Origin of the sequence: Olsenella sp. oral taxon 807 (assembly GCF_001189515.2) — a bacterium.
Taxonomy (GTDB): domain Bacteria; phylum Actinomycetota; class Coriobacteriia; order Coriobacteriales; family Atopobiaceae; genus Olsenella_F.
Genome location: NZ_CP012069.2, coordinates 1,842,598 through 1,900,268 on the forward strand (window position 1 = coordinate 1,842,598; position 57,671 = coordinate 1,900,268).

A 57,671-nucleotide genomic window follows, 5' to 3' on the forward strand; every position below is an offset into this window, starting at 1 on the left:
CAGCGGCCGCCAGGTTACGGGCATGGGCATCCCCGAGGGCGTGACCGTGATCGTAGGAGGAGGGTACCACGGAAAGTCCACCCTGCTTCGCGCGATCGAACGCGGCGTCTATCCCCACATTGCTACAGATGGTCGCGAATGGGTCATCACCCGACCTGACGTCGTGAGCGTGCGGGCGGAGGACGGCCGCGCGGTGACGGGGGCGGACATCTCCCCTTTCATCACCAACCTGCCCTCTGGCGTCGACACGAGCGCGTTTTGCACAGCTAACGCCAGCGGCTCCACCTCGCAGGCCGCAAACCTCGTCGAAGCCGTCGGAGCCGGTGCGTCGGCGCTGCTGATGGACGAGGACACGTCGGCCGCGAACTTCATGATCCGAGATGAGCTCATGCGTTCTCTGATCCCCGCCGACCAGGAACCCATCACACCCTTTGTCGACCGCGTCCGAGCCCTCTTCGATGAGCTTGGGGTGTCGACGGTGCTCGTTGCAGGCGGATCGGGAGCGTTCTTTGGTGTCGCCGACCTCGTTATCGCCGTCAATCGCTACGTCCCGCGCGACGTCACGCAACAGGCGCGCACGCTCGTTGGCACGCAGGCAACCCAGCCACAGAAACTCGTGTTCAACGCACTGCAGGCACGAAAGCCCACGAGCGTGACCCTTGGACCACCCAAGGATGACAGACCTGCCAAGGCACTCGGGAGGGCGACAATACGCTATGGCGGCGACACCATAGACCTCTCTGCAGTCTCGCAGCTGGTCGATGCAGAGCAGACACAGGCCATCGCCCGCGCCCTCGACCGTCTGAGCGACACGCTCGACGATCGGGCGAGCGTGTCCGACAGGCTCGACGAGCTGCTGCGCCGCATAGACCAGGAGGGGCTCGACTGGCTCTGGCCCCACCCCGGCCACCCGGGACACCTTGCCCGGCCACGCCCGTACGAGCTACAAGCCGCGATCAGGCGTTGCCGCAGGCTGAGAATCCAGACCTGACACCTACGTCCTGCCCGCCATGGCATCCGCTGTCCCCTTCTTCGAAGCCCAGCAGAAGACGGTGCCGATGCCGTCGGCCGCACGGTGGTCGTCGTGCGGGCCGAGGGTCATCGGCAAACCGAAGTCAACGTCAGGCCGGCGTCCCAAGGGCGACGTCCTCCGCCCGAGGGCATCCCCCGGCGCTCCTGGTACTCTCCCGCTCGCCCGTGTCCTGGGTTGGGCCCCAGTCGTGCCACGTCGTGTCCTCCTCGCGGGACTCGGGCGGTCTTGACGGGTCCAGGTACTGGCCGATCACGCACTTCTCGCCCCTCGTCCCGTCCCGGAGGACCTCCCATATGTCGATCTCGGAGACGCCTTCCAGGTCCTCGTGACCGACGTACGTCTCGTAATAGTAGATATGTATCTCGTACCTCTTCCCCGCGTCGGTACGGATGTTCTCGATCCAGGGATTGACCGAACGTCTCAGCGTTTTTCCATGCTCGACGTACTCATCCCCGCTCGAGCTGGTACTCCAGCCGCTCTCGCCCGTCTCCACCCTGCCCTCGAAGAAGGCCATACCCCGCTCTATCTCCCCCCTGAGCTCCGGCCTCGCGCGGCTCGTCTTGCAGAACATCGCCTCCACGCCCGCGGCGTCGTCCTCGTTCAGGCGGCGCAGGAGCTCCGATGACAGCTCGTGCTCGATGGCGGAGTCCGTCCTCGGGAGGGAGCAGCCCCCCTGCAGCAGGGCGCACGCGAGGGAGAGCGTGGCCGCGATGAACGAGCGCCTCACCACAGCTGGTCCTCCTTGCCCCTCCACGCGAGCCACGCCTTCCTGGATTTGTCGTCGAAGACCATGAGGTCCCTCTTCTCAGGGTCGCCGTTCACCCATCGCTCCCCATCTCCTCTGGGATAGTCCAAGTATAGAAGATCGGTGATTATATGGTATGGTAAATTTGCACTAAGTAACTATGGGTAAACATATATGAAGTAGCTACGGGTGAAGCGAGGCGTGCACCGCAGGCGGGCGCATGCTCCCCTATTGGCCCGCAACGAGCGCGGGGATTTGACGACATGGCCGCGCGGGCCACTGTAGGTATACGCGAGACCTCAAGGGCTGCTGACGGGCCAATCACCTGTTTTACCGAGGAAGAAGACCATGGCTGTATATGAAATGCCCCAAACATCCGCGCGATGGATCAAGGGGAAGCTAGGCGAGAGGTTCTCCCCCGTCGAGGCCGAAAGGGTGTATCAAAGGATACTACGAACATATGAGCGTTTTGCGCGTGAGGCGCCAAGCATCGGCGGAAGGAAAAACCCGATGTCGAAAAACTTCTACGGGGCGCTCTCGGCCTTTGCCTACTACGAGTGCATGAACCGTGACATGCCACCAGATGAGATCACGACCATGTGCTGCGAGATGACGATCATGGGCAGAAGGGGTGGCCAGCTCTCCCGACTCGACCTCAACAACGCCCTGGTACGAAGGATCCTCCATACACTTTTGGGACTCAGGGCAAGGAGGCTGAACAGGCATAGGGAGGACGGATCTTGGAACAACAGCTGGGGGATGAGGATAAATCCGCTGCACCACAAGGAGGGAATCAGTGTTCATCTGGTGGGCTGCCCCATTGCCGACTTTGCGAAAAGAAACGGGTATGGCGAGCTGATACCGTACTTCTGCGAGGCGGACAAGGCGATCATAGAGCATCTCGGAGGCACGCTTCACCGGGAGCACACCGTTGCTGATGGGTACGAGGACTGTGACTACTGGATCAAGAACAAGAGCGAGTAGGCAATTCCTGATGGATGTCACGACCCGGCGGACACTGGGACCCATCATCTCGCCTCCGGTCAAATGTGAGGGCCATCAGCTAAGATCTGATCAGACTTCGTATCGATCATGCGTCATTTTGAACGGATCCAAGATGACGCCTCAGTTGGTCTTTCTTTACGGTGATGAAAACGTGCACTCTGCGGAGACCGGACGAGTATCAGGACCCACCCGAGGGGACCTGTGGGCGCCTCAGGCTCATGATCCTGCACGGTCCGGATGGAGCCGTGAATAGGCATACGTCGTCCTCCACGCGATTCCCGATCTTCCCTGCATATACGCCGGCATTCTACCGATGCTAAGATAGCAGCTTGTCAAGCGGTAACATTCCACTCAGGATAGCGAACACCCTCTCGGACGGCGAGCTACCCATACAGAAAGGACAACGATGGGCAGGCGACTGGAAGAGATGAGCCTGGAGGAGCTATGGCAACTCTTCCCAATATTTTTGGTGAAGCACAACGACGACTGGGAGCGTTGGTATGAGGAAGAGAGGGCAAGCCTGTTAGCCCTGCTGCCAGATGCGGCAGTGAGGCGACTGTCCCACATCGGGAGCACCGCAGTTCCGGGCATATGGGCAAAGAACATCATCGACATGCTGCTCGAGCTAAGAGATGAGAGCTCCATGAAGGAAATCCAAGGCATCCTCCAGAAAAGCGGCTGGCTGTGCATGAGCCAAGAGGAGCACAGGATATCGATGAACAAGGGCTACACGCCTGACGGCTTTGCAGAGAGGGTCTTCCACCTCCACATCCGCGTGACCGGCGACAATGACGAACTCTACTTCAGGGACTTCCTAAGAGAGCACGCTGATACTGCCAAAGACTATGAGACGCTGAAACTGTCGTTATGGAGGGTATACGAACACGATAGAGACGGCTACACAGAAGCGAAGGGTAACTTCGTAAGGAAGTACACCAAAAAGGCAAGAGATGAGTATGGGGCAAGGTACTGATGCGGGCGACATTTGCACGCCGCGCACCATCCTCTCCCGAGAGCCCCCTACGCCTTCGCTTGGATAGACTGGAGAAGGGAACGGCTGTCTGCTTGCGGACATCTCACGAGCGACCACCTTGCCCGACCAACGGTGGGACTATCTCTCACGGCTAGCGAACTGAGTTGTTCCGCGCCCCCCAGCCCATGAAGACCCAAGCGTGAGGCCCCCGAGTCTAGCCTCATGGCAGCGTCTTTGCGGCAAAGGACACAGGATTGTGCACGAGAAGAACTACGCGAGCATGCGCTCGACCTCCTCGGGATCTATTTCCAGCAAGGCTGCAGCGGCGTGCGCGTCCACGAGGCCGGCGCGCACAAGCCTGTCGAACGCCTCGAGCCCCCCGGCCCTGCCCTCCACGTGGATCTCCTCTATGACGCTGCCCATGTCCTTTCGCCCCTCCTCCGTCTCCCTGAGCCTTCTCTTCACCCTCGACGTCTCCGGGAAGCGCGCCTCGTCGTACGCCTCCACCTCCGTGAACACCCTCATGAGGGCGGAGACCTCGCCGCCGTCCCTCGCCAGGGCGTTCACGTACACCTCCGAGAGGCCGTTCTCGAGCGTCCGCCCGCTCTCCCTCACGACCCTGTCCACATGACACGGCGAGCAGCCCTCCCCGAGGGGGTCGAACTCGCAGACGAACGCCACGCAGACGTCCGGGACGTCGGCGAAGCGCCCGCCCGGCCTCGTCCTGTCCGCCGTCACGAGCGAGGCGTGGTAGCGCGCCCTCCTCTGGAGGTCGTCCCTGTCGGTGCGCTGCGCCTCCACGTCCACGAACCTGCCGCCCGAGAGCTCGCAGAGGGCGTCGAGGACCACGGAGCGCCCCTGCGGGTTCGTGACGGCGGACTGCGGCTCGCACTCCACGACCTCGAGCTTTGGGTCCTGGAGCAGCACCCCCAGGAGCTCCCCGCAGAAGGCCTCGTCCCTCGCCATCACCCGAAACATCAGGTCGTCTATGGGCCTCAGCTCGCCCATGTCCCGCCTCGCCGCGACATATGCCTCTCCCCTCGCCATCGCCTTCTCCTGCCCTCATCATAGCACAGGACGGCATTTATTAGAACGTATGTTTTTCTTATTTCGGAATCTTCGGTCGGGGAGGCGCAGAAAGACCCATCCCACAACCCGTGGGCAATGCCTATACCGACCGGACCACGCAGCCATTCGAGGACTCCCACAACCGGGCTGCCGCTCCTGAAGAATGACAGATGTGCCGCGAGGGTACACACAGGAAGTGTTTCGTCATGTACCGGGAAGACCTCGTTCAGGCCAGGTGGAGCCACAGGCCAAGGGAGCCCCACAATGGCTTGAGAACCGAATTTCAACAAGTCATTGGTTGGTTCCGCGTCTCTAATGGCCAATTTGCACCATTAGAGACCATACACATGCTGTAACGACTACTTTTTGACTTAAAAAGTTGCTAGAGTATATTCCAGTGTTCTGATCATTGGAAGGCACGTAAGGAAAAGCCATGAGGTGGAAAGACAATGGGCAGGGGTTTCTGAGGAAGAACCTCAGGGGTAAGCTCGCATACGAGTCTTTCGTGCCAAGTCCACTTGACACGATCATCCCACTCAAACTTGACGACGAGACTATCCGCAACCTTACCGCCTGCTCAAGAATGCTCGGCAAGCTTGAGGGCATGTTGCGCTTCATACCGAACGCACCCATGTACTTGGCCATGTACGTGCGAAAAGAGGCGCTGCTTTCTGCACAGATAGAAGGTACGCAGTGCACCTTTGACGACATCCTGGATCCCGATAACGTCCCTCTCGCCAAGAGTGAGGTCGCCGACGTCGTCAGCTACGTACGGGCCACCAAGCTAGCTGTCGAGGAAATGCGAAACATGCCCCTGTGTTTGCGCCTGCTCCGCAAAGTCCATGCAACCCTGCTTGAGGGAACACGCGGGGCGGAGAGGGACCCCGGGATGGTAAGATCATCCCAGAATTGGATAGGCCCTGCGGACTGCATCCTCAGAGAGGCCGCCTACATCCCCCCAAATGTCGATGACATGAACGTCGCGCTCGGAGGGTTGGATCGGTTTCTTAACGAGAGTCACAACGTCGACCCCATCGTGAAGGCTGCCCTCGCACATTACCAGTTCGAGACGATTCACCCGTTCCTCGACGGAAACGGGCGACTTGGCAGGCTCCTCATCACGCTGTCGCTCCTCAATGACAACGTGATGAGCGGAGCCGTCTTCTACCCCTCATACCAACTCAAACTACGCAGATCAGAGTATTATGAGCGACTCATGGACGTGAGGCAGAACGGCAGCTATGCTAAGTGGGTCGCATTCTTCTGCGAGTGCCTGCTTGCAAGCGCCACTGTTGCCGATGACGCCCTCACTCACATCGTCATGCTGCATAACGACAACGCTAATCTGGTCAACGATCGGCTTGGTAGATCAGCCTCAAATGGCCAGCGCCTACTCGAGCTGCTCGAAGGCAATCCCATCGTTAACATTGGCTTCGTATGTGAACATCTTGGCATTTCAAGAACCACTGCAGCTCGGCTTGTACATGACTTCGAGAGACTTGGCATTCTGCAAAGGAGAGATGCTGGTAAGCAGCGCTATCGCGTATATCTGTACGAGGCATACCTGACCATCCTTCGCCAAGGTAGCGACCCACTGTAGGGATACACAACGACAAGGAGCCATGGGCCATCGGTAGTCCCCTTCAAATCTTGGAGGAAGAGACCCCAAGCAGACTCCTCTTGGATAGTGCCCCTCAGATTCTGGGGCACGCTGATTAGTTCCTCAGCGCTTGCGCCAGGCATCGAGGTGTCTTCCGCCCTAGCATGACCATCTCTTAAGCCGGGGCAGAAGCCCCTCCATGTAGTCACGTGCCTCGGTCTCCGTGAAGCCTGAGCCCGGGGCGGCCAGGTGGCTCACGCAGACGTCGGCCATCTCCTCCATCGTGATGTCGGGGGCGGTGTAGCCACCACCCTCGTAGCACCACTTGCAGTAGCGCGTGGCAGGCGAGCCGTCCGCCTCGGTGCCGAGAAGGCTTGGATCCGCGAGGGGCATGCCGCAGCTCTCACAACGATTGTCCCCCGGAAGCTCGAGGATTTGGTCGACTCGCACGTCAAACGCCTCGGCGATCAGCCTGAGCGTGTCGATCCCCGGCACGGTCTCGCCCCTCTCCCAGCGGGAAACCGCCTGACGGGTGACAAAGAGCCTATCCGCCATCTCCTGCTGCGTCAGTCCCGCCCTCGAGCGTATCTCCAGGATCCTCTCATCGATCGACATGGTCGCCTCCCTTGCCGACGCCTCCCTTGCCTTCCTCCGTTTTCTCATTGTATGGACAGACAAGGCTTATGTCACGCAACCCTCTGTTGCCCAGCGCGGGGGAGACATCCCAGCACCAGAGGGCGTCCGGGACACCCGACGGCTTCACCGATCAGCGGCAGTCGATGTCACGTGCGGCCTCGTGAGCATCTGGGCATGATGTGCCCAGACCTCCAGGTACTCGCTCGTCTCCCCTGACTCCCGATGGTCAAAGAAGGTCACAAAGACGAACCCGAACACCCCCGGATAGGCTTGGGTGCGGGTAAGCTTGCAGCGATGGTCATCGATCCTCTCGACGGAGCAGGTCAGCAGCGACTTGAGGATAGAGTGACTCGCGTGGATCTCTACCTTCTTTTCCGCCTCATCTACAAGGTAGATCTCGCTATCCATCGTGACGCCCTCCCTGGTCACGACCTCATACGTTCTGCCCTGGTAAAAGAAGCCGCCAGACCTATCGTAATTGACTGCCCGGTTGGTTGACAGCGTGGGCAACCATAGGTTCATCTCCTTGAGCGCCGCCCATGCCTGGCTAACACTTGTGGGACAGGTCAATGTCTCAACATACGTCTTCATATGGGGCTCCTATCGCCTGACGGCCGGCCGAAACGTCAGCACATCAAAGTTTACCCAGTGATTCGATATCTACGACATACTATATATGTATGCGCAGGACTACCGTTAGGAGTGGTGTTAAGGGCAGCTGACTCATGATACGGGTGAGCGACGAGCATACATGACACACTGTTGTCATGTATGCTCGCGTATGATGCCCTCAGTCGCAACACTCCAAGCCGAAGGGAAGCAACCATGGCACTCGACTTCAAGAAAGAATACAAGGGTCTTTACCTTCCACCTCGAAAGCCGGGCATCGTCACGGTGCCGCCGGCGAGCTACCTGGCAGTGCGCGGGCATGGTGACCCCAACGCCGAGGACGGCGCGTACCACCGGGCCATCGAGCTGCTCTATGGGGTCGCGTACACCATCAAGATGTCCAAGAAGGGAAACCACCGCATTGACGGCTACTTCGACTTCGTGGTGCCGCCCCTGGAAGGTCTCTGGTGGCAGGAGGGCTTACACGGCGTGGACTACACCCGCAAGGAGGACTTCGACTGGATCTCCCTCATCCGTCTGCCCGACTTCGCGGGGCCAGACGAGGTGGAGTGGGCGAAGGGCGAGGCATCCGCCAAGAAGGGGCGCGACTTTGGCGAGGTGGAGTTCCTTGCGTATGACGAGGGTCTCTGCGTGCAATGCATGCACGTGGGCCCATACGACGACGAGCCCGCGACGATTGAGGCCATGCACGCCCACATGGAGGCCCAGGGCTACGCGCTCGACATCACCGACGAGCGCCACCACCACGAGATATACCTCTCTGACACCCGCAGGGTCGCGCCCGAGAGGCTCAGGACCGTCGTGCGCCACCCGATCCGCGTCGCCTGAGGATCCGCATCGCCTAAGCCATACAGAGTCCTTTATACTCGGCAAGTCCCGTCAAAGTGTACGTTTTCGTCATATCGCTTGAACCCACCCAGCGCGACGTCCTTCTCTACAAGGACACCGCCACATCGGCAAAAGCGAACTCATCAAGCAAGCGCTTGTCAGGCGGGGCGGATCCTCGATCTACTACGAGTGCCACCAGATCCCCAAGTGCCACCAGATCCCCAAGGCCGACAACATGGCGAGCCTCTCGGCGCTCGTCTTCGAGGAGCTCGGCTTCCCCGCTCGCCTTCTCGGAGATCCGCGAGGTCATCGAGCTCCTGTTTACCCAGGCAGAGAGGTGCAGTATCGTGCTCGTCTTAGATGGAAGTATAAGCTGGAGGTGTAAGTGGCAGGAACGTGGCCGAAGCCGTCGTCGGTCGTGTGACGAGGCGGCGATGCGGCGATGCGGCGATGCGGCGCACAATATGCGTAGGAGTCATGCAGGGTTTCCAGCGGAGTCGAGAATGACGCGCGATGCGATAAAATACTCATAAATTTTATTACAGCACCTCGTGCGAGAAGGGCACCCTCCAATGGATGGCCAGAAGCTGAAAAAACACGTGCTTGGGTCAAAGAAGACCGAGCGGATCATATTCGCCGCCACGCCAGAGATGAAAGAAGCGTTGGAGACGATAGCGCAGGAGCAGTGCGTGAGCCTCTCCGCCCTCCTCACGTCGCTCGCCGTGGAGGAGATCCTAGCAAACAAGGGGCTATTCGCACACATCGCCACCGCGAAGTGAGCGATTGTCTCGCCCAATTTGGCGTATGGGCAATGATCGAAATCTTACATGCGTAGGTGATGGTAGAGAGCTGCCCCCGTGGCGACACGCCGGCTACAAACACCAGCCCATGTAGAGCGGGAGGCGCACGCGATCTCCCTCAACCTGCATCTGCTTGGGGTGTGCAGCACGTACTGCGTGCCGACGCGCCTCCCAAACGTTTCCTTGAACCTGTCAAGCGACGTCGTGCCGTACTGCCTCGGAGACTTCACCTCGATCGGACTCACTCGAGGCTTGCACGCCGCATTCGCGTAGGGACGCGTGACGAGGAAGTCGATCTCCATGCGCTTCTCCTTCTGCGCCTTGCCCGACTGCGAGTAGAAAAAGAGCCGATGCCCGGCGGCCACAAGCATCTGGGCAACGACGTTCTCTACCAGCATGCCCTCGTTGACCCCAATATTCCCGCGCAAGATCGACCGATACACGCCCTCATCCGTAACGTCCCCGTCCGCGAACGCAAGTGTCACGAGAAGACCGGTGTCTGCCATGTAGCACTTCAGTGACGAGCACTCCATGTTCAGCGAGAGTCCCACACCAGGGTCGTTAGGGGCATAGCAGACGTTCGCGATGCGAGCGTCAGAGAGCCAGAAGAATGCCTCCTCGTACCCCCGCATGCGTGCGTTCTTCCCCATCGACGCCAATGTGAACTTCTTCTCGCGCTTGGACAGCTGTCCCGCGACGTTATCAAGCACCGAGACAACCTTATACTCACAACCCTTGGCAAATCTGGCGACATCGTTGCGGTAGAGTTCGAGTATCCGCCTCTTCTCCTCGTCTACGGGCGCGAACTTTCGGTGCTCGACGTACGTGGCAGCAGGTCGTGGCATACCACCGACCAACAGATACTCTCGCAGGAGCCCTGCCGCCCGACGGTGCAGACCGTCGGGAAGCGGTTGCAGGGCCTCAAATTGCCTGCGGATGAGGGTCGCGAGCTTCTCCTCACCCATGGCCCAGAGAAATTCCTCGAAGTCAAGGGGACCAAGACTAACCGCCTCCTCCTCCGAGGGGATGATAATGCCCTCGACGTTCTGCCGTATCGAGAGCAAAGAGCCAGTCTCTATGTAGTCGTAGCGACCATCGGCAACCAGATACTTGATAAGGCCGCGCGCTTGGGGAAACATCTGGACCTCATCAAACACCACGAGTGACTTGCGCTTCACCAGATCGACCCCATAGAATGCCTGAAGGTACAAAAAGAGGGTGTCAAAGTCCGTGCGATAGTCTTCGAAGTAGGCCTTTACCTCGGCTGAAGCTTGAAAAAGTCTATAATGAGGCAGGAATCGTACTCGTTTTTCCAAAGGCCTCGACGAGGGTACTCTTACCCACACGACGAGCCCCCTTCAGAAGCACGGCCGTCTTACCTTGCCTCTCGCTCTTCCACCTGAGCAGTCGGTCATACACCTTCCGCCTGAGCATGATGAACTCCTCCCTCTGCACGTTCACCACTACTTCGTAGCCCTCACAACGCACGTTGCGCAAATCTATGATGGCATAGAATTGCACGATACGCAAAACCCTACCACCGCGCCTCTTACCTCGACGCTAAGGGACACAGGGAGCATGGCACGGAGGCAAGAAGGCGGCGATGAGAGGGACGTATGTAGCTGCCCGCCGCCACACCACGTCAGCAGGCAACGGGCTTTGCTACACCCCTGATTATGTGGGACTCGACGATCTCAACGATCCTACTGAGGTGCGGGTGTATCTTTCCGCACGTCCAAGGAGTGCAAGGAGTACCGAAGATTCAAGATGTCCGTATCTTGGTGTTGTCGCTCCATTAGCGTAAGGTGGAGTAACCGACGACTGCGGCAAACGCCTCGCCAGAGTGCGTCTTTCCGTGAGACATCGGGCCAGAGTAGGTAAGGAGGTGACCCAGAATGCGCTTTTCCGTGAGGTCATCTACACAGAATGCGCTTTTGCGTGAGGCATCTCGACATTTGCCCAGGTGAGAAAAGACGCATTCTACGGAAAAGTGCACTCTGGCTGCAGACCCTCACGGAAAAGCGCACTCTGGGTGGCTGCCCGCACGCGGAATGCGCTTTTGCGTGAGGGCCAACGGACAGAGTGCCCCTTCCATCGCGTCGCCCACACAGAGTGCACTTTTCCGTGAGTGGCCAGCGCCAAAATGTGCTTTTCCGTGAGGTCATCTACACAGAATGTGCTTTTCCGTGAGGCGGCGGGCTCAGACTGCGCTTTTGCGTGAGGCCGTCTGCGCAGAATGCGCTTTTCCGTGAGTCCAGACTCCAAACCGAGATCTGCGGACCCTCGCGCAACCCGCCCCGCAGGCTGGCGGGTGGTTGCTCGAGCGCATTTGCCCAGTTGAACCTCTTTCCATAGTGCCCCGCAGCCTGGCGGGCGGTTGCCTCGCACATCCCGGGCGCCGCAACGTGACGGAAAAGCGCATTCTGCCCAACCCGCAGACTGCAGACTGCGCCTTTTGGTGACGCCGCAACCACAGACTGCGCTTTTCCGTTATGTTCCACATGCAGACTGCGCTTTTTCGTGAGGCGGCGCCACGTTTGCCCAGGTGAGGAAAAGCGCATTCTACGGAAAGACGCATTCTGGCGTTGGGCCCTCACGGAAAAGCGCACTCTGAGCTCGGTCTCTCACGGAAAAGCACATTCTGCATACGAACCGGTGACCAAAGTCCCCCAATCACCCTCCCCCACGTGCACAAGATTTACCACCACCTGACATAAGCTGGCATAAGCTAACATGAGCTGAGGCACCAGCCCCGTCTCTGCGATAGGATAGGCCCTTGGAAGCACAGCAAGGGAACGAGAGGGAACGTCAAAGGCATGCCTGCGCACGACATCACACCGAGCACCATCAAGCCAGGGGTCCCCACCATCTTCAGGACCTCGTGGGGAACCCTGCTGCTGAGCGTCGTCTGCTGTCTGCTTTGGGGCAGTGCCTTTCCTTGCATCAAGCTTGGCTACCAGCTGTTCTCCATCAGCGCATCTGACACGGGCTCCAAGCTCCTCTTTGCCGGCGTGAGGTTCTTCCTTGCCGGCGCCATGGTCGTGGCCTTTGCCAGCCTGCGCGCCCATCGCCTCGTGCGCCCGCATAGGGATGAGTTGGCAGCGGTCGCGCTACTTTCGACCTTCCAGACTGTGCTGCAGTACCTCTTCTTCTACCTGGGACTCTCTCATGCACTCGGCACCACGAGCTCTGTCATCAACGCGAGCTCAACCTTTCTCTCCATCCTCTTGGCGGCGCGCGTGTTCAGGCAGGAGAGGCTCGGCGCACGCAAGGTCCTAGGCTGCGCGCTAGGCTTCGGAGGGGTCGCACTCATCAACCTCAGCTCCCTCGCTGCGGGAACGGGCCTCGCGCTCAACGGCGAGGGGCTCATCTTCCTCTCGGCGCTCTGCGGCGCCATCGTGACCTGCCTCTTGCGCGTCCTCACGCAACGCCATGACCCCGTGATGCTCAGCGGCTGGCAGTTCATGCTGGGTGGCGTGACGCTCGCCTGCGTGGGCGTGGCTCTGGGCGGAAGACTTTGGGCCACGGGGCCGCAGGGAGCCGCTCTCATCACGTACATGGGCCTCATCTCGGCGGTAGCCTACTCGCTCTCGAGCGTCCTGCTCTCGGTAAACCCCGTCTCGCGCATCGCGATATACCGCTTCATGACGCCGGTCTTCGGCTTTCTGCTCTCGGCGCTGCTGCTGGGAGAGACACAGAGCATCGAACCCATCCGCGCAACGCTGGCGCTCGCGTTGGTCGCGGCAGGCATCATCACCGTGAACTGGAGCACCCCAGATCCGCCCCAGGCAGCGCATGACGCACGGCCATGGGGCAAGATCCAGACAGCGACCCCAAGAACATCTGCGGCCTGCCCGCCAGATAACACCGACCCCGGACAGGGCAAGGCTAGGCGCTAAACTTAACCACCACTTCCCCCGCCCTCACGTCGCCCTCGTGAACAAGCTCGACGGAGGCGAGGTCATCGGTGTTGGTAAGCGCCATGATGACGACGGTGTCGTGACCCGCAGCGGCAATCTTCTGCTTGGAGAAGGAAAGCAGCGGCTCGCCGGCGCTCACGTGCGCTCCCTTGGTCGCATACACGGTGAATCCCTCACCTGCCATCTCGACCGTATCGACACCAACGTGAATGAGGACCTCCGCGCCATCATCGCCCGTGATGCCGACGGCATGGTAGTTGGGAGCACCAGCCGCCGTCAGCGTACCCGAGACGGGCGCGTAGACGACCTCCTCAGATGGCTCGATGCCGCATCCCTTGCCCATCGCCCCGCTGTTGAAGACCATGTCGCTGACCTTCTCCAGGGCGATGGCCTTTCCCGCAACCGGCGCGAGAATGCTGCCGGCCGGGCAGCTGACCGAAAGTGCCTCGGGCTTCTGGGGCGCGGCGGCCTTCTTGAATATGTCGAACAGACCCATTCCCCCATCCTTTCTGGGCGCTGGCACGCCCGCTCTCACTGGACGCTGGTGCGCCCATCTACCACTTCCTTACATACCTACTCATATCATGGACACCATTGTAGACCAAAGGGATGGCGCCGCCATGGGACAGATACGGAGTCCGAGCACGCAGGGTTCCAGAAGACTCCCGCGAAGGTTGGTTGCTGCAAGCCTCACGAGAAAGTCCACACTCCTGGGACGATCTGAGCAGGGGCTCGCAGTGGAGGACGAAAACCAGACCAGTACGCACAGCCGCGGGCGCTGACCACAGAATGTGCGCAGCCAGAATGCGCTTTTCCGCCGTCCTCCGCGCGCAGAATGCGCTTTTTCGTGAGGGTCTGCAGCCAGAATGCGCCTTTCCTTCCGTAGAATGCGTCTTTTCTTACCTGGGCAAACGTGGCGCCGCCTCACGGAAAAGCACATTCTGTATTCATCGTCTCACAGAAAAGCGCATTCTAGCCCCGGCGGCGTCACCAAAAACCACATTCTGGACGAGCTGCACGAGAAGCATGACCTGCATATGCGCGTGCACCGCTACGCCGATCTCGAAAAGACCGAAGGCGACAAGAGCTTCATCCGCCGATAGGGTAGGCTGAGGCAGCCGGAAGACAATCCGCACGGTCCGCTGCCGCTCACCAAGGCGCCGCCCTCACCCCCTCTCGTCCCTCATTCTCTCCACGTAGTCTCTCAGGTACGGCAGCTCGAAGCACAGCCTGCCAGCACCGTGCTCGCCTATCATCCCCCGCCCGAGAAGACGGGACTTGTAAGTCGAGGCATAGTTGGAGCCAACTCCCATGCGCCTCGCGATGTCAGCCAGGCGAGAGGGACCACGATCGGGAAGCATGGACTCAAGAAAGCGGATATCCTTCTCGGAGAAGTCCCGATAGGTCGCGGCAAGCACCTGACGCTCAAAGTCCATGCGAGCGAGGCGGACCCCATCCTCTGCGTCATGTTTGGATATCTCGCCCGAGCGTACATCGACTGCCCACATGCGAAAGCCGATGAGCTGCATGAGGTAGGGATAGCCGCCGCTGCACCGTGCGGCAAGTCTCAAGGCCTCCTTGCTGATGCTCCTACCGGCATCCTCCACCGTGCGTCGCAAGGCCAGCTCTGCATCGGCAAGAGAGACGTTTGTAAGCACATGCTGTACCGATCTGCGCAGAAAGGACACGTCATCATTACCAAGAAGGGCCGAGACGTCATAGGGAAGTCCCGCCATCAGAAGACCGACCCTGCGATTCTCCCCGACGAAATGCTGGTAGGTACTTGCAAGCTGCACCATGTCAGGAAGCGTCGCCTTCACCTTATCGACGGTAATGAGTAGCCCGAGTTCTCGCTCAGACAGCTGATCCAACAGCCTGTTCATTCTCGTACGCCAGTTGGGCTCGAACCCAGGGGTGTAGTTCCAGCTCACGTTCATGGGGCCAAGGCCGAGAGAGCTAAGCCTTATTGCCGACAAGCTTAGATCCGCGCTCTCCAATGCCCTCTGGAAGAGATCCTCAAGCATGCCAGGAACCGCAGAGACGCTCGAGGAGACCCACCCATAGCCCACAGCCTCACTCGCAACGTAGTTCATAAGAGCCGTCTTCCCCGTTCCCCGCGCACCAGAGATGAGCGTGGAGAGGTTGGGGTCACCCGGACCGTTCGCAAGAGCACCAAAGAGATCGCTCAGAAGTAGGTCGCGGCCGACGAGCTGAGCCGGAATCCTCCCGAAAGTTGGCGTAAAGGGGTTCTTTGCTGATGCGTACATGAGCCTCCTTTCCTCATCGATATGCTACGTCACCTTTTGCATGCTTTGCGAGATTTGCATGTTTTGCACGCTTTGCGAGATTTGCAGCAGGTAGTCTGCGAAAGGGGGTCGTATGAAGCCCATGACACTCCTGTTGCCGCTCCTATCAGAGAGAGCATCGCTGAGAAGCATGCGTGCCTTCGAGACGTCCGCATCGCTGAACAGTGTGTCAAAGCTGAGGCCCACCGCACCCACCGCAGTCCCAGATGGTTACGCCAGCCTTGGCCCTAACGGCGAGAGTCCGGCAACGACACGCCCACACGAGCCAGTGACCGAATTCCCCGATAGCGTTTCCTGAGTGGACATCGCCTGGAACACCGCGCACAGTCCCTTCTGAGGCAGATGGCCACCCCAAGACCCATGACTCTATCGCGGAGACGATAGATGTCTACGAAGCCTCTCTTGGAAGAGCAGCCCTGCCCAACGTTGCCTTCCATTCGGAGCTGTTGCCCAGCAGAGCGCCCAGTGGTACGCAGCTTGATGGCGCCACCCTCGCCGCCTCAGCCGCACGCCCCTTGACCCCCAGGACACGACGGGGACGCGCACCCACATCAACCTGGACACTATACGCCAGGAGCGGACGTGCCAGCAGCGCACTCGCATAACGAGAGACCGTGGCATCCCTCGCTGCGCGATTCGCACCACTTCGTGCCACCTTCGTGCCAGCTGGCTGATACCACGGCCCCAAGCCTCACGTTTCAGCGTGGGTCGAAAATCCTAGTCCAGGTCCTCCCCGTTACTGGCGATGACCCTCTGGTAGTAGAAGAAGGAGTCCTTGCGAGCACGGTGCAGGTCGCCCGTGCCGTCATCGTGCTTGTCCACATAGATGAAGCCATAGCGCTTGCGCATCTCACCGGTACCGGCAGAAACCACGTCGATGGGTCCCCACCAGGTGTAGCCCATGAGGTCAACGCCGTCGGCCACGGCCTCGCGCATGGCCTTGACGTGAGCGCGCAGGTAGTCGATGCGATAGGGGTCGTGGATGGAGCCGTCAGGCTCCACCTCGTCATGGGCTCCCATGCCGTTCTCGACCACCATCAAGGGGATCTGATAGCGGTCGTAGATCTCGTTCAGCGAGAAGCGCAGACCGTCCGGGTCAATCTGCCAGCCCCAATCGGTCTCCTTGAGGTAGGGGTTCCTGCCGCCAAAGCTCATGTTGCTGGAGCCCTGTTTCACGTCTCCGTGTGTGCCGATGATGTTGCTCATGTAGTAGGAGAAGGTATAGAAGTCCACCGTGCCCTCGCGCAGCAGCTCCTCGTCGCCTGGCTCCATCCTGATGTCGATGTTGTGCTCGTCCCAGAAGCGCCTCGCATAGCTGGGGTAGCGGCCACGCACCTGAACGTCTGAGCAGTACCAGTTCATGCGGCGCATCTCGGCCTGGTTGGCAAGCTCGTCCTTCGGGTCGCAGGTCGCGGGATAGGTCAGGATGAAGCAGTCCATGTTGCCCATCTTGATCTCGGGGTAGTTCTCGTGCGCATACTTGACAAGCCCGGCCGAGGCCACGAACTGGTGGTGCAGGGCGTTGTAGCGCTCGTTGATGTCATCCTTGACCTTGTCCATGGTGCCCGTGAAGCCCTTGAGCGTGCCGAGCGAGAGCGTCACGCCCATCGTCATGGTGCCTGCGTTTATCTCATTGAAGGTGAGCCAGTACTTGACCTTGTCATGCCAACGGTCGAGGATACACCTCCCATACCTGAGGAAGAGGTCAACGAGCCTGCGGTCAGCCCAGCCGTTATACGTGGCCGCCAGGTTATAGGGCAGCTCGTAGTGGCTGATGGTCACAAGCGGCTCGATGCCGTGGGAGCGCAGGCAGTCGAAGACCCTATCGTAGAACTCGAGACCAGCCTGGTTGGGCCTCTCTTCCTCACCCGTCGGAAAGAGGCGCGACCAGTTTATGGACAGGCGATACACATTCCAGCCCATCTCAGCAAAGAGCGCGATGTCCTCCTCGTAGTGGTGGTAGAAATCCGTAGCCTCCCAGCTGGGATAGAGCGCGTTCGGGTCAAACGTCACGTCAATCTGCCGCGGGGTATTGACGTCTCCGCCGCGCATGTGATCGGGTACCGAGTCTCCCTTGCCGTCCACGTCCCAAGCGCCCTCATACTGGTTCGCGGCCGTGGCCCCACCCCACAGGAAGCCTTCCCTCATCTTCATGCTACTCCCCCTCTTTGATCGCTTGCCTACCGTCAGTGTCATTCTAGGCGAGAGCCACAGGCGTTGGGGCAGGCGCATCGTCCGACCGGCGCGCGAGACGGCATGCCGACGCGTGGTACGCGAGACGGCGTGTCGGCCAACCGGCGCGCGCGGCCATCAAAAACCCGTGCGCCTCCTCCTAAAGCCCGGCCTCCCCTATCGCCGCCACGGCCTCACGAATCCTCTCGACATCCATGACCAGGGCAAAGCGCACGTAGCCCTCACCATGGGGTCCAAAGCTCACGCCTGGGGTCACGATGACGCCGCTCTTCTCCATCAGCTCCATCGCGAAGGCAGCGGAGTCACGACGCCCATGCGGCAGCTTGGCCCACACAAAGAGCGTACCGTGGCAGTTGGGGCGCTGCCAGCCCAAGGCCTCGAGTCCGTCGCAGAGGGCGTCCCTACGCTCTTGGTAGGCGAGCCTCTGGCGCTCAACGCCATCGAGGGAGCCCGTCAGGCAGGCGATGGCCACGTCCTGCTCGACGAAGAACTTGCCAAAGTCGACCTGGCCCCTGAGCTTGCGGGTGGCCGCCACGATATCGGGATGCCCCACGACGAAGGACAGGCGCACGCCCGTCACGTCAAAGGACTTCGAGAGCGAGAGGAACTCCACGCCCACGTCGAGGGCGCCCGGGTAGTCAAGGAAGGAGCCGCCACGCGGGCCGTCGAAGACGACGTCTGAGTAGGCGTTGTCATGGATGACCACGATGTCATGGGCCTTGGCGAAGGCGATGATCTCGCTGTAGACCTTGGGAGTGCCCACCGATCCCACCGGGTTCGCAGGCAGCGAGACGATCATGTACTTCGCGCGATCCGCGACGTCATCGGGGATGTCCGCCACGTGTGGGAGAAAGTAGTGATCTTCCGTAAGCGGATAGTAGTGGGGAGTTGCGCCCGCAAGCAGCGTGCTTGCCCTGAAGACCGGGTAGCAGGGATCGGGTATGAGCGCGACGTCGCCCGGGTCGGCGATGGCGGCACACACGTACTGCATGCCCTCCTGGGTGCCGGCGCAGCTCATGACCATGCCCGGCGTGATGCCCAAGACGCCGTAGCGACGCTGGTAGTAGTCGCAGACAGCCTGAAGGAGCTCGTCCTTGTCGTGCAGGGAGTACTTCCAGTTGGCGTCATCTGCCGCAGAGTCCACGAGCGCCCGCTTGATGTAGTCGGGCGTCGCGAAGTCGGGCGTGCCGACGGAGAGGTCAAACACCCGCCGCCCCTCGGACTCCAGCTCACGGCGCTTCTGATTGAAGTAGGCAAAGACCTCGTCGCCGAACAGGTCGAGTCTCTTCGAGAGCTGCATGGTATCGTCTCCTCTCACAGGGCCGCAGGCGCTTGCGCGCCGGGCGCGGGTCGTGTCATCTTTCGTATTCTGGATCATCCCCGGGCGACATTGTGCCACGCAAGTTTTTCTGACGTGTGACAAAGAGTGGTAAGACTGCGTTTTGCCATGGCATCCGGACAGATGCCCTGGGCGGGGCATAGGCTGTACGGGGGTCCGCAACGGCCCGGTGTGGGAACCCGCAACGGCCCCGCAGGGGGACCCGCAACGGCCCCTCAGCCTGGCGGGTACCGACTTTAATCCGCCAACTGGGCAAACGTCTCTGGGAAGGTACCCGCCAGATTGGCGGGCACTAAGCGCCGGGCAGTGGGCACTGCGGCAGGTCCTGGGGGGCACTGCGGCAGGTCCTGGGAGCGAGACGGTGGGTCTTGGAGGCGAGGGGCGGGACGACCAGCTGGGTACGCTCGTCTGGTGGACAGCCAACCAGCAAAGTCCTATGCTGGCGTGGAGGCCAGGCGATGCCTGCGATCACTCGCCCCACCCGCCCGAGTCGGCGCATCGCACGTATCAGAGAGACCCCGGAGAAGACCCTGAGGCAAGGAGGGCGTGACATGGCAACTATAGACGTGGACGCGCTGCGAGACTACATGAGGGACTACCTGGGAACGGCCATGTCCAACGGGCTTCCCGCTGCGATGGCCGAGTTGCCAGAGATCGACGGCATGGGTCCTCGCGAGCTGTGCGAGAGGGCCAAGAGGATGGGAGTCGATCTGGGAAGGTTCGCGACTCGGGAAGACGTGGGGTGACTCAACACCTTGCAGCCTTGTGCCGCGAGGTGTTGCTCCGTTGACGTGGCCCACCGACCAGACCGGGCGCCGGTCGCAAGGCTCCTCATACGGTTGGTGCCCAACTACCCATCCCCTCGTTTGCCCCTCGCCTCATGGCCACGTCATCGGCCAGACATCCCACCGCGTAGAGCGGAATGCTCTCCACATCTCCCGTACCGAAGTTACGCGCAGAAACGCGCACCACACGGTCGGGCTCGTACTTGTCCCTATACACGCCGAGACTCCTGGAACGCACATTTTTGGTGGACTTGATCTCGATGGGCACGGCCTTGGCGGAGCCGTCTTCGACGACAAGATCAATCTCTGCCCTATTGCCGCTCGTCCAATAGCGCGGCTCGATGCCTCGGGCAACCATCTGCTGCACCACATAGTTCTCTGTAAGCCCACCTGTGTCGAGCAGCGAACGCCCGCGCTCGTCGAAGAGTGCGCTAGCCGGTATGCCTGACATCGTGGAAAGCAGGCCGACGTCGTTCGCGTAAATCTTGAAGGAACCTCTATCCTCATGAAGTCGCAGAGGCACCTGACCGGAAGACACTCGCATACACTTGTCGATGAGCCCTGCCGAGAGAAGCCACGAAATGGCACCCTCGTACTCGCTCGACCTGCCCCCGCTGCGCACCTGCCTGTACTGAAACTTGTGATTCTCCTTAGCAAGCTGCCCGGGCACGCTGTTCCACACGTCGCGAGCACGTGCGACGTCAGTGGGGCTTGGCGCGTACTTGACCATATCCGCCAGGTAGAGATTGAGGATGTCACGATGCACCCGCACGGCATCGCGGACGTCACCAGTGCGCGCATAGGCTGCCACGGCCTCTGGCATGCCACCCACGAGAAGGTAGGTGCGGTAGAGACCCATCGCCTGATCGTGGAGCTGGTAGGCGCGTCTATCGAAGTATGCCTCGCGTATGCCCTCAAGCATGAGGGCATGCCCTGTCGCCCCCATAAACTCGTCGAAGGTCATGGGATGTAACACCATGGTGTTGACCCTGCCCACTGGCAAGGAGTAATACCTCTGGTTGACCGCGACGCCAAGCAGGCTACCCGCCGCGATGATGGGATGCGAAAAGTTCGCCTCTTGGAAGTACTTGAGCGCAGTTAGCGCTCGATTGGATACCTGTGCCTCGTCGAAGACATAGAGCATGTTTTCTGTATCGAGGGTGTGACCTGTGATCTGACTAAGGTTCGATATGACAGTGCAGGGATCGAGGTTGCCATCGAAGGCCCGTGTGAGCCTCGGATCCTCTTCCAGGTTGAACAGGGCGTACTTCTCGTAGTTCTCCCTCGCAAATTGCTCGATGAGGTAGCTTTTACCAACCTGACGAGCACCAAAGAGGAGGAGCGGCTTACGCTGGGGGCTACTCTTCCAATCGAGGAGCCGTCGCATCTCGGCACGTTCCATGTGCTACTCCAATCTATCGATAAATGGAGAGTATCACATTTTTACGCGCTTAAAAATGTCGTTTTCCACATGTAGGGAGTTGGGAAAACCATTCCGAGGGCACGGTTGTCGCTCAGGCACACAGACGTGCTTAAGCGTACGCTCACTGCCCCACGTTGATGATCCCACGGCAGTAGGGATACTCGCTGCACCCCCAGAACTTCTTGCCCGCCCGCACACCCCTCTTGGCTGTGCGCAGCACCATCGTGGAGCCGCATACAGGACAGCGCGGGGCATCGAGATCCGTGCCGTCACCAATCGCCTGGCTCTTTGCGCGGGCAGGCGTCGTGGAGACTTGGCTCGCCGCGCTGGCGGGAGCCGCAGGACCCTGGGTCGCAGCGGGCCACTGGGCCGACACGCCGGCGGGCATCGAGCCAGCGGCTGACTCGAACCTCGCAGCATCAACGCCAACATCCTCCGCATCCGTGAGCTTAGCCACAAGGGCGTCCCAGCTCGAATCGCCATCAGGAAACGCGCTCACCTGATCGGTGCCCGAGGCGCCTGCGGGTCTGGCCTCCATAGACCCGACGCCCCCTTGGGCCTGTGATGGCGAATCTGGCCCACCGGCCGCCACGCCGATCCCGCCGACCAGCGAGCCTGCCCTACCAGCCGATGAGCTCTCTCCCTCAAAGTATCTGGCAGTATAGTCGGTCCTCACGGGCGTATCCATGGAGAGCCACCGCTCGGCCCTCTCCATCACGTCCTTGAAGGGGATCTTCCCATCTGCGGGCCCCCGCATCGAGTTGATCGACTCGATGGTGGCCACAAGCTGATCGCCACGCACCAACTGCTGCTTGACCTCCTTCTTGGCGTTGCGGTCATGCAGGATGGTCTTTGGGTTGGCAAGGACGACAAGCCCCCTATACAGGTCATCGAAGCGCGGAGAGAGAAGGGCGCTCATGATCGTCCCTTTCGTGCTCAGGTTGATCCGCTTCATCAGGCCAAGGTGTCGTTGGTTCTGCGTGATGGGCGAGTAGATCCCCTCTCGTCTCCTTCCCCCAAAGGAGCGCACGAAGTCCCCGCGCGCGTTGACAGAGATGTCACCATAGAGGTTCTTGCACTCGAGCACAAAGTTGCGTCGTCTCGTAAGCACCAGAAAGTCAATCTGGGCGGTGAGCCCCTCGAATTCCAGGTGGAGATCATGAATCACCACAAAGGGCAGGTGGCTGTTTCTCAGCTCAAAGAGAATGCGATCCTCCCCGACGATGCCTGCCTTGAGGGCACGGATGTCGGAGTCAAGCCCCCTCCTCTGGCTGCGAGGTACTGTCTCGCGCAGTGACTCGAGCGTGGCAAGCTGCTCCTTCGCATCGCTACCCTCCTTGAGGATCACCGGTTCCTGCGCACGGAAGAACGCCATGGTCACACCCCTTAGACATCGACCTCACTCGTTTGGTCCATAAAGGGCGAGCTGTCCGGAGACCGCCCCCTGCCCACCCCCGTCTGCCCAAGGGACAGCAGGCCGGGCGAGGCCACCGCCCACCCGAGCCCTCGTGTCAGCCCGCATGCACTGGAGTTGCCTGATATATTAGATATCCAGCACTTCCACTATTTCTCCATTTTCCTCTTTTAGCATGATCTTCTTGATAATCTCTTCACCTAAGTATTTTGTAAACCCTTTCAATTCTGTTGATACTTCAAATACTATATTATGCTTTATATCGTTTGAATCAAAGCCTGAGTCATATTTTGATTTGTCTGACCAGTAGTTCCAATTTACATCTGTTCGTTCATAGTATACATAGTTATGCTTTCTTGTAACAAACACTCTTTTGTTTGTTAATTTCTTACCGTCTTTTGATTTAGTTATTTCAGAATATAGCTTCATTCCTTCAAATATTTTGTAATCGCTGATGCTATCATTCGATATGTTTACCTTAATCTCTTCATATTTCATGAGATACCTTCACCTTCATAACGCATAATTTCAAGGTGCCGTCCATGCGCCCCGGACAAAAACATCCAGCACAGGACGGCACCGCCTTCTTCGGGCACGCGGATGCCCCACGGCCCAACGACTCTGCAGGGGATCCATCATCCGGCGGGTCGTGACCCCGGCGGGGCAGCACCCCGCCGGGTGACGGTTATGGCCCCGCCGGGTGACCTCAGAGGAGGCCGTCGAGGATGGACCCACCGCCGGTGCCATGCAGGTTCGTGTTATTGGCGCCCTCGATGCGCGAGTTGCGCAGGCCTTTCCTGTGCTCGATGAACTCGTCTGCGGCGAGCACGTTGGACAGGCTCCGCTGCGTCTCGTTCTCGTAGGTATGCCGTGCCCCGCTGTTTCGATACCGCATGTACATGATCGCAAAGAACACGACTCCGAGAAGGAGGAGCAGCCATCTTTCCTTCTTATCCCAACCAACCAGACTGCTGCCCAAGACCAGCGCCAGAATCAAGCCAAAGAACTCGATGGCGATCGAAACGATCCAGAGCTTGGTCATGTCGATGGGGACGCTGCCCATCGTCTCTTTGGTCCGGGCATTCACTGCCACGTAGTGCAGCAGCTTCTTGTTTCCCTTGACCTGTAGGTAGCTGTACAGCCAAACGGGGAGGTACGCCGCCAGCCAAGACTCCCCCTTTATGTCGAAGGCCTCGCCTGACCACGCGATCCCGCGATCGTACTTCGCGAGCGTCTCGTTTGCAGCGATCCTGGCAATGTCCTGTGCCTGGGTCGCGACCAAGGGACGCACGTTGTTGACGTCAACGTCGCGCTTTTCCGAGGTATAGCCTCTCAGGTAGTTTGCGTTGTACCTCACGCAGTTCTTCGTGTCAAAGGGCATGATGGAGTTGATGATGTTGGTGGTCTTCTCGCTTGAGCTGACGTTAAGCTTGTCGACGCTCGCCTCCACGGTCAGGTCGTTGATGGCGATGTCAAAGTCACGCTCGACATGGTAGGCATCCGCATCGTAGCGAGTCTCGCTGCTGTCTCCCCTCTTGACGCTGTAGCTCCTGATGAGCACCTCCCCCGTGCCAGAGAGGTGATCGTGTGCGTTTATGTCCACGATCATGTAGGGGAAATACACGCCGCAGATGTTCTTGGTCGTGAACTCCCTGGTGAAGGTAGGATGTGCAAAGAACTTGCGCTTCCCGACAAAGCGCTCTATCTCTGCCCGCGCGTCATCCTTGGACACGCCGAAGGGCAGGACGGCGTCAGGGACGGCCCCGTTGGGCACCTGATGGTTGATGGACAGCATGTTCCTGCACCAGTGGCAGCGGGCCTGGTTGGCAGAGGCCGTGTCGATCACCACCTCTGCGCCGCAGCTCTCGCACTTGAGCGTGATGACGTCATCGGCATCTGCGGCCCTGTCCTGCGCGCCGGAGCCCATCCTGACCCCCTCGAGGGAGGAGACATCCTCCTCGGTCTCCAGCAGCTGGGGCTCGAACTCATGCCGGCAGAAGCTACAGCGTAGCTTGCCGGTCCTGCTGTTGGTTTGGATGTCTGTAGACCCGCACTTGGGACATTTTATCTGGCCGTCCTTGGCGTCGGTGTCGGTCTGGACCACCGTGACGTCCGCTCCGGTCCACTGGCCCTCTCCCCCACCCATGGCTAGAACCCCAAAAGGTCATGCTTGAGCCTATCAAACTCCTCCTGCGTGACCACGCCGGCATCCAGGAGCTTCTTCATGTTCAGGAGCTTGGTGGTCGGATCCTCCGCACCCTGTCCCTGGGGGGCGGGCTGCTGCTGCGGCATCGCTCCCATCGTCTGCCCCTGGGGGGCGGGTTGCTGCTGCGGCTGAGGCTGCTGTTGCTGGCCATAGTTGGACTGGTAGGAGCCCTGCGTGTAGGGTTGCTGCTGCGGTGCCCCTCCCATCGTCTGTCCCTGCGCGTAGGGTTGTTGCTGCTGAGGCTGCTGGCCAAAGTTGGGCTGGTAGGAGCCCTGCGTGTAGGGTTGCTGCATGCCCTGCGACATGCCCCCAACCGCTCCCATGCCCATGCCCATGAAGGCAAGGCCGCTACCTCCGCCGGACTCGCCCGCCGCCTGGATACCACGTGCGGCAGACTGCTGGAAGAACGAGTTGCCCCTTGCTCCCGCCAGGGCGTCTGCCTTCTTGACGTCCTCCAGCAACGCCTTGGTACCCTCGTCGTACTCGATCGCCAGGATGGCAGTCTTGACTATTTCCAAGCCCCGCGAACTGCGCCATTGGTATGCGGACTCCACCGCTTCCGACATGGACGTCGCAAAGCCGATCTGGTCGCCCTGGATGCGCGCCATGCGGTTGCCCTTGCTCGGGTCATTGGTGTAGTTGGAGAAGGCCGCAGACAGACTGCCGACAACCTCATTAAACAGCTGCTCGCCAGCGGGGTTGTCCATGTCGGCAAAGTCGAACTCGGGCGCTCCGGCGACCAGGTACGACACCGGGACGAAGTTCTTGATGAACAGGACGGGGTCAACGATACGCAGCGTATACGTGCCGCGCGTGACTGCCCCGACCTGAGTGCCAAGATAGGCGTCATCCCAGTATATCTCCGACTGGGTGCCAAACCTGTTGTTTGGTATCTCTCTGGTGTTCACATAGAAGAGGAGCTGCTGGCTCCCCGGGATGCCACCGAACTTGAATCGCTCCCACGACTGCTTGATCAGGGAATCCATGGGGCCGTCGCCCGAGAAGATGGACTTTGCGTTGGGGTCGTCACTGGTGTACTGGTATCCGCCCACCTCGGTGATAAGGCCCGTGATGGCGCCGTCCTGCATGGTGACGAGGACCGTACCCTCTGGCACTATCACCTTGCTCCCGTTGGTGATGATGTTGGCGCTGCCCCTCGTGTTGGACCCGCGCCCGTTATTTGTTCCCATGGGGACCCCGGGAAAGACACCTGCCGTGGGAGACACATCCTGCCCAGGACCGTAGAAGTCTCTCCACTGGTCGCCCAACGTAGACCCCACAGCCCCCTTGAATGCTTGGATGAAACCCATAGGACACCTCCATTTGATTTGGATGTTTGACTTGAACGCCAAACACAACGATGTTCAGATTTTACCATAGGCCCCCCATAAGAAAACTGGATATGTGCTGGGCGTGAGGGGCGGAGACAGGGCTTGAGCATGGAGGGGTGTCGTCGTGGGCGTGCGGATCGAGAGCTGCTCCATGCCCCGAGAGTGGGGCATGAGCCCGCTTTCGTCCCCTCGCGGGGTTGAGCTGCATAAACCTGCTATACCTCTTTATACCTTAACGCAAATCGAGCTTAAAAGTTTCCGTGAGCGGTTGGGATGGGGACGACAAGTCGAATGCGATGGTTACGCTGGGCGCGAAGGGGTGCACCTTGAGAGCGTCGCACGTGCGCCGCGCGGGCCCAGGTCATCACCAGAGCCCTGATACTGTTGCCGCATGACTCCGACAAGACACCGGGCTCCATCGGCGGGAAGACGGGGCTATCAGCCGGCGGCATGCGCCTGTGCGTGACGAGGCGCCTCAAGAGCATTCTGGTCCAAGATTCCCACCACAGTCCCTTGCGCACAGTCGGCGAAACGAACGATTTCGGCGACCACAAACGGCTACGAGCTAGATTTGTTTGAGGATTGTCTAGGCCGTGAAAAGATTTCGACTTTATGCATCACCGTTGATGGACCAGCGGAAATACATGACAGAAGGCGCATTACATCGACCGGAAAAGGAACGTTTGAAAAGATTATTTCAAACATTGGCATGGCGCTAGAAAAAGGCGTTGACGTGCGCCTCAGGAGCAATGTCGATGCCACTAATATCGACTCGTATTTACCCTTGCTAAGAAGTTTTGGTGAGCTTGGATTTCTGGATAACGAGCATTTCTCGGTTGCTTACGGCCTCGTGAAGAGTTTGCCAGGGGTAAAGCTAGCAAACGGGATTAGCGAAGTTGATTTCTTTGCATATCTACAGGAACAAACCGATAACAAGAAATTGCTTTCGATCGCCATACAAGCGGGCGAGGATGGAATGCTAACCGACCTGATCAATAATCCCGTGGCTGCGACGAAAACTAGATTCTGCGGGGCAGTGGGATCGAGCTACTTCTTCTCGCCGGATAACAGAATCTACGTATGCAGCGAGGTCATTGGTCAAGAGATGTATTCAGTTGGTTGGTATGACGCTGAGCTGCATATAGATGAGGCGGCGATTTCTCGTTGGAGAAAAAGAAAGATGCCGCATATAAAGGAATGCCTGGATTGTCCTCTGATTTTCATTTGCTCTGGTGGCTGTGCTTTTAGGGCCATAGCCAGCGGAATACCTGAAGGTCCGTATTGCGATGCAGTCAAAGAGTCATTTGACGCACGCTTGAAATTGGAACTTCGCCTAAAGGGAATTCTCTCTTGGTGAGGCATCAAATTCATGCGGAACAAATGTAGGGAACGAGTAAAAGGGAAGGAGGCAGATCATGGAGACCAAGAAGCAGGAGAACGTCGTTTCTCTGAATGCGCCGAAATTGGAGATTCACGGCATCGAGGAATTCGAGAACAGGCTTGAGATGAAGAAGTTCAAGTGGCCGACCTCGAACATGTGCAGCTCCAGCTGGTACGGCAATTGCTAGCAAGCATGTAGTGCAAGTGCTAGCAAGCATGTGGTTTTGGAGCGAGGGCCAAAGAGTACCGGGCCCTCGCTCCTTTTTATCGGGAGAAAAATGCCTGACGGTTGTAAATATATCATTAATCCTGGCATCACCTTTGTCGATGCCCAAGAAAGGAATTCGCTGTTAAGGGTCTCGATCGGGCAGAAGCAACTTCTGATTGATCCTTGGGTATACGAGCTAATAAATGCGCTCACAAAAAACAATGTAAGTGATCGCTTGTTCAACATGAATGATTTCGCTTACAAGCACGGCAAGAATCCTGTTGACATTGAAAGCACGATTGAATACCTCGTTGCCTATGACATCCTTATCCCCAAGGATGAGTCATCAAATAATGGAGAGCGTACATTTACTATCGAATCTGACAGACACGTGCTGAATCAGATGGTTGCGTTGACCGCAAAGAAAGCCGTTCTCGATTCAGAAAAAGCTAGTACGCTGGGAAGAGCTTTTGCGTGGATATTCAGAGTGCCGCTCATAATTGCGATTAACGTGCTTTTCTTTCCCCTGCTTATTATTGCAATATTTAATTCAGTTGCACATTTCAAACTCCTGATAGATCCCTACACTACAATTTATTATTCCGCGATTTGTATGCCAATACTCGTTTGCGTAAGTGTTGCAATCGGATTGTTGCATGAATGCGGCCACCTTGGAGCGGCAGTTTCTTGCGGGTGCAAGGTGGGCGAAGTGGGAATCGGAATTTATATTACATCAATTGCTCTATACACGAACATGAACGATTCCAACATATCAAACAAGATTGATAGGTTGAAGATTGACCTCGGCGGCATAACCGTGGAATGTTTAATACTCGACATTCTGATTATCGTAGCTTTTTTGCCAATAACGTATACCTATATATCGCTGTGATTACTCTTGGCATGCATAACCTCGATAATCTGAACCCATTTGAAGAGTCTGATGGCTATTGGGTTTACTCGGATTACTTTGAGATACCCAACTTGCATATCAGATTGGAGGAAATGGTAAAAAGCATTCTCGCTCGAAGGACGGATTTCCAAGATCGTAATACTTATAGTAAAAACGTAGCAATCTACACTACGTTATGCATCCTGTTCTTTCTCATTGCAGCTATTACAGCGATTCTTCTTGCGCCGCAGTACATAACGCAGTATCCATCAATTCTAACTGGCTTCATTGAAAGCGCGGTCGCAAGCGTAAACTCGCTCGATATAGGAAGTACTGCCTTCAACTCATACCTACTATGTGCTGCGATTGTCCCCATAGTTGGAATAGTCTTTATGACGAAGAAAGCATTCGTCCTATTGCGTAAGAACGGTGGTGCCAAAAATGCCTGAAATTGAATGGAACGACAACAGGATTGAAGCGGTGCTGTCACTCAGAAAATTACTAAAGGAAAAGAAAGTCGCATATAAAAGGCTTGCGATTCCACAGCCGGGAGGAAAACTCGAAGGAAGGGTTGCGCGAATTGCCGCAGCCAATGTTTGCGAACTCACTTCATATGATGCGCTACTTACAGTGTTTTGGGGAAGTCCACAGTTCGGCGGGATTCGCGATAGCTTAAATTTCCCGTTGTTCGTAGTAGCAATTGACTTGCTTAGAGTTGCCGAGCACCTAGAAGCACGGGTGACGGTTAGTGATGATGCTTCGCGATTGCGAGCGGCCACCGTCTCGCAAATTGAAGTTTTCCACAATGCCGGAATTGATGTATTGCGCAATTTTCTGAATGAAAAAGATGTTGAGAAACATTGGTCAGAAACCATAGCGAAAATCAAAGAGCACGGAACTTTTATTGAAGCAGTGAATGAGCGTCCTCACGCCTGGACACGGAGCGAGTGGGATACGTTCGTATCGACATACCCAGATGCAGCAATACTTGACTTCGCCGTTCAAATGCTTTGGTCAATGATTGCAACGCAGTACCTTGAAGTTGGCAAATCTCAGATAGCAAGAATTACACGGCTATATTCGGAGGCATTTCTCGCTGAGATGGAATTGGAAAACTGGAAATCGAATCTTTTGGACGGAAAAGCTAGCATCATTAACTCGATGGTGCATGAAATATTTTGCGGCGAAGCAGACTACGAGACAATATTTTGCTACGTGTACGAGAGCGGCGTGACAGGAGAGCTCATACGTCTAGTTGAAGATGATGTGCAGGAGTTAGCCGTTATGTTGAAGGAAGAATTATCGATTGACGAAGCAGCGATTGAGCTCTTCAGCTTACCCGCCATCGAAATCGTGAATCGCGCAAAAGAGTATCAACGATACGTGCGAAATCGAGATGAATGACGCTCAAGAATCGCGATTCTTGATCAAAGTGATGAGTAGTAGCCCCTCGCGGTACCAGCAGTCATCCCGACTGGTACCGCGAGTAGGATAAAGGTGGTACCGGCCGTAAGCCTTGATCGGTACCGCTAGCCCCTTGCCCGCTGCCCGGCCATGTACTCTCGCATGTTGGGGCCGTCAAGGTCGACGTAGCGTGCCCCGGTGGCGATGCGGTTCAGGATCGAGTCGGCCATGAGCTCGCCCTCGATGCGCAGGTACCACTCGTTGGGCTCAAGCTGGGAGGCGACGATCGTGGCTCTCCTGCCCTCACGCGACCCCGTCACCTCGAGGAGCTCCACGGCGCTCTGCGTCGCGATCGAGGTGGTCATGAAGTCGTCATATGCGAAGCGCGAGTTTATGCGAAGCCGACGGAGTTAATCCAGATAGACCGGGATTGCGGGCACATCGACTTCGCATAAACGATTAGGGTGAGTATTGCGCGCTCTCAGTAGCACCCGTTTCGCGCTGTCCGTATCACCTCTCGGTCTGACCGTTTCGCCGCACCCGTACCGCCCATTTCGCGCTTTTCGTATCGCCCAGTAGCCTAGATCTCGCCATGTCATCTAGACGAAAGGAGCGAACAACATGGCGAGGAAGATCAAGGCGAAGCTGATAACGCGGCTCCGCGAACAGGGCATGTCGAGGAGGCAGATAGCCAAGACGCGCCGCATGTCGATGGGCTCGGTCTGTGAGGTGTTCCCGGTCGCGGACGAGCGCGGCATCGGGTGGAAGGACATCGAGGGCAAATCCGACGAGGGCGCCTGCGTCCTCCTCTGTCCCGACAGGCACGTGAGGGGAAGCGTTTTCGAGGAGCCCGACTGGGGCTACGCGCACAAGGAGATGGCCAGGGTTGGCGCGAGCCTGCGCCTACCGCGCGACGGGCACGAGGACGGGCGCGGACGCACCGGCAAGGTGGCGATGGGCCACGCGAGGTTCTGTGAGAGGCGCGGCAAGCACGTCGCCGCCAACAACCTCACCAAGCGCATCGAGCACAAGGCCGGGCAGTCCTGCGAGGTCGATTGGTCCGGGCCGACTCTCGGGAGGGGCCTTGTCGATCCCACCACGGGCGAGGTCTCCAAGATCCACCTCTTCGTGGGCGTGCTGCCCTTCAGCCAGAGGGCCTACCTCGGGCCGACGCTAGACATGAGGGAGCGCACCTGGCTCAGGTGTCACGTCCACACGTGCGAGTACTGGGGAGGCGTCCCCGAGCGCACGGTCTGCGACAACCTCAAGACTGGCGTCGTGAGGCACCCACGCGAGGGCGAGGTCGTGCCCGACGACGCCTACGAGGCGCCCGGAGAGCACCACGTGACCGCGATCATGCCCGCACAGGTGAGGAAGCCCAAGCAGAAGGCGTCTGCCGAGGGCACGGTGAGAGACGCGGCCACCTGGGTAATAGCGCAGCCGCACGACGCGACGCTCGCCGACTTCGGGCAAGCCAAGGCAGCGGTTCGCGAAAAGCTCGACGAGCGCGACGCCCACCCGTTCCAGAAGAGGCAGGGCAGCCGCGACCCGGTCTTCGCCGAGGCCGAGGCCGCCGAGCTCAGTCCCCTTCCCGACGTCCGCTACGATGTCGCCGAATGGGTCCACGGCCGCTCGGTCGCCCTCGACTCCCGCGTCGCCCACGAGCGCAACCGCTACTCCGTTCCCCACCGCTACGTCGGTCGGAAGGTGGACCTGCGCGTAGGCGAGTCGACAGTCTCAATCTACCACGCCGGAGAGCGCATAGCGACGCACAGCCTCCTGCCCGAGTACGCGGGGAACGGATACTCCACCGACAGGTCCCACATGCCGGAGGCCTTTCTGAAACCGGAATGGGACGACGCGCGCATCAGGGGCTGGGCCAAGAGGATCGGACCCTCCTGCTTCGAGGTCATCGGCAGGATCTTCGCGCGCGTCAAGGTCAAGGAGCAGGCCTACAACCCGGCGCTCTCCGTCCCCGACCTGTCGAAGAAGTATGGAGACGAGAGGCTCGAGGTCGCCTGCGCCTACGCGCTGCCTAAGCTCACCTCGCCCAGGTACAAGCACCTGAAGGCGATCCTGGACGCGAACCTCGACCAGGAGGGGCCGGCCGAGGACGGCCCCGGCGAGACGCGGGACGCGCCCAAGGGCCACGTGCGCGGCGCGGACTACTACAGAGACTAGTGAGGAAGCCATGATAGACGACGAGACCAGGCGCAAGCTCCGCGAGACGAGCATGTCCGAGATGGTCGACGCCCTCGACCTGCAGGAAGGGGATCGCACCATCATGTCGGTGCCCTTCGACGAGCGCGTGAGGATGGTGGTGGACCACGCCTGGGAGGCCAAGCGCGCCTCGAGCGCGAGGCGGCTCACTCAGAGGGCCAGGCTGCGCTTCCCGGACGCCGAGCCCGGCGAGATGATCTACGACGGCCGCGGCATCGACGGCGTGCTCATACGCGAGGCGATGGCCTGCCAGTTCATGTCGCGGGCCGCCAACGTGGTGATCGAGGGCTGCACTGGAACGGGCAATTATGCTGAGAAACGGATTATGTCGGGGAACGGGCTGCCGCCGCAGGTCATTTGCTCGCGGCGGCCGCGTCCCCTTGCATAGTCGAAGAGTCCCCCTGGCGTCGCGTCACCTGCTTTTTCGACAATGATAGGAGGACTTATGGCAGATCACACCAACTTGGAGGCCCTGATCTCCGATACCCTGGTCGAGATGGGGAGGCTCGGCTATTCCGAGAACACCATGACCGGGCTCGGGAGGATGTTCGCGGCGCTCTCGAGGTACGCCGTCTCGCAGGGACGCAAAGAGTCCGGCGAAGAGCTCGCGATTCGGTTCCCCGATGCGAAGTTCGGCGTCGAACTCACCCAGCCCTGCCAGGCAAACCCCGGCGGGGGCCACCCCAGGGCCTGGCTACGGGCGATGCGCGTTCTGCTCGAGATGGGAGAATGCGGCCGCGTCTGCAAGCGCATGCCCGGCGATCTCGCCTGAGCCGAGCTGCCTGCGGAATCGCGGTCGCTGCCGGGCCCGTCCGACGATGCCAGCCGGCGGGCTGGGCACCCCGGGTCGACCGCCTGCTCGCGCAACGGCCGCATCAAGCACTTCTTGATCTTTCTGGCAGGCAACGGCGGGACCGACGCCTCGTGCATTACCGAGAGCTCGGCGCACGACTACATCCTCACGAAGTCGTCTAACCACGCCAAGTCGGTGAGGGCGATCCCCGCCGCGCCCCGGTGCCTCCCGCGCCACCCGCGCCCGGGGGCATGGCGGGACGCGACCTCTCGCCGAGCGTGCCGAATCCCAAGCCCTGCTATGCCCCCGAGCTTCCCTCCACCTGGACGGCGGACGAGGTGTCGAGGCTGATGAACGGCATCGATCGCGGCAATCCCACGGGGAAGCGCGACTACGCCATGCCGCTCATGGTCGCGAGGCTGGGGCCTCGGGCCTCAGACATAAAGTCGACGCCCGTCTCCGACGTCGGCTGGTCGGCGAGGACGATATCGATCACACGGCACAAGACTGGCGTGGCGCCGGGGCTACCGCCGCCCGGCGACATCGGCTGGGCGGTGATCGACTACCTGCGGGAAGGGCGCCCGAAGGCTGCCACGTGCCCGCGGCCGCTCGTTCGCCAGGTGGCGCCCTTCGACGCGTTCGGCGCAACCGCCAACCTCACCGACATACCCATAGGGCGTGCGCGCGGCGCCGGCATCAGGGCCCCGCGCGACCACAAGACGCCCCGCCCCCTGCGCCATGCGTTGGCCAGGCGGCTCCCGGGGCAGGAGGTCCCGACAGGGGACATATCCCGCACGCTCGGGCACGTCGACAGGCGCACCACCAGCACCTGCCCCCGCACGGGCGTCGACTCCCCGTCCGCATGCGCGCCCGGCCCGGCGCCGGTCGCATGGCCTTCGCCAAGATCACGTCCGCCTATGTCGCGGAGAGGAGGGCGGTGGGCCCCAGGTGCGAGAGGGACGACAGGGTCATGGCGAGGATCGCCGCCTCGCGCGGCGAGCTCGGCTGCCCCGAGGACGAGTTGCCGAGGGCGCTCGTCGAGGCCCGGGCCGCGAGGCGCCCCGGGGAGTCGGAGACGACCGGGCCGTGCCGGGCCGGACGGGCGCGCGGGCCCGCCGACCGCATGATGCGCGCAGGCTACGACGCCTACGTCGCACCCGGGAGGCGGGGCCGTGCCGACCGCGGCGCCCACGGGCCGCACATCTTCACAGACGCCGAGCTCGCATCGCCGTCCCCCGCAGCCGGGGCTATCGCGGGCGGCGATCCGGCCAGCCGGCGCGCGCAGGCCGCGAGGCCGCCCGGACTGCCCTGTTCCTCCGGCCTCCGATGCGGGGAGGCATGCTCGCTGGCCAAGGGCGACGTCGCCCCGGAGGCGGGCATCCCGGCGATCCGCCACGCCAAGAACGGCAAGGGCCGGCTCGTCCCACCGCGTCCCTCCATGACCCATATGCTTCGCATATTCCACGACACGGCCGCTTTGCGGCATCCCCAATACGGGGGTCATGGGCTGTTCTGGTCCCTGCCCGAGGGCAGGCCGACGGCCACGGGCTTCGCGTGCCGTTTCTTCAGGAAGGCGCTGTGGGCGGCGGGCATATCGCATGGTGGCCGGGGCAGGGGGCCGCGCGTCCGTGACCTCCGCCTCGCGTTCGCTTGCCATAGGCTGAGGAACTGGGTCAGGGAAGGGGCCGACGCCGATGCCATGATGCCGCCGCTCGCCGCCCACGTGGGCCACGCCGACATCCGCCGCGCAGAATACTACCTCCGCCCCGCCGCGGGGACCTGTCCGGGCATGGTCGCGCGGGCCGGGCGCGAGTGCGGATGGGTGGTGCCGTCATGACCGACGCCGACCTCGCATGCCACGCCACCGACTGTCTGGGACGCCACCCGGCCGGCGCGACCCCGGTCCCAACACGATAGCCTCGTACCGCGACGCGTCCGGGCCGCCCGTCGACTACTTCGGCGATCATGGCAAGGAGCCGGAGTCGATGTCGACGCCCGATCCGGGCGGACACGCGGTCAGGGGGTCCCCGGGTGGCCTGCGGCGCGCGGAAATTCCGACAGCACGGCCGACCGGCGCCTTTGCGCGACAGAGGCGTTCGTAGGATACGTGAAGGGAGAGGACCCCGCCCGGCTCCCGCAGTACCAGCAGGTCCTCGCCATGAGGCAGCGGAAGGGGAAGCCTGGCGCGATGGCCGCGCCCGGCAGGGACGGGCTTGCCGCCATCCTCAGGGACCCTGGGATGTCGACCCCCGGGGGACGCCGCGACACGGCGCCGCCCGCCGTGCCGTGCGACGGCGCCGCGCGCGTGTCCGAGCTCTGCGGGATCACCCCTCGAGACCTGAGGTCAGGCGACCCCGCCGTCGTGACGCCGCGCGGCAGGGGCCGCAAGGCCGGGACCGTGCCGCTGATGCATGCGACTGCCGGCTTGCCAAGGGGATGCGTATCGGAGGCCTATCCCGGCCTCGGTCCCAGGGACCTCGACAAACCGCTCTTCCCGAACCCAAGAGGCGACCATCCGGCCAGGGCCGGTGTCGCCGACATCCTAGCCAGGCATGCGGACGGGGCGAGGAAGTCCGGTGCCGACATCCCCGAGGGTGTGTCGCCCCACTCGTTCCGGCATCAGAGGGCGACCGGCCTGCCGGGGTCGGGGCGCGAGCCTCGTCCACATGAGGGATCTTCTCGGCCACAGGAGCGTCACGACCACCGAGATCTACGCGACCGCGGGCACGGCGAGGAAGCGCGAACTGCCGGGGAGGGCCGCAACGGCACCCAGGGTCGGGGAATACCCCGACCGGACAGCCGACAAAGACCTCATGGCCTGGCCCAAGGCCCTCTGCTGATATGGGGTTATGCAAAGGGACGCGGCTGCCGCGAGCGAATGACCTGCGGCGGCAGCCCGTTCCCCGACATAATCCGTTTCTCAGCATAATTCCCGTTATGGAAAACTTTCCATAACGGGAAGACCCACCTGGCCCAGGCGTACGGTCGCGAGTGCTGTGTGAGAGGACCGAGGACGTACTACATGAAGGCCAGCGAGCCCGGGGACAGGTTCCAGAGGGCGGCGGAGCGCGGGAGCGCCCAGCGCGCGGTGGCGACGCTGGCGAGGCCGTCCTGCCTGATCGTGGACGAGGTCGGGAGGTGCGTGTTCGACAGGGCGTGCACCGACCTCTTCTTCGACGCGGTCGACCGTCGCTACGAGAAGGAGGGGCCCAACACCATGATCCTCACGAGCAACATGGCGCCGAGCTCCTGGGACGAGTTCCTCGCGGGGGACGAGGCCCTGCTCTGTGCGCTCGACAGGGCATTCGACAAGGCATCGGTCTTCATGATGCGCGGCCCGAGCTACCGCGGCCGCGGGCTCGACACCTACTCGGTCGAGGCGGTGCCGCAGGCGACGAAGGTCAGGAGGATGCAGCCCAAGGGAGTGTAGCCACTACATAAGTTAGGCAACCGGCTGCCGGCGCATTGGCCAGAATCGGCTGACTGGGATTGGCGATTGTCGCCTGACTGGATGTGGCTAAACTCTTCCGGCGCTAACAAGGGTCATCGTCACGCCCCTGCGGCCCATCTCCCTCCGGGCCCACTCGTGGTCGATCTCCGCCTTGCTGGCGTCGGAGCGGTCCTGAGGCGGGCAGGGCCTGGCACGGATGGCCTCGTCCCCCATCTCGTCGGACAGCGGCCACTCGAGGCGCCGCGTCGCCGCCTTACGCTGCACCTCCTGCACCGTCGTCTTCGAGCATCCCACGGAGCCGGCTATGCTCCGCTGGCTTATCCCCAGGGCCGTGAGCCTGAGGATCTCCCCGTGCCTGATCATGTCTTCCCCTCTCTCGGGAGACGGGGCGACCCAGTGCGCCCCACTGGGTCAATCATGGTCGGTGATGCGTGCAGCGGCGGTCGGCGGAGCCTGGAACTGCGGTCAGTGGGAGATGGAATGCCGGTCGCTAGGGCCTGCTGTACGCAGACGAGGAGGGGCTCATCCTTATTGCCACACGCACGGGAAGCCACAGCGAGCTGCTGGGGCCATGAACGTCGCCAGCGTTCATAACGAGGCCTCGTTATGCCCTACCGTCACAGGACGTAGCGCCGAGGCGCAGCGCAACGAGCCCGAGCGGTCGCGACGAAGAGCGAGGTCTACTCGCATCCCCGTGGAGTAGCGCACCGGTGATGCGTGGAATCAATCATGCACCGATTGGCGCATAATATTCATTACTTGGGCGCGAGTCGGTCGAGCCGGGAGGCTTCGAGGAGGCCACGGGTCCCGCCGACGCGTCGCCACGCGCCGGCGTCCGTGCCGGCACGAATCCCGCGCGGCCGCCCTCGCACGCGCCGTGGAGCGGCTGCGGGAAGTCGGCCGCCCGCTCGGCCATCTCGCCGTGGTCGCTTCCCCCAGGCATGCAAGTCCCCGGCTCACCGTCCTTGGGCGCCGGCGCGCATGTCGTCGTGGCTCACGAGTGGCTGTCGGTTCCGAAATATGCACGATAAATGGCTATGGGGCTATAATCACCCGACGCTAACACCTCCCGTTGATCGTGGCACCCCGGTGCCGTCCTGCTGCGACGAAACCATTCCGGCTCACTCACTTCACGGGAGGTCCTCTTGGGACCCCGGCCCAGAAATAAGTTCCGCTCCCTCAGCTCGGGTCATATCGTCTAGAGAGTGTCATACGCAGTCGTCTACGAATTAAGCAGTTGGGAAACTTGGTCCATGCCACAGCACCTATGGTGAGCCAAGTGGTTGCGACACTTCCGGAGGAGAAATATCCTATCCCGCAGGCCCTTCTCCTTCACATCAAGTACCCGTACCCCATCTTGGTCACAGTTCATGAGGTAGACGAGTGTTCCTAGTTCGACATCCTCCAAGGAGGTCAGCTTATCCCCATGTTGCTCAATTCGACCTCCGTCTATTAGAGGCGAGATGGAATCACTGAGCTTCTCGACAATCAGCAGCCTTTCCCTCTCAATCATCGGAAAAAGAACCTCCAGTTGGGCGGCCCAGATCCTCTCGTCGATTGTTGCCTTGTCGCCTCGTCTTGCTACGTTCAAAACATGTCCGAAGCTTCCATGTCCGCGTGAATCAAATATGCCTGAATCAACCATCGTCGTTATCGCAACGTAGGCATCTTCTTTCCTTAGATCATGGCTCCAGACAAGCTCATGTGCGACCTCCACATCAGACCCGCAAAGGCTTGTCATCAACGCAGCAACATAACGCTTCCATACCATCTTATAGGAGTCGAATTCCTGAGAATTAAGAGTAAGACCATTGAACAACTGGACACTGTACTCATCCACACACTCTGCATAGTCTATGATTGTGAGGTTTTGTGGAACACTGGTCTCACTGGTTCGGTCCTCAATCACGAACAATCCCTCATCAAGTGTAGAGATGTTCCATCCAGCACAGAATCGTTCCCACACCTGGGCGTCATCCACTCCCAAGCCCTTTATCCAAACAATTTTGTTGCGGAGAACACCTCTTCTGAGGAGATACCCCTGTCCCGACCCTCTGCTAGAGCGATAGTGTAGCGAGTCATCGCGCAAACCGAACTTATCTACCAGATACTTTCCTGGTTCATATTCACCTGGCAGATCTTCCTCAGCATCCAAAAAGGTGATAGCAAGACTCTCGGTCCCAGACGTCGACTGCAGCTCCTCGCGCAGCATGTCTCTCATCTTGTGTCGCCAAGGAAGGTCCTGCGGTACCTTCAAGACGACGGACCGCTTGCCTTGAAGCGACGATACGGTCTTCTTGACAACTTCGTATGGTCCGACAACACGCTGCCACCAGAATTCTGGCCAATCCTCTTCTGTGGGACTATCCCTCCTAGGCATCATTGTTAGCGATGTCATCGAGGATCATATCTGCATCCTTGCCAATGATACTGAGAAAAGCATGTCTACGGAGTCTGTACCTCTGTGTGTCTTGATCAGGCTTGGCAAGTATGTACATGTCTACCATCTCGTCCATCAGGTTTCCGAAGGAGGAAGCGCTCTCATCTGCAAGTGTCTTGATATCCCACTCATCTGCGGTGTGTTTGACCTCAGTGGGCGAGTATCCGGCCAATGTGCCTTCCCCACCGCTCTCTTCCGCCTCATAATATAGAAGCGCGATGCAGCGCGCGATCATAAAATATCGGGGGTCAAGTTCGAGGGATAGCCTGAATTTTTCCTTAATACTGTTATTAAGGTCGGTCCTGCTCATGATTGCCCCGAGCTGTTCTTTCGTAAGTGAATAAGGAGGATTTCCATCTTGGGCACGATAGTATTCGGAGTACTGACTGGACATTGTCTCCACAAGAATGTTCCCGAAGAACTGGAGAATGCCGGGGTAATAGTTCGTGCTCGTAAGGATGGTCTCCAAGTGTGGATACCTGTCCACCTGGAACCCAAGGAACATAAGTGGACGGGAGATTAACCTCAGCGCCTCTGCGGGAGAAAGAGGCCTGATACACAAAGGTGATCCGAGCTGACCAAAAATACCATTCTTGGTAGTGGCGTTCTTCGCTCGGGAGACGTTATGGAGGCCAGCTAAGACAAATTTGAACTTGTTTTCCGACTCGCGTCGTAGCTCGACAAGCGGTTGCAAGGGTAGATAGCCTTCGGAGCTGATAGAAGCAAGATAATTGTCTGCCTCGTCAATTAGAAGGAGGACTTTAGATACGGCTCTATCCGCCAAGATCTCTCTTATTCGGTCGCACAAATCTACGATTGAATGAACGCCGTTGAAGTCAAGCCCCGCTCTGGATGCGGCAGAGGCAAGGGTGCTGATAAGATCTTGTTCAGTGTCGCACTGAAGAATACTCACGTACACCGCATACTCACCCTTATCGGGCTTGTTACAGAGGCTTCGCGCTCTCTGGAGGAGCGCCGTCTTACCGAGCTGTCTACCGCCGTAGACCACTCCCGCACCACTAGGATTCGTTATTGCCCTGAGCTCCTCCTCCCTACCACAGAACATCTCGTCCGCTGTGGCGCCGCCATCCCGAACAAATGGTTGATAACTAGTGAAGGGCAGGGTACACTTGAGCATCACCGAAAGTCTTGTCGCACTTTCATTCAAAGCGAGAAAAAGAATCAAGACCTGATCGATTACGAGAAAGGAAGGCATTGATGCCTGCCGCTTGTGATACAGCTCCGCAAGGGTACGCCTATCCGAGAGACTGATCGAATAATTTACGAGAACAAAGGAGCAATTGCTGAGACCCGAATCAACGACAGCCCTAATGATATCCTGCGGCGTCTGGTTACCATAAAGTACTAGAACTTCGATCTTCTTGTTCATCTGAGTACCAAACGCCGAAATCGGGTGATCGTATGACTCACGATCACGCGAAACGGGCCGGACTTCGAGCCTATATATCTCGCGACCGATAGAATCAGGCTTAGCAACGCCTTTGATGCTAAATCCCAATCCCTTGAATAGCTCACCGATGTTCTGGGACCAATCCTTCACCTGCCGTTTCTGACTCACGGGCCAATTCTGCACCAGTGACTCACTGTTCTTCTTCTGCCGCTCGGTCCAACTCTTTGGATACCGCTTTCTGGTAAAGTCGATGCCGTAACTAGCGAGGGGGCGGCCCTTGTACTTTCGGCAAACGTCAAATATTGTCTGATAGAACTCGCCCGAAATGAAACGGGCAAAGTCATCCTGCTCACTCATCCCAGATCTGAGCTTTTCTGTAAGTTGACGCTCACCCGATTCAAACCGGTTGAGATACTCCTCGACAACGGTGAGGTTCTTGTCTTCTCTCAGTAGCTTTTCCGCCTCATCGAGCAAGGTGGAATCGCCCCCAGATATTGAGCCCCTGCACGACGCGAGCCTTTCTTCGAGCAAAAAAGAGTGATCTGCAGAGAGGTCATCAACCTGCTTAAAAAGAGCCCTGAGAAACTCCCTCCAACAGCCATACTCCTTGACCGAGTAAAAGAGATTCTTGAATTCTCTCGCGTAAGAGGCAAGGTCCTCCTTCTGCACCTCATTGATTCGGTTGTACGTGAAGGCAATCTCTAATTGGTCGTTGAACTTCGCCAGCTCTGCCTCTGCAGACTGTAATGCAATTGTCTTTATGTCCTTGCTCGGCTCGACAGCTTCAGCCTTATCAACCATCTTACTAATTGCAAAAAGTTGACTTAGATTGTCGAACATCGGGGAATCATCGTCACCAATTTGGTTTTTCACGTCAGTAAAGGATGGTTTATCGGCTATGTAGTGCCTCAGAACCGCTTTCCACGGCTCGCAATGGCTCACATTGCAAAGAGATCCCTCGACGACAGGCAACCCATCAACACCGGTTGGCAACAGGCCCGTTCGTAGGAAATCGCTGAAGGTTAGAACTCGACCGCAGCTACCGCTAAGTCTAGTTTTTATTTCACGGACCGCTGTGTGTAGTGCAGTACCGCCACCTTGCTGACCGATAAACAAGTTCATGGATATGATTTCGTCGGATAGGGTGAGAAGGCTGTCCCTTATTTCACGGATCTCCTCGATTTCACTCTCATTAACACTGCCTCTTACATGCTCAAGCCATTCTTCCATCAGCCCAAGTCGGTCATAGATTTCGTCGGAGGCTTTGCGTCGAGACTCCATGGCCAGTCTTCGAGGACCCTTGTTCCCTTTGGCGTTTATCGCCTTGCTCCATGCGTTATCAATCAGGCTCTCGATTAATCTGTCAGAAAGCTTTCCATCCACGCAGTACGCTTCAAAAACCTTTTCGACAAGAAAAGCTTTATCCTCACGTCCACGAACGATTATATCCAAACAGGGAGACAGATCACTATTACTACCAAAGCATATCTGAGAGAACACTGGCAGATGACTCATCTTGGCGTTAAATTTCGGAGGCCTAAGCAGCGTTTTCGCCTTAGCCCTGATTCTATCCATAGCTCTGCGCCTCTCAACGTCACCACCAATCCCAGCAAGGACGCTGGACGTAAAGCCACCCTCTGGAAGAATGTCACAAACATTTATTAGCTCACTAAACAGAGGCTTTGCCCTCGAAAACGAGGGAAAAACCGTATCAAATGAGTTGAGGTAACTCTCACAGGTCTTGTACAGTTCATGGTCATAGCTGTGCTTTGGAGCAAGCAATGCCAAGCAATACGCGGCTAGCACAAACCCTTCATTTTCCTTGCTATACGTTGGAAAAGTAGATTTTATGTTAGCTCCTGTGTATTCTTCGCATTCCAAAGGCGAGTTGACTGCCAGAGAGACTTGCTCATAGAGCGCTGAGGAGTGGCCGAATTTTACCTGTCCATGTACGCTTTTTAGAAGCGTCAAAGCAGTTTCAAGGTTAACAAGGCTATCAGCACCATCATCTGATGGAATTTCTTCCATTAACCTCGTGGCGAATTTGGTAACGATTTCGTCGCTAATTTCCAAGTTTCCTCTAAGGATGCTTTCTGCCATTGCACTTAGAGATATCCTCTCCGTAGAAGGATCAGAACTGTTGTCCCTCCGACTGCCATCGGAGTCGTCGGCACGTTGCTCGATCTGCGCAACACCCGCAGACAGCTGTTCATTCCCATGAGCCTCTTTGGCAGAAATTGTCTGATCAGTTTCTGAATTGATACTTCCACTTTCTTCGACAGACAAGTTCGGAGTACCTTTATCGTTCGATAACAACCTCTCTTGAGAACTTGCTGACTCGTTCTTTGCAACCTCCTGAATTCCGCTGTCCGTAATTACAAACAGATGAGTGACTCCACAAGCAAAGCGCTCTTCGTCTGATGGAACATCGAGAACAAAGGCATTTGTTGCACCCTCGGGAACAGAGGCTGTCCTCCTCGCAAGAATTCCCTCTACCCTAGAACCCCCAACCTCACACTGTATGACATAGTGATTGCCATCCCAGTAGCATCCTTGAAGCCGCCTGTACAGCATCAACTTGTGTCCGGAACCCATAGATGACTCCAGAAATGAGAGAAGTACATCATTCTGCGCCAACATCTCCATGGAAGACGCCGAGGGATCACAGCCAGGTATGTTTCTCTTCGCATCTACATAGGGAAAAAACCAAGTCGACCGTGAGTGGCTGTTCATCATATTGATAACAGAGTCTTTCCTTGCAAGCTGACAGCCATCTTCACTCAGAACAAAAGCATCCGAGTTCTCAAATTCGAAGCCTGCCTTCTCAATGATTCCTTTTTGGGCTAGGTACGACGCAGAAAGTGTGACCGCATCGGGCGACAGCGATTCGTCTTTTCCGAAAACTACAACTGCAAGCCTCTGCAATGCCTCTATGGTCATACAGCGAAAGCGCGCCAGCGCGGCAAATGTAAGAGCAACGACAAGATTGGGCGATTTCAAAAGAAGTTTCTTGAAAGAACTCGAGCCAGTCCGCTTCGGTCGATTCAGATGGGGATAGGGCGCATGGAACTCTTCCTTTACAGTGGAGACCGCGTCTTGCTCTGCATGCCCATTTGTCTCAGTAGGCACTACACTTGCACCGTCTCGTATGTTTCCTTTTTTCCCCTCAAGCCCCGCGTCACAATACTCACCGAACCGGTATATTCTTAGCGCTACTCCTTGCTGCACTCTCGTCGGATAGCTCTGCGTAATCATGTCAAGCAAATCGATCCCCACAGTAGTCGACAAGTTATCGCACTCCAGTGCTTGGACAAATACTCTCTGCGGCTTGTATTGATCATCAATATCACCAAGGTCTTCAAGTTCCCCTGCGCTCAATGATCCCTAGTTCTTTCTGATTGTAGAACTACCGCCTGATCAAACCAAAGAAAATCGAGAAAATCGCAGGTCGAGGCCCCAAGGGGCCTCTCTTGTGCTATATTATATGTAGTGCTACTTACTACTTCCTGTGTGGCACGGGAGGCGACCGGGATGCCGTTCATAAAGGTGCAGAAGCTGGTCAGGGACGAGTCCGGCGCAATCAGGAGCGGGTCCGCCGCCGTGGTCGACACGTCGTACGTGCGCGGCGCCAAGTACCACTCGGCGCAGGCGGTGCGCGAGAGGCTGGGCAAGGTCGTCTGGCTCGCGGACGACAGGCGCTCGGGCGTGTTCGCGTCACCGACGCGCGGCCTGGTGGAGTACGACGCGGACGCCGACGGATTCGCGCCGGTGGCCAAGGGCGACGAGCGGCTGGCGAACACGGGCGCGTTCCCCGAGCCGCCGCGGCACCTGGAGCTCGGCCCCGAGCACCTGCTGCTGTCGTTCCTGGGCGCCGATGGGGTCGCGGGGTGCCTCAGGGAGGCGCTCCCCGACGACCGGTCCTACCAGCGCGCCCTCGCCCACGTCACGCACGGCGTGGTGCGGGACGGGAGCCGCGAGACCTGCGACAACATGGTGGCCAGGTCCTTCGCGGCTCTGGCGCTGCCGGGCGTGCCGCCCGCGTCGCTGAGATCGGACACGGCGTTCTTCTCGGCGATGGGCGCCGACGGGGCGAAGGTCGCGTTCTTCAGGGCGTTCGCCAGGCTCATGAGGAGGACGAAGCCCGGCTTCGGCCGCGCATGCTACGTGGACTCCACCCCGCTCCCGAACGACGCGGTCGACAACCCGCTCAACGCCCTCTGCAGCCACGGGCTGAGGGGCGCGGCGGTCCAGATGCGCCTCGCGCTCGTGCTCGACGAGACGACGGGGCTGCCCGTCTGGTACGAGGTCGTGCCCGGCAACGTACTTGACCTCTCGACCATAAAGACCGTGATGGGCGACGTCCTCGCCACGCTCGGCATCGAGGTCGTAACCGCGGTCCTCGACGCGGGCTACGCGTCGCGCGAGCTGCTCGAGGCCTTCTCCGAGGGCGAGAGGGACGTGCTGGTCAGGATGCCGGCGAGGAGGGGGTACCCGTACCGCGAGCTCTGGCGGGGCGTCCGCTCTCTGATCGGCAAGGGCAAGTACGCGATCACGCGCTCCGGCCACCTCTACTTCGCCAGGAGGCGCGACGTCGAGGTGCAGGGCGTGAGGCTGCACTGCTACGTCTACGTGGACCAGACCAACGCCACGCCGCGCTTCGCCAGGTGGCTGGACAAGAACCAGGAGAGGTTCGACGGGATGTCGCTCGCCGAGAAGGACTGGGAGACCGTGCGGCAGGGCTACTTCGTGCTGATGTCCACCAAGGTCGCGACGCCCCGCGAGATCCTGGACGAGTACTTCTGCCGCACCGAGATCGAGGGCGTCTTCAAGACCAGCAAGGACTACCTGGGCCTGCTGCCGCTGCGCAAGTGGAGCGACCTCACCGTGCGCGGCAAGATCCTCGCCGACATCATCGGCACCATCGTGGTGCTCAGGATGCGCAAGGCGCTCGCCGGGGCCGACGTCTCCCTCACCGAGGTATGGGGCAAGGCCAGGTCGCTGTCCTGCTACACCAACGCCGACGGCAGGGTCGTGGTCGAGACGCCGTCGAGGCAGGTCCGCGAGTACTACAAGGCGCTCGGGGTGAAGGTGCCCTCGTCAATCGACGTCAGGGAATTCGACCGTGACGTCCTCGGCCTGGAGCTGTAGTTCTACAATTAGCGTCATCTAGGGATGATCTAAGCGCCTGAAGCGATTCCGACGCTGTCTTCTTGAAGGGCTTAAGGGCCTCCTCGAATGCTTCGGTGTCGGATGTAACCGAGCAGAACTTGCGTAGCATTTCAATTATCGGAGCAATTCGCTCGAAAAGCCTCTCCCTCTCAATCGTGACCGCAGCATCTCTGTACACCTGAATTGGAAGGCCATCTTCCATAATGCCATCTGGACTAGCATCAGAAATCGCAAAAGAGCGTGCCTCGTCATAAGCAATTCTCAGCTCTTGCATGTCGGAATACAGATTATCGATATCCTCGCTCATCGGAGCGATTCCGGAACCGACCATTCGCATCGCTGTCTCAAGGGCGTCTTTAATGGACGTGGCAAGAGCCTCGAAGCGTGCGAACGTTTTGTCGTAATCAGCCATCAATATCCCCCAAGAACAATCAAATAAACCTATTTTAAGTATATCGTAATTATTTTGCAACAACAGCCACACCGTTCCATAGACCACTGCCACGCAGCTCCACATAGCACTGCCACACCATTGCAGCCACAGCAAGCAGTTACTTCAAGGCGCTCCAGCGAAGGGAAAGCCTTCCCGAGGTGGCGCGCGACCATTCCCTGGGCGGAGCGTATCGAGGACATCGCGAATGCCATATCGAACCCGATTGGCTCCTCATTTATCGTATCGACGAGGAGGGGCTCATCCTTATTGCCACACGCACGGGAAGCCACAGCGAGCTGCTGGGGCTATGAACGTCGCCAGCGTTCATGGCGAGGCCTCGTTATGCCCTACTGTCACAGGTCGTAGCGCCGAGGCGCAGCGCAACGAGCCCGAGCGGTCGCGACGAAGAGCGAGGTCTACTCGCATCCCCACCGGGTGCGCCCGTGTATGTTGATGTACAGCGGTCCAGCTGCCAGTGCCACCCACCCTCGTCAGGTCGCAACGCCTCACGAAGAGCCACAGCCACTCGCACAACCCACAGGCTCATCAGGCGAGGAGGGACACTGTCTGACACCCCGGCCACAAGGTGCATACCGACGCCAACGCAAGGACAGAGCTCACGCGAGGGATCAGCTCAATGTGCTAGACGGTATGCAGCATATTGAGCTGGGCGAGTAGATACCACGGACTCGGTTCGCCAAGCGTGCCGGCGCCTTACCGTCAAGTACCTTGGAACCTCACCCTCCGTCCTGGGTTTTCTCCTTCCCATGATACAGCCCAGCCTCTGGCACTGCATCTTGCGATGATCTGTCACGCCTGGGGTCGGAAGCCTCACATGTTGTTGCCTCGCACATCGCCATGGGTCATAACATCGGGGTGCGTCACTCGACCGGCAGGTGCCTCTCTACCTATGACGCTCGCCCGATGCGGTTGCCAGCTGGCTCCAGGGCCTTATCTTGTCGAGCTCTTCGCTCATCCTCATACGCGCGAGGTCGGTGTCATACGCGGCCTGGACACGTAGCCAGTAGCCATCGCTGAGTCCGAAGAACCTGCAGAGCCTGAGGTCCGTGTCCGCAGTCACGGAGCGCTTGCCCGACACGATCTCGCCGATGCGCGTCGCCGGTACGCCGATTTCCTTCGCCAGACGGTACTTCGTTATGCCCATCGGCTCAAGGAACTCCTCCTCGAGCAGTTCACCGGGCGCCACGGGATCGATCGCCTCGTCCATTCCCCCTCACCTCCCGTTTAGTGGTAATCCACGATCTCTACGTCTTTCGGACCCGCATCGCTCCACACGAAGCAGATGCGGCATTGGTCGCTTATCCGGATGCTGTGCCGCCCTTTCCTGTCGCCTCTCAGAGCCTCGAGTCGGTTCCCCGGAGGAACTCTCAGATCGTTGATAGTTCCGGCGGCCTGAAGTTGGCGGAGCCTCCTCAGGGCGATACGCTCGAACGCCTCGAAGCGCTTTACGCGCGTGTTGGAGGCGAGCCGCTCCGTATCCGAATCTTTGAACGAAACTATCATGAACATATGATATCGTATCGCGTTATTAACGTCAAGCGTTATTAGTGCTAGGGCATGCGTGTATCTGCCTGGATACAGAGCGAATACCTTCTCGCTGGCTACGTACGTCTCCCGATTCCAGTGAGGGCCCGCTGTCCCTCAACCTGACATCCCGACGCTTCCTTAGCCCGCTGGACACAGGCCCGATCCGTCGCCTGCCCGAGGGCCTGCGCCCGGCTGCGGGGACCCATGGGCCGCCGCCCGCGCGCGGCGGCCGTCTCCGGCGACATGCGGCATGATGCCCTCACCCACGGGGGCGGGGACGCGCGTCAGCCGCGACGTCGCGGTCGCCAGGCCCGCAGGGGACGGCGCCGGGACCGCGAGGAGGACGCGCGTACGGCCCCACGGAGGGGCGTAGCCTGACCCGACGCCTCACGGAAAGGCGCAGTCTGCGGCCCCCGCGTCGCGCAGAATGCGCTTTTCCGTCACATCACCGCCCGGGAGACGTAGGACCAAACCGCCCGCCAGCCTGCGGGGCACTATGGAAAATGGCCCAACTGGGCAAACGCGCTCGAGCAACCCCCCGCCAGGCTGCGGGGGGGGTTGCGCCAGGGACACGCAGGCCTTGGCCTGGGGCCTAGCCGCACGGAAAGGCGCAGTCTGGGCAGAGGGCCTCGCTGAGGGCGCTCCCTGGGCCAAACCGGGACACCATCAGGCTGCCAGTCGTAGCTAAGGAGGTGCCGGGAACTCAGACTCAATCAACTTGTAGATTGACGATGGCGAAGTGCGCAAGCACCCCGCAACCTGCAATACATCGAGCGGGATATCCTCCTAGGCGCTCGCTCCTAGGGTTGAGGAGGTTGTAAATCCCTATTTCCCCGCCCCGGAATCCTTGCGGTTTATCACCCCAAATGCCCCCAATGTACCTCATAGTCGCAGTTGGCATCTGCCCTGAAGCCCAACCGTTCGCGGCAGATTTCACATATTCCAGGACTTCTGACAAAGGGCCCTTGTCTCTCGTGTAAGATAAGCGTGTGCAAGGCAGATAATATGTAGACGCGCACGTTCGGAGGTGTCATGCTTCCCTTTGGCCGCAAGCCCCATCAGAATGACGCCGGCACGTCGCCCGATGACAATGAGTCGGCGCGCAACGGACGGCACATGGCCCCTGTCCCCGGGACTCCTGCGACCCCCGACAAGACGGAGGTCTTCGAGTCGCGCATAGGGGTCATAGGCCCGGCCGATGCCGACGAGGACGCCGAGGCCCGCGAGGCCTATGAGAGCCTCATGCGCCACCGCAGGGTCCGCAGAAGAAAGAAGCGCATAAAGGTGGGCGTCATCCTTGGCGTCGTGGCGATCATCGGCATCACCATCGCCCAAGTCATCCAGGGCGGCGCGCAATCCGAGAGCCCCGCCATAAGCACCGCGTTCGTCACGCGCGGGGAGTTCAGCGACTCCGTGTCCGCCTCGGGCTCCATCAAGCCCGTCTCCTCGACGGTGGTGACGCCCGAGGTCGACGGCATCATCCAGGACGTGCGGGTCGCGGAGGGCTCCGCCGTCGACAAGGGCGACAGGCTCTTCAGCGTCAAGAACGATGAGCTTGACAAGGCCGTCCGCAAGGCGGCCCAGCAGGTCAAGACGGCAAAGAACGAGGTCGGCAAGGCCCAGGCCGCCCTGGAGACCGCCCGCAAAGGTGCCGCAGCCGTTGCCGAGGGCGGCCAGAGGGGCGACACCTCGTCGGTCGAGATGGCAAAGACGGATCTCGAGAGCGCCAAGATCTCCCTCGAGGAGGCCCGCTCGGCCTATGACGACGCGGTCGCCCAGGCGGACAAGCGCACTGTCACCGCCCCGTGCGACGGCACGGTCATCGTCATGAACGCCGTGAACGGCGCGTCGGTCGGCTCGCCTGGGGGCGCGGGCGCAGGCGCAGGCTCGAGTGCGGGCGCGGGCTCGGCCGGGGCGCTGATGACCATCGCCGACCTCTCGAGGATGAAGGTGACCGTGCAGATAAACGAGGTGGACGTCTCTCGGGTCGCCGTCGGCCAGAGGGCGAGGGTGACGTTTTCCGCCCTCCGCCAGCTCGTCTGCGAGGCGCAGGTCACGCACGTCTCCACGGTCTCCTCCTCGGAGGCGGGAGGCTCGGGCGCGGGCAGCGGCGGCCCGGGCGCGGGCTATGACGGCGGGGGGCGCGCCATCGTCACCTACGCCGTCGAGCTCCTCATCGACAGCCCCGACGCCTCCATCAAGCCCGGCATGACCGCCAACGCGGACATCATGATCCAGCAGATAGGCAACGCGCTCAACGTGCCCCTCTCCGCGCTCACGGAGGACGGCGCGCAGGCATACGTGAGCGTCGTCACCGCGCGTGACGAGAGCGGCGACCCCCAGACCAGCCGGGTGCCCGTCACAGTCAGGGCAAGGAGCTCCACCACCGCAGCCATCGAGGGCGACGGCATCGAGGAGGGCACCGAGGTGCTCCTTGCCGGCGGGACGGGAGGCTCGGGTAACGGCGGCGGCCCGGGCGGCGGCCCTGACGGCTCTGGCGACGGGGCGACGGCGTATGGCGGGGGCGGTGTGTGAGATGCCCAACGTGATCGAGGCGCATGGGCTGCATCGCATATATGAGACGGCGGCGGGCCTCACGCATGCCCTGCGCGGCGTCTCCCTGAGCGTCGGGAAGGGCGAGTTCCTCTGCATCATGGGGCCCTCAGGCTCGGGGAAGTCTACCCTCATGAACATACTGGGCTGCCTGGACACGCCTACCACGGGCTCCTACAAGCTCGAGGGGCTCGAGGTCGCCGACCTCTTTGACGACGATCTTGCCGAGATCCGCGCCACGCGCCTCGGCTTCGTCTTCCAGTCGTTCAACCTGCTGCCCCGCACCACGGTGCTGCGCAACGTCATGCTGCCGCTCGTCTACTCCGACATCCCCGTCTCCGAGCGCGAGCTGCGCGCCTGGAGGGCGCTGAGGTCGGTGGGCCTGCCCGAGGACTACTACGACCACCGGTCAAACGAGCTCTCCGGCGGGCAGATCCAGCGCGTGGCCATAGCGCGGGCGCTGGTCAACGACCCGGCCGTGATCCTGGCCGACGAGCCGACGGGCAACCTCGACTCCGCGACGGGCGAGATGGTGCTCAGGACGTTTCGCGCCATGCAGGATCGCGGCAAGACCATCGTGCTCATCACCCATGACCCCGAGATCGCCGCGTGGGCGGACCGCACCGTGCACATACGTGACGGCCGCCTGCTCACGGACGAGCAGGAGCGCGCGTTTGTCCTGCAGCATGGCGCGCAGGAGGCCGCGGGGGGTGGGGGCGCATGAGGCTTCGCGACCTGTTTCTGGAGACCCTCTCGGCGTTTAACGCCAACCGCGGCCGCAGCCTCCTGACGATACTGGGCATCGTCATCGGCATCAGCGCCGTCATCGCCATGACCTCCCTCATCGACGGGATCAAGTACTCCCTGCTGGGTTCCCTGGGCCTCAACCAGTCCCGCATGGTCACCATATATGCGGCGCCCGATCGCGGGGTGACCGAGCAGGACCTGGAGCAGCTGGCGATGGGCATCCCCGACTACGAGTTCGTCACCGGCATCGACTCGGCCTCGGAGCGCCTCGGCTCGGCTGAGAAGCAGTTTGACGCGCGCATCACCGGGTGCAGGCCTGAGTACTTTACCGTCATGGGGTTTGCGGCCTCAACGGGATCGCTCCTCTCGCAATCCGACGTGAGCGGCGAGGCAAGGAACGTCGTGCTCGACCGCGTGGCCGCCGAGAAGGTCTTCGGGAGCGAGAGGGACGCCGTGGGCAAGACGGTGCGCATCAACAACGGCGACTATACCGTGGTCGGCACCTGTGACAGCGGCCAGGGGGCGAGTGGGGGCGAGAGGTCCCTCCTGTCGTGCTACATGCCCTACTCGACATTCACGACGCGCGTCTCGGGCAGCAAGGCCATCAGCGAGATCTATGGGTACGCGCGCGAGGGCGCCAACATGAAAACCCTTGCCGAGCGGACGAAGGCCTGGCTCATCGACTGGTTCTCGATCCCCGAGAGCGAGGCGGAGGGCCGGATCAGCGTCATGACACTCTCCTCCATCATCGAGCGGCTCGATGCCACCATGGCGTCGTTCCAGGTGCTTGTGACGGCCATCGCGGGCATCTCGCTTCTGGTCGGCGGCATCGGCATCATGAACATGATGCTCACCAACGTGACGGAGCGCATCCGGGAGATCGGCCTTCGCAAGGCCCTGGGCGCACGGGCCGCCGACATCACGAGGCAGTTCCTGTTCGAGTCGATACTGCTGTGCGTCACGGGTGGCGTCATCGGGGTCGCCCTCGGGTATGCCGCTGCGTGGGGCCTGGCAGGCTCGGCCTCGGCCTTCCTGCACATGGAGACGTCGGTCACGCCCATCATCACCCCGTCGGTCGTGCTGATGACCTCGGGGACCTGCATTGGGATCGGGCTCGTGTTTGGCTACTGGCCCGCGCGCCGGGCGGCGAGGCTCAACCCCGTGGAGTCGCTCCGCTACCAGTAGGTGGTGGGTCCGGCAGAGGGCGTGCCCCGCTGAGGATGTGCCCACAGGGGGCGACTCCCTCTGAGGGCGACCGCCTGTCGAAGGGCGTCAGGTTGGGGGATGCTCGATACCCCACGGTAGACCGGGAGATGGAGCCCAGGTGTTAACGGCAAGCGAAATCAACCCTGAGTTCCCGGCACCTCCTTAGCCCACGACTGGCAGTCTGATGGCGTCCCGGTCTGACCCAGGGTGTGCCATCAGCGAGGCCCTCTGCCCAGACTGCGTCTTTCCGTGAGGTCAGACTCCAAACCGAGATCTGCGGGTCTTGGCGCAACCCCCCCGCAGCCTGGCGGGGGGTTGCTTGGACGCATTTGCCCAGTTGAGCCACTTCCCATAGTGCCCCGCAGCCTGGCGGGGGGTTTGGTCCCACGCCTCCACGGGCGCCGCGACGTGACGGAAAAGCGCATTCTGGGCCGCCGCCTTACACACTCTGCCCCGCCGCCTCACGGAAAGGCGCAGTCTGCAGCCCGCAGGTTGGGCAGAGTGCGTCTTTCCGTGAGATCAGACTCCAAACCGAGATCTGCGGGTCCCGGTACAACCCCCCCCGCAGCCTGGCGGGGGGTTGCTCGAACGCATTTGCCCAGTTGAGCCATTTTCCATAGTGCCCCGCAGGCTGGCGGGGGGTTGCGCCCCGCGTCTCCCGGGCGGCAACGTGACGGAAAAGCGCACTCTGCGCGACGTGGGAGTCGCAGACTGCGCCTTTCCGTGAGGCGCCGAGCCGGGATGCGCCTCGCCGTGAGGCCGCACGCGTGTTCCCCCTCGCGGTCCCGGCGCCGTCCCCTGCGGGTCTGGCGGCCGCCACGCGCCCGTCGCCGGACGCGGGTCCTCAGGGCAGGCGACGGCTCGGGCCTGTGTCCAGCGAACTAAGGATGTGTTGGGAAGTCAGGGTAACCACATGGGGGCTGCGGTGGGGATCCTGGTCCTCCTGATCCTGCCTCGGTCCCAAGATTCCCACGCAGTCCCCCATGGTCACATCAGCCTAGCTTGAGCAGCTCCTCGCCTCTCTCCTCTCACGTCCCTCCTGAAATTAGGAACGGGAGATCGAGCCGCCGTTTTGCCCGTCTGACACCTTATCCCAGGGGTTCTCGGCCTTTGGCGGGTACTTGGTGTAAGACCAGTTGTCCGGGTTGTGCGTCGTATGAACAAACTTGATCGTATACTGAGGAACCTTCAGGATAACGATTCTCTCGTTTTCAGGATCAATGGAGATGGTCCCCTCGTCGGAAAGCTTGCCGTTGGTTCCTTGAATATAGACTGGGTAGGTTCTGCCATCTGCAGAGGGGTTTTCGACAGCAACCTGCATGCCATACACGTACTCGAGCGCAAAGAGCGCGGAGTCCCCATTGGTGCGGATGGACATGTTATAGCTGAGGCCAGAGTCAGCGCCCGCTGCAGCGACGCCCTTCTCATCCAGATCGGTTTGGCTTGGATCGCTGTAGTCGATGCTGACAATGGCGTAGCTGCCAGGAAGCCAGACTCCAACGTTATTGAGCTTCCCCTTGACGTAGGTCAGGTTAGAGAGGTCGGACGGATCGTCTGAGACCTTCCTCATGTGAGTCGTGACCTCGTCCGCGAGGGACAGCAGGTGGGTGGCCCTGTCATAGCTGTACTCATGCTCGTTGCCGTCCGCGCCGACAAACGAGATGGTATTCTCGTCCTTGGCTTTCCACTTGAAACTGGTTTGTTTCCCAAAGTTATCAATCTCAAGCGTGCCATCATCCTTGAAAGTCCATGTCAGAGTGCCTGTCTTGTTTTCGGTAAGATCAAGATAATCTCCGCGCGTCATGGTTTTTGACCCACTCGCGCTGTCCATGTCCCAGACACCGACAACGACGCGAGAGAGGTCCCCATCAAGGGTAACCGCTTTGGTTGGGGCGTCGAGCATCGCCTTCTTCGAGCCCTGACCACCCTTCTGGTCCTGGCTCTCAGTGGTCTGAGATTGACCAAGTTTGGGCAAACGGCTACTATCGCAGCCAGACAGCGAGATAGTAAGTGCCAGCGCCACAAGGCCGGCGAACGCGCATGCAAAGAACTTGTGGTTCCTCATAAGCTCCTCTTTCTCCGTGGACTCTTTTCTCTCGAACGTCCCTTGAACGTGTCTCGAACGTATGCAATTACGATAACAATACCGTATTTTTCGGGCGATGTCGTCACAGGCAGGCAACGTCGTCACGGAACGTGGAGCCAAGGTGGAGCGCAACGGGAGCAAACCTGAAATCGGTCGCATCGTCTTTTTTCTTTCGGCCAGCTCAGCGAGGCAAAACGGCATGTATAGGGGTAGGTACGTGAGCCTCCCGTCCCTCGAGACGTTTTTGCGCGAGAGCACGAACGCCTCAAAGATCGCGCTTCCACTTATCGACAGTAAAGATCCCCCGGCGTAGCCGGGGGCTTTAGTAACGCCCCATAGGGGCCCGTCACGACAGCGGCATCGCCGCGACGGGCCGGTGGCCGCTGCCGTCAGGCCCCCGTCGGGGGCATTCCCGCTACCCTGTGCGACTCCCGTCAGACTGCCGCTGGACGTGCCTCCTGATGACCGACTTGTCAGGGCCGACGGTGCCCGCGCGGTAGCCCCTCGCCCACATCGTCCGGTCCCTGCCCGTAAGGGCCCCCCGCTCATGGTGCCGCTCGCGCGGTATGATCGCGCTCTTACCCCTCGACCTACCCACCACGTCGCCCGCGCCGCGCCTGGGTGCGATCCGGAGGCAGATGCGCGTGTGGTCGGGGCGGGCGCTCCCCTCCACCATCCCGGCGCCGCCCGTCCTGCCGGCCAGCATCCCGGGCGTCTCGCCGACCTCCCTTTCGGTCTCGCCGCACGGCACCTTCCTGCGACGCCTCGGTACCCGCGCCACGTGGCACGCGCGATACCGGCTCGTGTGCGATGGGCTATCCTTGTCCATAGTTCCCGCCCCTCCCGGACGGCGCAGCCGCCCCTCCGCGCCTCCATGGTAGGGCGGGAGCTGCTATTACGGAAAGACGATAGGGGTGGAACCACCGCTGGCACCACTGGCATAGCCAGTGGTTTTCTCACCAGAATAAGTTGTCGAAGACGGCATGGGAACGTACCTTCATCCCCAACTTGACCTCGACACGCCGATAGCCCAGCAATACTCCTCGAAATCCATGAGCCGCATGATGATTCGCTCGATGAAGCCCACAGGAAACGATGAGATGCCCTTGAACCCGGTCCCCAGCACGGAACTCACAAGACGAACGAGAAACGACCGTCCTCCACAAGGCCTTTCACGAGAGTGACGATCTCCGGATATTCTTGGACCTCGTCTACAAAAATGAGTGTGTAGCCCTCGACCAAGGTGCGCTCCGAGAGCATGGTAACACGCAAGATGAAGTCCCCCGCATTCCGTGCCCCTGTAAAAGTCTCGCGCGCATCTACATCAAGCAGTAAGTTGGTCTCATGATAGACGGTATAGTTCGCTTTACTAAACTCACGGATGGCATAGCTCTTGTCAGCCTAGCGGGCACCTGTCACAAGAAGGGCCTGCGTTGAAGTCCATCTCCAACGCAGCAGGCGCTCAGTGAGCTTTCTTCTCAGAACATCGTCTCTCTGTACGCATTAAAAGATCGATACGTACAGATAGTACATGAATTGGAAGATAGAACGCAGCTGTAGCTACATTAACTCAGGAATAGCTGTAAGGTGCCTTGCACCGGCGTCCCCGTGATCAAAGGCGAGAGGACCGCTGCGCGGACTGGGCGGCCGTAGGGCCTTTCGGACCTTTTGGGGCGGCTCCCTGCCTCGCCGGGCGTGACCCATCCGGCGCTTTCCGAAGCGCATGACCTACGAGAGGGTCGGCGAGGGGCGTATCTCCATGAACTTGTAAGAACGCTTGTTCTTACACCGTGCTATACTATTTAGTGGGACAGGGTAGTTGGAAGAGAGGCGGTGGCCGGATGGCACAGGCGAGGTGGGACATGGGCGCGCTGAGGCCCATAGACGACCTGATGTTTCGGGTGATGGCGAGGGACAAGGCCTTCTGCGGGGAGCTCCTGGGGGTGCTGCTCCAGGACAGGGGGCTCGAAGTGGTGGAGTGCAAGCCGCAGTCCGCCGTCACGAATCCGCAGGGGCGCTCGGCGGTCCTCGACGCCCTCTGCGAGCTCTCCGACGGCAGGTTCGTGGACGTGGAGGTGCAGCGCGCCGACGATGACGACCTCCAGAGGAGGGTGCGCTACTACGCCTCGCTCGTGACGGCGGACAGGACGCGTCCGGGAGGGCGCTTCGCCGACGTCCCGGACGTCTGCGTGGCGCTCGTCTGCGAGTTCGACCCCCTCGGGGAGGGCTGCTCGCTGTATCATGTGGACAGGGTCGTGAGGGAGAGCGGGCGGACCTTGGAGAACGGCCTCTCGGAGCTCTACGTGAACGCCCTGGCGAGGGACGGCGGCGAGGTCTCGGCCCTCATGAGGGTGTTCACGGAGGCCGAGGCGTACGATGAGGAGCGCTTTCCGGAGACCTCGAGGGTGAAGAGAAGGCTCAGGGAGACGGAGGAGGGGCGAAAGGACATGGGCAGCGTCATAGAGGAGATTCGAGAGGAGATCCGCGCGGAGTGCATCGCGGAGGGCATCGCGGAGGGCATCGAGACGGGCAGGGCCGAGGGCATCGCCGAGGGCGAGGCGAGAGGCGAGGCGAGAGGCGAGGTCAGGGGGACGCTCAAGACGCTCGTCCGGCTCGTGCGTGACGGGCTCGTGAGCGTGCAGGACGCCGCCGCATCGGCGGGGGTGGACGCCGACGAGATCAGGCGCACGCTCGCTGCGGAGGGGTGAGGCCGGCCGCAGGGGGTGACGTGTCCCGCCCGTCGGTGGCCGGAGGCTGTCGGGGCCTCGGCAAGGCCCGTCCGCACGAGCGCGCGGACGCTCGACAACGGCCTCGAGGAGCTCTACGTGAACGCCCTGGCGAGGGACGGCGGCGAGGTCTCGGCCCTCATGAGGGTGTTCACGGAGGCCGAGGCGTACGATGAGGAGCGCTTTCCGGAGACCTCGAGGGTGAAGAGAAGGCTCAGGGAGACGGAGGAGGGGCGAAAGGACATGGGCAGCGTCATAGAGGAGATCCGAGAGGAGATCCGCGCGGAGTGCATCGCGGAGGGCATCGCGGAGGGCATCGAGACGGGCAGGGCCGAGGGCATCGCCGAGGGCGAGGCGAGAGGCGAGGCGAGAGGCGAGGTCAGGGGGACGCTCAAGACGCTCGTCCGGCTCGTGCGTGACGGGCTCGTGAGCGTGCAGGACGCCGCCGCATCGGCGGGGGTGGACGCCGACGAGATCAGGCGCACGCTCGCTGCGGGAGACGGCACACAGACCAGTTCGGGTGCCTCCTTGCGGCGGTAGTCGCCCGGCACTTGGCAGGGTCCGACCTGAAAAGAGGCGCCCCTGCGCCGAGGTCGCGCAGGCACTTTGCAACGTCCGGCAAGACGCCGCATGGACGCCAGCGCCTGCTTGGCTTTCGCGCCATTCTCGCCGACAGGACGGGCGACGCGGCCAGGATGATCCTGCCGCCTCAGTCACCCAGGTCCTCGCCGTTGCTGGCGATGACCCTCTGGTAATAGTAGAAGCTGTC

Annotated in this window: 52 protein-coding genes (2 of these 52 only partly in view); 25 read left to right on the forward strand and 27 right to left on the reverse strand. The window is 60.1% G+C overall.

All coding sequences use genetic code 11. From position 1 onward, the window contains the following. Positions 1-991, forward strand: the 3' portion of a protein-coding gene (locus ADJ70_RS07785) for an ABC-ATPase domain-containing protein (RefSeq protein ID WP_050340609.1). 710 nt of this gene lie to the left of the window's left edge; 991 of the gene's 1,701 nt are visible here — the last part of the coding sequence; the start codon falls outside the window, past its left edge; the stop codon is at positions 989-991. 130 nt (positions 992-1,121) lie between these two features. On the opposite strand, the gene ADJ70_RS07790 is transcribed toward ADJ70_RS07785, so the two are convergent. Next, complete coding sequence (locus tag ADJ70_RS07790; protein WP_157051450.1) at positions 1,122-1,760, reverse strand: DUF5104 domain-containing protein; 639 nt, start codon at positions 1,758-1,760, stop codon at positions 1,122-1,124. 528 nt (positions 1,761-2,288) lie between these two features. Between ADJ70_RS07790 and ADJ70_RS07795 the strand changes: the two genes are divergently transcribed. Continuing rightward, on the forward strand, positions 2,289-2,762 hold the full coding sequence (locus tag ADJ70_RS07795) for an L-2-amino-thiazoline-4-carboxylic acid hydrolase (RefSeq protein WP_216597245.1): 474 nt from the start codon (positions 2,289-2,291) through the stop codon (positions 2,760-2,762). Positions 2,763-3,189: 427 nt separating this feature from the next. Further along, complete coding sequence (locus ADJ70_RS07800; RefSeq protein WP_050340612.1) at positions 3,190-3,756, forward strand: GrpB family protein; 567 nt, start codon at positions 3,190-3,192, stop codon at positions 3,754-3,756. 270 nt (positions 3,757-4,026) lie between these two features. On the opposite strand, the gene ADJ70_RS07805 is transcribed toward ADJ70_RS07800, so the two are convergent. Then, complete coding sequence (locus ADJ70_RS07805; RefSeq protein ID WP_050340613.1) at positions 4,027-4,803, reverse strand: hypothetical protein; 777 nt, start codon at positions 4,801-4,803, stop codon at positions 4,027-4,029. A gap of 454 nt (positions 4,804-5,257) precedes the next feature. On the opposite strand from ADJ70_RS07805, the gene ADJ70_RS07810 reads away from it, so the two are divergent. Further along, positions 5,258-6,424, forward strand: a complete 1,167-nt coding sequence (locus tag ADJ70_RS07810; RefSeq protein ID WP_050340614.1) for a Fic family protein — start codon at positions 5,258-5,260, stop codon at positions 6,422-6,424. 159 nt (positions 6,425-6,583) lie between these two features. Here the strand turns inward: ADJ70_RS07810 and ADJ70_RS07815 are convergent, their stop codons facing one another. Beyond that, positions 6,584-7,039 (reverse strand): zinc ribbon domain-containing protein, encoded by a 456-nt coding sequence (locus tag ADJ70_RS07815; RefSeq protein WP_050340615.1) that lies wholly within the window; start codon positions 7,037-7,039, stop codon positions 6,584-6,586. Positions 7,040-7,183: 144 nt separating this feature from the next. Next, the gene (locus ADJ70_RS07820) at positions 7,184-7,651 is read right to left on the reverse strand and encodes a hypothetical protein (protein WP_050340616.1); all 468 of its coding nucleotides are present in this window, start codon (positions 7,649-7,651) and stop codon (positions 7,184-7,186) included. Between the two features lie 234 nt (positions 7,652-7,885). On the opposite strand from ADJ70_RS07820, the gene ADJ70_RS07825 reads away from it, so the two are divergent. After that, complete coding sequence (locus ADJ70_RS07825; RefSeq protein WP_050340617.1) at positions 7,886-8,518, forward strand: GyrI-like domain-containing protein; 633 nt, start codon at positions 7,886-7,888, stop codon at positions 8,516-8,518. Between the two features lie 106 nt (positions 8,519-8,624). Here ADJ70_RS07825 and ADJ70_RS07830 read toward each other — a convergent pair whose 3' ends face one another. Then, on the reverse strand, positions 8,625-8,828 hold the full coding sequence (locus ADJ70_RS07830) for a hypothetical protein (protein WP_050340618.1): 204 nt from the start codon (positions 8,826-8,828) through the stop codon (positions 8,625-8,627). 262 nt (positions 8,829-9,090) lie between these two features. On the opposite strand from ADJ70_RS07830, the gene ADJ70_RS07835 reads away from it, so the two are divergent. Next, positions 9,091-9,297 (forward strand): hypothetical protein, encoded by a 207-nt coding sequence (locus ADJ70_RS07835; RefSeq protein WP_050340619.1) that lies wholly within the window; start codon positions 9,091-9,093, stop codon positions 9,295-9,297. 44 nt (positions 9,298-9,341) lie between these two features. On the opposite strand, the gene ADJ70_RS07840 is transcribed toward ADJ70_RS07835, so the two are convergent. After that, positions 9,342-10,496, reverse strand: a complete 1,155-nt coding sequence (locus ADJ70_RS07840) for an ATP-binding protein (RefSeq protein ID WP_216597246.1) — start codon at positions 10,494-10,496, stop codon at positions 9,342-9,344. A 103-nt stretch (positions 10,497-10,599) separates the two neighbouring features. Further along, entirely contained in the window at positions 10,600-10,839 is a 240-nt protein-coding gene (locus ADJ70_RS15090) for a hypothetical protein (protein WP_216597247.1), read from the reverse strand. Positions 10,840-12,134: 1,295 nt separating this feature from the next. Between ADJ70_RS15090 and ADJ70_RS07845 the strand changes: the two genes are divergently transcribed. Continuing rightward, positions 12,135-13,217 (forward strand): DMT family transporter, encoded by a 1,083-nt coding sequence (locus tag ADJ70_RS07845; RefSeq protein ID WP_083443895.1) that lies wholly within the window; start codon positions 12,135-12,137, stop codon positions 13,215-13,217. Here the strand turns inward: ADJ70_RS07845 and ADJ70_RS07850 are convergent. The 4 genes from ADJ70_RS07850 to ADJ70_RS07875 form a co-directional block, all read right to left on the reverse strand. Further along, a complete protein-coding gene (locus ADJ70_RS07850; RefSeq protein ID WP_050340620.1) occupies positions 13,207-13,734 on the reverse strand; it encodes a PTS glucose transporter subunit IIA in 528 nt (175 codons plus the stop codon). The genes ADJ70_RS07845 and ADJ70_RS07850 overlap by 11 nt on opposite strands. Positions 13,735-14,404: 670 nt before the next feature. Continuing rightward, positions 14,405-15,505 carry an ATP-binding protein gene (locus ADJ70_RS07860; protein WP_050340622.1) on the reverse strand — a complete coding sequence of 367 codons (1,101 nt, stop codon included), beginning with the start codon at positions 15,503-15,505 and terminating at the stop codon, positions 14,405-14,407. A gap of 756 nt (positions 15,506-16,261) precedes the next feature. Beyond that, positions 16,262-17,698, reverse strand: a complete 1,437-nt coding sequence (locus tag ADJ70_RS07870; protein ID WP_050340624.1) for a glycoside hydrolase family 1 protein — start codon at positions 17,696-17,698, stop codon at positions 16,262-16,264. A gap of 178 nt (positions 17,699-17,876) precedes the next feature. Beyond that, positions 17,877-19,037 carry a pyridoxal phosphate-dependent aminotransferase gene (locus ADJ70_RS07875; RefSeq protein ID WP_050340625.1) on the reverse strand — a complete coding sequence of 387 codons (1,161 nt, stop codon included), beginning with the start codon at positions 19,035-19,037 and terminating at the stop codon, positions 17,877-17,879. 590 nt (positions 19,038-19,627) lie between these two features. Between ADJ70_RS07875 and ADJ70_RS07880 the strand changes: the two genes are divergently transcribed. Next, positions 19,628-19,822: a hypothetical protein gene (locus tag ADJ70_RS07880; RefSeq protein WP_050340626.1), complete on the forward strand. Its 195-nt coding sequence runs from the start codon at positions 19,628-19,630 to the stop codon at positions 19,820-19,822. An 85-nt stretch (positions 19,823-19,907) separates the two neighbouring features. Here ADJ70_RS07880 and ADJ70_RS07885 read toward each other — a convergent pair whose 3' ends face one another. The 5 genes from ADJ70_RS07885 to ADJ70_RS07905 form a co-directional block, all read right to left on the reverse strand. Continuing rightward, on the reverse strand, positions 19,908-21,263 hold the full coding sequence (locus ADJ70_RS07885) for an ATP-binding protein (RefSeq protein ID WP_050340627.1): 1,356 nt from the start codon (positions 21,261-21,263) through the stop codon (positions 19,908-19,910). A gap of 142 nt (positions 21,264-21,405) precedes the next feature. Continuing rightward, the gene (locus ADJ70_RS07890) at positions 21,406-22,659 is read right to left on the reverse strand and encodes a nuclease-related domain-containing protein (protein ID WP_050340628.1); all 1,254 of its coding nucleotides are present in this window, start codon (positions 22,657-22,659) and stop codon (positions 21,406-21,408) included. A gap of 168 nt (positions 22,660-22,827) precedes the next feature. Continuing rightward, a complete protein-coding gene (locus tag ADJ70_RS07895) occupies positions 22,828-23,196 on the reverse strand; it encodes an EXLDI protein (RefSeq protein WP_050340629.1) in 369 nt (122 codons plus the stop codon). Between the two features lie 208 nt (positions 23,197-23,404). Beyond that, positions 23,405-24,844, reverse strand: coding sequence for a TFIIB-type zinc ribbon-containing protein (locus ADJ70_RS07900; RefSeq protein WP_050340630.1), 1,440 nt, complete (start codon positions 24,842-24,844; stop codon positions 23,405-23,407). A 2-nt stretch (positions 24,845-24,846) separates the two neighbouring features. After that, a complete protein-coding gene (locus ADJ70_RS07905) occupies positions 24,847-26,214 on the reverse strand; it encodes an SPFH domain-containing protein (RefSeq protein WP_050340631.1) in 1,368 nt (455 codons plus the stop codon). A gap of 592 nt (positions 26,215-26,806) precedes the next feature. Here ADJ70_RS07905 and ADJ70_RS07910 point away from each other — a divergent pair. From ADJ70_RS07910 to ADJ70_RS07925, 4 genes are all read left to right on the forward strand, one after another. Beyond that, positions 26,807-27,592 carry a radical SAM protein gene (locus ADJ70_RS07910; RefSeq protein WP_157051451.1) on the forward strand — a complete coding sequence of 262 codons (786 nt, stop codon included), beginning with the start codon at positions 26,807-26,809 and terminating at the stop codon, positions 27,590-27,592. A gap of 58 nt (positions 27,593-27,650) precedes the next feature. Continuing rightward, the gene (locus tag ADJ70_RS14600; protein WP_157051452.1) at positions 27,651-27,803 is read left to right on the forward strand and encodes a hypothetical protein; all 153 of its coding nucleotides are present in this window, start codon (positions 27,651-27,653) and stop codon (positions 27,801-27,803) included. Between the two features lie 90 nt (positions 27,804-27,893). Continuing rightward, positions 27,894-28,715 (forward strand): hypothetical protein, encoded by an 822-nt coding sequence (locus ADJ70_RS07915; RefSeq protein WP_050340633.1) that lies wholly within the window; start codon positions 27,894-27,896, stop codon positions 28,713-28,715. Positions 28,716-29,156: 441 nt separating this feature from the next. Further along, positions 29,157-30,119: a hypothetical protein gene (locus ADJ70_RS07925; RefSeq protein WP_050340635.1), complete on the forward strand. Its 963-nt coding sequence runs from the start codon at positions 29,157-29,159 to the stop codon at positions 30,117-30,119. Positions 30,120-30,244: 125 nt separating this feature from the next. On the opposite strand, the gene ADJ70_RS07930 is transcribed toward ADJ70_RS07925, so the two are convergent. After that, a complete protein-coding gene (locus ADJ70_RS07930) occupies positions 30,245-30,484 on the reverse strand; it encodes an ATP-binding protein (RefSeq protein WP_050340636.1) in 240 nt (79 codons plus the stop codon). A gap of 256 nt (positions 30,485-30,740) precedes the next feature. Between ADJ70_RS07930 and ADJ70_RS07935 the strand changes: the two genes are divergently transcribed. From ADJ70_RS07935 to ADJ70_RS07960, 6 genes are all read left to right on the forward strand, one after another. Beyond that, positions 30,741-32,300, forward strand: a complete 1,560-nt coding sequence (locus tag ADJ70_RS07935) for a DDE-type integrase/transposase/recombinase (RefSeq protein WP_050340637.1) — start codon at positions 30,741-30,743, stop codon at positions 32,298-32,300. Between the two features lie 10 nt (positions 32,301-32,310). Continuing rightward, the gene (locus ADJ70_RS07940) at positions 32,311-32,727 is read left to right on the forward strand and encodes an ATP-binding protein (RefSeq protein ID WP_050340638.1); all 417 of its coding nucleotides are present in this window, start codon (positions 32,311-32,313) and stop codon (positions 32,725-32,727) included. 57 nt (positions 32,728-32,784) lie between these two features. Further along, complete coding sequence (locus tag ADJ70_RS07945; RefSeq protein WP_050340639.1) at positions 32,785-33,111, forward strand: hypothetical protein; 327 nt, start codon at positions 32,785-32,787, stop codon at positions 33,109-33,111. A 910-nt stretch (positions 33,112-34,021) separates the two neighbouring features. After that, entirely contained in the window at positions 34,022-34,969 is a 948-nt protein-coding gene (locus ADJ70_RS07950) for a tyrosine-type recombinase/integrase (protein ID WP_157051454.1), read from the forward strand. 829 nt (positions 34,970-35,798) lie between these two features. After that, on the forward strand, positions 35,799-35,972 hold the full coding sequence (locus ADJ70_RS15320) for a hypothetical protein (RefSeq protein ID WP_253273141.1): 174 nt from the start codon (positions 35,799-35,801) through the stop codon (positions 35,970-35,972). A 158-nt stretch (positions 35,973-36,130) separates the two neighbouring features. Further along, the gene (locus tag ADJ70_RS07960) at positions 36,131-36,562 is read left to right on the forward strand and encodes an ATP-binding protein (protein ID WP_253273142.1); all 432 of its coding nucleotides are present in this window, start codon (positions 36,131-36,133) and stop codon (positions 36,560-36,562) included. Between the two features lie 87 nt (positions 36,563-36,649). Here ADJ70_RS07960 and ADJ70_RS07965 read toward each other — a convergent pair whose 3' ends face one another. The 3 genes from ADJ70_RS07965 to ADJ70_RS07975 form a co-directional block, all read right to left on the reverse strand. Continuing rightward, a complete protein-coding gene (locus ADJ70_RS07965) occupies positions 36,650-36,946 on the reverse strand; it encodes a hypothetical protein (protein ID WP_050340643.1) in 297 nt (98 codons plus the stop codon). Between the two features lie 859 nt (positions 36,947-37,805). Continuing rightward, positions 37,806-38,804, reverse strand: a complete 999-nt coding sequence (locus ADJ70_RS07970; protein ID WP_157051455.1) for a hypothetical protein — start codon at positions 38,802-38,804, stop codon at positions 37,806-37,808. 151 nt (positions 38,805-38,955) lie between these two features. Next, on the reverse strand, positions 38,956-43,812 hold the full coding sequence (locus tag ADJ70_RS07975; protein ID WP_050340645.1) for an AAA family ATPase: 4,857 nt from the start codon (positions 43,810-43,812) through the stop codon (positions 38,956-38,958). A gap of 153 nt (positions 43,813-43,965) precedes the next feature. Between ADJ70_RS07975 and ADJ70_RS07980 the strand changes: the two genes are divergently transcribed. Beyond that, a complete protein-coding gene (locus ADJ70_RS07980) occupies positions 43,966-45,582 on the forward strand; it encodes a transposase (RefSeq protein ID WP_050340583.1) in 1,617 nt (538 codons plus the stop codon). Here ADJ70_RS07980 and ADJ70_RS07985 read toward each other — a convergent pair. Continuing rightward, on the reverse strand, positions 45,542-46,108 hold the full coding sequence (locus ADJ70_RS07985) for a hypothetical protein (RefSeq protein WP_157051456.1): 567 nt from the start codon (positions 46,106-46,108) through the stop codon (positions 45,542-45,544). The genes ADJ70_RS07980 and ADJ70_RS07985 overlap by 41 nt on opposite strands. A 26-nt stretch (positions 46,109-46,134) precedes the next feature. Here ADJ70_RS07985 and ADJ70_RS14125 point away from each other — a divergent pair, with 26 nt between their 5' ends. Then, complete coding sequence (locus ADJ70_RS14125; RefSeq protein WP_083443897.1) at positions 46,135-46,347, forward strand: type II toxin-antitoxin system YafQ family toxin; 213 nt, start codon at positions 46,135-46,137, stop codon at positions 46,345-46,347. 593 nt (positions 46,348-46,940) lie between these two features. Here ADJ70_RS14125 and ADJ70_RS07990 read toward each other — a convergent pair. Together ADJ70_RS07990 and ADJ70_RS07995 are read right to left on the reverse strand one after the other, a co-directional pair. After that, positions 46,941-47,264, reverse strand: a complete 324-nt coding sequence (locus ADJ70_RS07990) for a HigA family addiction module antitoxin (protein ID WP_050340647.1) — start codon at positions 47,262-47,264, stop codon at positions 46,941-46,943. Between the two features lie 17 nt (positions 47,265-47,281). Further along, positions 47,282-47,566 (reverse strand): type II toxin-antitoxin system RelE/ParE family toxin, encoded by a 285-nt coding sequence (locus tag ADJ70_RS07995; RefSeq protein WP_253273144.1) that lies wholly within the window; start codon positions 47,564-47,566, stop codon positions 47,282-47,284. 1,050 nt (positions 47,567-48,616) lie between these two features. On the opposite strand from ADJ70_RS07995, the gene ADJ70_RS08000 reads away from it, so the two are divergent. The 3 genes from ADJ70_RS08000 to ADJ70_RS08010 are packed head-to-tail and all read left to right on the forward strand — an operon-like array spanning position 48,617 to position 52,069. Beyond that, complete coding sequence (locus ADJ70_RS08000) at positions 48,617-50,119, forward strand: efflux RND transporter periplasmic adaptor subunit (protein ID WP_083443898.1); 1,503 nt, start codon at positions 48,617-48,619, stop codon at positions 50,117-50,119. Position 50,120: 1 nt separating this feature from the next. Then, positions 50,121-50,861, forward strand: a complete 741-nt coding sequence (locus tag ADJ70_RS08005; RefSeq protein WP_050340648.1) for an ABC transporter ATP-binding protein — start codon at positions 50,121-50,123, stop codon at positions 50,859-50,861. Next, positions 50,858-52,069, forward strand: a complete 1,212-nt coding sequence (locus tag ADJ70_RS08010; RefSeq protein WP_050340649.1) for an ABC transporter permease — start codon at positions 50,858-50,860, stop codon at positions 52,067-52,069. Before ADJ70_RS08005 ends, ADJ70_RS08010 begins: the two co-directional genes overlap by 4 nt. Before the next feature lie 1,066 nt (positions 52,070-53,135). On the opposite strand, the gene ADJ70_RS08015 is transcribed toward ADJ70_RS08010, so the two are convergent. The 3 genes from ADJ70_RS08015 to ADJ70_RS14130 all read right to left on the reverse strand — a co-directional run bounded on the left by ADJ70_RS08015 (position 53,136) and on the right by ADJ70_RS14130 (position 55,559). Further along, positions 53,136-54,155: a hypothetical protein gene (locus ADJ70_RS08015; RefSeq protein WP_050340650.1), complete on the reverse strand. Its 1,020-nt coding sequence runs from the start codon at positions 54,153-54,155 to the stop codon at positions 53,136-53,138. 436 nt (positions 54,156-54,591) lie between these two features. Next, positions 54,592-55,005 (reverse strand): transposase, encoded by a 414-nt coding sequence (locus ADJ70_RS08025; RefSeq protein WP_050340652.1) that lies wholly within the window; start codon positions 55,003-55,005, stop codon positions 54,592-54,594. Positions 55,006-55,307: 302 nt separating this feature from the next. After that, a complete protein-coding gene (locus ADJ70_RS14130) occupies positions 55,308-55,559 on the reverse strand; it encodes a hypothetical protein (RefSeq protein WP_083443899.1) in 252 nt (83 codons plus the stop codon). Positions 55,560-56,017: 458 nt separating this feature from the next. On the opposite strand from ADJ70_RS14130, the gene ADJ70_RS08030 reads away from it, so the two are divergent. Continuing rightward, positions 56,018-56,884: an Rpn family recombination-promoting nuclease/putative transposase gene (locus ADJ70_RS08030; RefSeq protein WP_050340653.1), complete on the forward strand. Its 867-nt coding sequence runs from the start codon at positions 56,018-56,020 to the stop codon at positions 56,882-56,884. 15 nt (positions 56,885-56,899) lie between these two features. After that, positions 56,900-57,442 (forward strand): hypothetical protein, encoded by a 543-nt coding sequence (locus ADJ70_RS08035; protein ID WP_050340654.1) that lies wholly within the window; start codon positions 56,900-56,902, stop codon positions 57,440-57,442. A 169-nt stretch (positions 57,443-57,611) separates the two neighbouring features. On the opposite strand, the gene ADJ70_RS08040 is transcribed toward ADJ70_RS08035, so the two are convergent. Beyond that, positions 57,612-57,671: the 3' portion of a glycoside hydrolase family 1 protein gene (locus ADJ70_RS08040; RefSeq protein ID WP_050340655.1), read on the reverse strand. It continues 1,383 nt past the right edge of the window; the window shows 60 of its 1,443 coding nt (coding positions 1,384-1,443); its start codon lies off the right edge, out of view — the gene reads right to left on this strand; it ends in the stop codon at positions 57,612-57,614.

Excerpts from the sequence above, each read along its gene's own strand:
- ADJ70_RS07795 (WP_216597245.1), top strand. The coding sequence starts at position 2,289 with ATGTCGAAAAACTTCTACGGGGCGCTCTCGGCCTTTGCCTACTACGAG.
- ADJ70_RS07800 (WP_050340612.1), top strand. The coding sequence starts at position 3,190 with ATGGGCAGGCGACTGGAAGAGATGAGCCTGGAGGAGCTATGGCAACTC.
- ADJ70_RS07805 (WP_050340613.1), bottom strand. The coding sequence starts at position 4,803 with ATGGCGAGGGGAGAGGCATATGTCGCGGCGAGGCGGGACATGGGCGAG.
- ADJ70_RS07810 (WP_050340614.1), top strand. The coding sequence starts at position 5,258 with ATGAGGTGGAAAGACAATGGGCAGGGGTTTCTGAGGAAGAACCTCAGG.
- ADJ70_RS07815 (WP_050340615.1), bottom strand. The coding sequence starts at position 7,039 with ATGTCGATCGATGAGAGGATCCTGGAGATACGCTCGAGGGCGGGACTG.
- ADJ70_RS07820 (WP_050340616.1), bottom strand. The coding sequence starts at position 7,651 with ATGAAGACGTATGTTGAGACATTGACCTGTCCCACAAGTGTTAGCCAG.
- ADJ70_RS07825 (WP_050340617.1), top strand. The coding sequence starts at position 7,886 with ATGGCACTCGACTTCAAGAAAGAATACAAGGGTCTTTACCTTCCACCT.
- ADJ70_RS07830 (WP_050340618.1), bottom strand. The coding sequence starts at position 8,828 with ATGACCTCGCGGATCTCCGAGAAGGCGAGCGGGGAAGCCGAGCTCCTC.
- ADJ70_RS07835 (WP_050340619.1), top strand. The coding sequence starts at position 9,091 with ATGGATGGCCAGAAGCTGAAAAAACACGTGCTTGGGTCAAAGAAGACC.
- ADJ70_RS07845 (WP_083443895.1), top strand. The coding sequence starts at position 12,135 with ATGCCTGCGCACGACATCACACCGAGCACCATCAAGCCAGGGGTCCCC.
- ADJ70_RS07850 (WP_050340620.1), bottom strand. The coding sequence starts at position 13,734 with ATGGGTCTGTTCGACATATTCAAGAAGGCCGCCGCGCCCCAGAAGCCC.
- ADJ70_RS07860 (WP_050340622.1), bottom strand. The coding sequence starts at position 15,505 with ATGTACGCATCAGCAAAGAACCCCTTTACGCCAACTTTCGGGAGGATT.
- ADJ70_RS07870 (WP_050340624.1), bottom strand. The coding sequence starts at position 17,698 with ATGAAGATGAGGGAAGGCTTCCTGTGGGGTGGGGCCACGGCCGCGAAC.
- ADJ70_RS07875 (WP_050340625.1), bottom strand. The coding sequence starts at position 19,037 with ATGCAGCTCTCGAAGAGACTCGACCTGTTCGGCGACGAGGTCTTTGCC.
- ADJ70_RS07880 (WP_050340626.1), top strand. The coding sequence starts at position 19,628 with ATGGCAACTATAGACGTGGACGCGCTGCGAGACTACATGAGGGACTAC.
- ADJ70_RS07885 (WP_050340627.1), bottom strand. The coding sequence starts at position 21,263 with ATGGAACGTGCCGAGATGCGACGGCTCCTCGATTGGAAGAGTAGCCCC.
- ADJ70_RS07890 (WP_050340628.1), bottom strand. The coding sequence starts at position 22,659 with ATGGCGTTCTTCCGTGCGCAGGAACCGGTGATCCTCAAGGAGGGTAGC.
- ADJ70_RS07895 (WP_050340629.1), bottom strand. The coding sequence starts at position 23,196 with ATGAAATATGAAGAGATTAAGGTAAACATATCGAATGATAGCATCAGC.
- ADJ70_RS07900 (WP_050340630.1), bottom strand. The coding sequence starts at position 24,844 with ATGGGTGGGGGAGAGGGCCAGTGGACCGGAGCGGACGTCACGGTGGTC.
- ADJ70_RS07905 (WP_050340631.1), bottom strand. The coding sequence starts at position 26,214 with ATGGGTTTCATCCAAGCATTCAAGGGGGCTGTGGGGTCTACGTTGGGC.
- ADJ70_RS14600 (WP_157051452.1), top strand. The coding sequence starts at position 27,651 with ATGGAGACCAAGAAGCAGGAGAACGTCGTTTCTCTGAATGCGCCGAAA.
- ADJ70_RS07915 (WP_050340633.1), top strand. The coding sequence starts at position 27,894 with ATGCCTGACGGTTGTAAATATATCATTAATCCTGGCATCACCTTTGTC.
- ADJ70_RS07925 (WP_050340635.1), top strand. The coding sequence starts at position 29,157 with ATGCCTGAAATTGAATGGAACGACAACAGGATTGAAGCGGTGCTGTCA.
- ADJ70_RS07930 (WP_050340636.1), bottom strand. The coding sequence starts at position 30,484 with ATGACCACCTCGATCGCGACGCAGAGCGCCGTGGAGCTCCTCGAGGTG.
- ADJ70_RS07935 (WP_050340637.1), top strand. The coding sequence starts at position 30,741 with ATGGCGAGGAAGATCAAGGCGAAGCTGATAACGCGGCTCCGCGAACAG.
- ADJ70_RS07940 (WP_050340638.1), top strand. The coding sequence starts at position 32,311 with ATGATAGACGACGAGACCAGGCGCAAGCTCCGCGAGACGAGCATGTCC.
- ADJ70_RS07945 (WP_050340639.1), top strand. The coding sequence starts at position 32,785 with ATGGCAGATCACACCAACTTGGAGGCCCTGATCTCCGATACCCTGGTC.
- ADJ70_RS07950 (WP_157051454.1), top strand. The coding sequence starts at position 34,022 with ATGGCCTTCGCCAAGATCACGTCCGCCTATGTCGCGGAGAGGAGGGCG.
- ADJ70_RS15320 (WP_253273141.1), top strand. The coding sequence starts at position 35,799 with ATGAGGGATCTTCTCGGCCACAGGAGCGTCACGACCACCGAGATCTAC.
- ADJ70_RS07965 (WP_050340643.1), bottom strand. The coding sequence starts at position 36,946 with ATGATCAGGCACGGGGAGATCCTCAGGCTCACGGCCCTGGGGATAAGC.
- ADJ70_RS07970 (WP_157051455.1), bottom strand. The coding sequence starts at position 38,804 with ATGAGAGACATGCTGCGCGAGGAGCTGCAGTCGACGTCTGGGACCGAG.
- ADJ70_RS07980 (WP_050340583.1), top strand. The coding sequence starts at position 43,966 with ATGCCGTTCATAAAGGTGCAGAAGCTGGTCAGGGACGAGTCCGGCGCA.
- ADJ70_RS07990 (WP_050340647.1), bottom strand. The coding sequence starts at position 47,264 with ATGGACGAGGCGATCGATCCCGTGGCGCCCGGTGAACTGCTCGAGGAG.
- ADJ70_RS07995 (WP_253273144.1), bottom strand. The coding sequence starts at position 47,566 with ATGTTCATGATAGTTTCGTTCAAAGATTCGGATACGGAGCGGCTCGCC.
- ADJ70_RS08000 (WP_083443898.1), top strand. The coding sequence starts at position 48,617 with ATGCTTCCCTTTGGCCGCAAGCCCCATCAGAATGACGCCGGCACGTCG.
- ADJ70_RS08005 (WP_050340648.1), top strand. The coding sequence starts at position 50,121 with ATGCCCAACGTGATCGAGGCGCATGGGCTGCATCGCATATATGAGACG.
- ADJ70_RS08010 (WP_050340649.1), top strand. The coding sequence starts at position 50,858 with ATGAGGCTTCGCGACCTGTTTCTGGAGACCCTCTCGGCGTTTAACGCC.
- ADJ70_RS08015 (WP_050340650.1), bottom strand. The coding sequence starts at position 54,155 with ATGAGGAACCACAAGTTCTTTGCATGCGCGTTCGCCGGCCTTGTGGCG.
- ADJ70_RS08025 (WP_050340652.1), bottom strand. The coding sequence starts at position 55,005 with ATGGACAAGGATAGCCCATCGCACACGAGCCGGTATCGCGCGTGCCAC.
- ADJ70_RS08030 (WP_050340653.1), top strand. The coding sequence starts at position 56,018 with ATGGCACAGGCGAGGTGGGACATGGGCGCGCTGAGGCCCATAGACGAC.